This window comes from Streptomyces sp. NPDC088730 (assembly GCF_044751215.1).
Classification (GTDB): Bacteria; Actinomycetota; Actinomycetes; order Streptomycetales; family Streptomycetaceae; genus Streptomyces.
This window is the reverse complement of the sequence record NZ_JBIVLK010000013.1, coordinates 1-57,671: the sequence shown is the minus strand read 5'-3', so window position 1 is coordinate 57,671 and position 57,671 is coordinate 1. Positions and strand designations below refer to the sequence as shown.

Annotated in this window: 44 protein-coding genes and 1 pseudogene (1 of these 45 running past the window's edge); 31 read left to right on the top strand and 14 right to left on the bottom strand. The window is 71.6% G+C overall.

Annotated features, from left to right (window positions below; translation table 11 throughout):
- Nucleotides 1-1,142 carry the 3' portion of a chitinase gene (locus tag ACIP89_RS29745; protein ID WP_402117630.1) on the top strand. Its footprint begins 688 nt before the window's first position, so only the last 1,142 of its 1,830 coding nucleotides appear in the window; the start codon falls outside the window, past its left edge; it ends in the stop codon at nucleotides 1,140-1,142.
- On the opposite strand, the gene ACIP89_RS29740 is transcribed toward ACIP89_RS29745, so the two are convergent.
- Together ACIP89_RS29740 and gabT are read right to left on the bottom strand one after the other, a co-directional pair.
- On the bottom strand, nucleotides 1,093-1,908 hold the full coding sequence (locus ACIP89_RS29740) for a phosphatase PAP2 family protein (RefSeq protein ID WP_401932222.1): 816 nt from the start codon (nucleotides 1,906-1,908) through the stop codon (nucleotides 1,093-1,095). The genes ACIP89_RS29745 and ACIP89_RS29740 overlap by 50 nt on opposite strands.
- A gap of 148 nt (nucleotides 1,909-2,056) precedes the next feature.
- Nucleotides 2,057-3,397: a 4-aminobutyrate--2-oxoglutarate transaminase gene (gene gabT / locus ACIP89_RS29735; RefSeq protein ID WP_401931952.1), complete on the bottom strand. Its 1,341-nt coding sequence runs from the start codon at nucleotides 3,395-3,397 to the stop codon at nucleotides 2,057-2,059.
- A 418-nt stretch (nucleotides 3,398-3,815) separates the two neighbouring features.
- Between gabT and ACIP89_RS29730 the strand changes: the two genes are divergently transcribed.
- The 12 genes from ACIP89_RS29730 (at nucleotide 3,816) to ACIP89_RS29675 (ending at nucleotide 21,071) form a co-directional block, all read left to right on the top strand.
- Entirely contained in the window at nucleotides 3,816-6,311 is a 2,496-nt protein-coding gene (locus ACIP89_RS29730) for an ATP/GTP-binding protein (RefSeq protein ID WP_402117629.1), read from the top strand.
- 120 nt (nucleotides 6,312-6,431) lie between these two features.
- Nucleotides 6,432-7,997 carry a PucR family transcriptional regulator gene (locus ACIP89_RS29725; protein WP_401932226.1) on the top strand — a complete coding sequence of 522 codons (1,566 nt, stop codon included), beginning with the start codon at nucleotides 6,432-6,434 and terminating at the stop codon, nucleotides 7,995-7,997.
- Nucleotides 7,998-8,130: 133 nt separating this feature from the next.
- Nucleotides 8,131-9,576 carry an aldehyde dehydrogenase family protein gene (locus ACIP89_RS29720; protein WP_401931946.1) on the top strand — a complete coding sequence of 482 codons (1,446 nt, stop codon included), beginning with the start codon at nucleotides 8,131-8,133 and terminating at the stop codon, nucleotides 9,574-9,576.
- A 200-nt stretch (nucleotides 9,577-9,776) separates the two neighbouring features.
- On the top strand, nucleotides 9,777-11,738 hold the full coding sequence (locus ACIP89_RS29715) for an acyl-CoA dehydrogenase family protein (protein WP_402117627.1): 1,962 nt from the start codon (nucleotides 9,777-9,779) through the stop codon (nucleotides 11,736-11,738).
- 84 nt (nucleotides 11,739-11,822) lie between these two features.
- A complete protein-coding gene (gene aroA, locus ACIP89_RS29710; RefSeq protein ID WP_402117625.1) occupies nucleotides 11,823-13,097 on the top strand; it encodes a 3-phosphoshikimate 1-carboxyvinyltransferase in 1,275 nt (424 codons plus the stop codon).
- A 13-nt stretch (nucleotides 13,098-13,110) separates the two neighbouring features.
- Entirely contained in the window at nucleotides 13,111-13,602 is a 492-nt protein-coding gene (locus ACIP89_RS29705) for a nucleotidyltransferase domain-containing protein (RefSeq protein WP_402117694.1), read from the top strand.
- A 116-nt stretch (nucleotides 13,603-13,718) separates the two neighbouring features.
- Nucleotides 13,719-14,981 (top strand): 1-deoxy-D-xylulose-5-phosphate reductoisomerase, encoded by a 1,263-nt coding sequence (gene dxr / locus ACIP89_RS29700; RefSeq protein WP_401932234.1) that lies wholly within the window; start codon nucleotides 13,719-13,721, stop codon nucleotides 14,979-14,981.
- Nucleotides 14,978-16,288 carry a M50 family metallopeptidase gene (locus tag ACIP89_RS29695; RefSeq protein WP_401931936.1) on the top strand — a complete coding sequence of 437 codons (1,311 nt, stop codon included), beginning with the start codon at nucleotides 14,978-14,980 and terminating at the stop codon, nucleotides 16,286-16,288. The genes dxr and ACIP89_RS29695 overlap by 4 nt, the downstream gene beginning before the upstream one ends.
- 185 nt (nucleotides 16,289-16,473) lie before the next feature.
- Nucleotides 16,474-17,628, top strand: coding sequence for a flavodoxin-dependent (E)-4-hydroxy-3-methylbut-2-enyl-diphosphate synthase (gene ispG, locus ACIP89_RS29690; RefSeq protein WP_311302915.1), 1,155 nt, complete (start codon nucleotides 16,474-16,476; stop codon nucleotides 17,626-17,628).
- 173 nt (nucleotides 17,629-17,801) lie between these two features.
- Complete coding sequence (locus tag ACIP89_RS29685) at nucleotides 17,802-18,647, top strand: GNAT family N-acetyltransferase (protein ID WP_402117623.1); 846 nt, start codon at nucleotides 17,802-17,804, stop codon at nucleotides 18,645-18,647.
- A gap of 74 nt (nucleotides 18,648-18,721) precedes the next feature.
- Entirely contained in the window at nucleotides 18,722-19,297 is a 576-nt protein-coding gene (locus ACIP89_RS29680) for a GNAT family N-acetyltransferase (RefSeq protein ID WP_401931931.1), read from the top strand.
- 73 nt (nucleotides 19,298-19,370) lie between these two features.
- The gene (locus ACIP89_RS29675) at nucleotides 19,371-21,071 is read left to right on the top strand and encodes a proline--tRNA ligase (protein ID WP_401931928.1); all 1,701 of its coding nucleotides are present in this window, start codon (nucleotides 19,371-19,373) and stop codon (nucleotides 21,069-21,071) included.
- 315 nt (nucleotides 21,072-21,386) lie between these two features.
- On the opposite strand, the gene ACIP89_RS29670 is transcribed toward ACIP89_RS29675, so the two are convergent.
- The 3 genes from ACIP89_RS29670 to ACIP89_RS29660 are packed head-to-tail and all read right to left on the bottom strand — an operon-like array spanning nucleotide 21,387 to nucleotide 23,421.
- Nucleotides 21,387-22,319: an aminoglycoside phosphotransferase family protein gene (locus tag ACIP89_RS29670; RefSeq protein ID WP_402117621.1), complete on the bottom strand. Its 933-nt coding sequence runs from the start codon at nucleotides 22,317-22,319 to the stop codon at nucleotides 21,387-21,389.
- A gap of 29 nt (nucleotides 22,320-22,348) precedes the next feature.
- Nucleotides 22,349-22,888, bottom strand: a complete 540-nt coding sequence (locus tag ACIP89_RS29665; protein ID WP_402117620.1) for a ferritin-like domain-containing protein — start codon at nucleotides 22,886-22,888, stop codon at nucleotides 22,349-22,351.
- Nucleotides 22,885-23,421: a hypothetical protein gene (locus ACIP89_RS29660; protein WP_402117618.1), complete on the bottom strand. Its 537-nt coding sequence runs from the start codon at nucleotides 23,419-23,421 to the stop codon at nucleotides 22,885-22,887. The genes ACIP89_RS29665 and ACIP89_RS29660 overlap by 4 nt, the downstream gene beginning before the upstream one ends.
- Nucleotides 23,422-23,597: 176 nt before the next feature.
- Here ACIP89_RS29660 and rimP point away from each other — a divergent pair, with 176 nt between their 5' ends.
- From rimP to ACIP89_RS29610, 10 genes are all read left to right on the top strand, one after another.
- Nucleotides 23,598-24,095 (top strand): ribosome maturation factor RimP, encoded by a 498-nt coding sequence (gene rimP, locus ACIP89_RS29655; protein ID WP_402117616.1) that lies wholly within the window; start codon nucleotides 23,598-23,600, stop codon nucleotides 24,093-24,095.
- A 2-nt stretch (nucleotides 24,096-24,097) separates the two neighbouring features.
- Nucleotides 24,098-25,138, top strand: coding sequence for a transcription termination factor NusA (gene nusA, locus ACIP89_RS29650; RefSeq protein WP_073739165.1), 1,041 nt, complete (start codon nucleotides 24,098-24,100; stop codon nucleotides 25,136-25,138).
- A 160-nt stretch (nucleotides 25,139-25,298) separates the two neighbouring features.
- Nucleotides 25,299-25,577 (top strand): YlxR family protein, encoded by a 279-nt coding sequence (locus ACIP89_RS29645; protein ID WP_401931918.1) that lies wholly within the window; start codon nucleotides 25,299-25,301, stop codon nucleotides 25,575-25,577.
- A gap of 154 nt (nucleotides 25,578-25,731) precedes the next feature.
- Nucleotides 25,732-28,839: a translation initiation factor IF-2 gene (gene infB / locus ACIP89_RS29640; RefSeq protein ID WP_402117615.1), complete on the top strand. Its 3,108-nt coding sequence runs from the start codon at nucleotides 25,732-25,734 to the stop codon at nucleotides 28,837-28,839.
- Nucleotides 28,840-28,976: 137 nt separating this feature from the next.
- Entirely contained in the window at nucleotides 28,977-29,273 is a 297-nt protein-coding gene (locus ACIP89_RS29635) for a DUF503 domain-containing protein (protein ID WP_073739168.1), read from the top strand.
- 24 nt (nucleotides 29,274-29,297) lie between these two features.
- Nucleotides 29,298-29,750: a 30S ribosome-binding factor RbfA gene (rbfA, locus tag ACIP89_RS29630; RefSeq protein ID WP_401931912.1), complete on the top strand. Its 453-nt coding sequence runs from the start codon at nucleotides 29,298-29,300 to the stop codon at nucleotides 29,748-29,750.
- Entirely contained in the window at nucleotides 29,747-30,646 is a 900-nt protein-coding gene (gene truB / locus ACIP89_RS29625; protein WP_402117613.1) for a tRNA pseudouridine(55) synthase TruB, read from the top strand. Before rbfA ends, truB begins: the two co-directional genes overlap by 4 nt.
- A 186-nt stretch (nucleotides 30,647-30,832) precedes the next feature.
- A complete protein-coding gene (locus ACIP89_RS29620; RefSeq protein WP_402117611.1) occupies nucleotides 30,833-34,585 on the top strand; it encodes a trypsin-like peptidase domain-containing protein in 3,753 nt (1,250 codons plus the stop codon).
- A 43-nt stretch (nucleotides 34,586-34,628) separates the two neighbouring features.
- Complete coding sequence (locus ACIP89_RS29615) at nucleotides 34,629-35,582, top strand: bifunctional riboflavin kinase/FAD synthetase (RefSeq protein ID WP_401931906.1); 954 nt, start codon at nucleotides 34,629-34,631, stop codon at nucleotides 35,580-35,582.
- A 79-nt stretch (nucleotides 35,583-35,661) separates the two neighbouring features.
- A complete protein-coding gene (locus tag ACIP89_RS29610) occupies nucleotides 35,662-36,840 on the top strand; it encodes an XdhC family protein (protein WP_402117610.1) in 1,179 nt (392 codons plus the stop codon).
- On the opposite strand, the gene ACIP89_RS29605 is transcribed toward ACIP89_RS29610, so the two are convergent.
- From ACIP89_RS29605 to ACIP89_RS29575, 7 genes are all read right to left on the bottom strand, one after another.
- Nucleotides 36,837-37,832, bottom strand: a complete 996-nt coding sequence (locus ACIP89_RS29605; protein WP_402117608.1) for an ABC transporter ATP-binding protein — start codon at nucleotides 37,830-37,832, stop codon at nucleotides 36,837-36,839. The two genes, ACIP89_RS29610 and ACIP89_RS29605, sit on opposite strands and share 4 nt — an antisense overlap.
- Entirely contained in the window at nucleotides 37,829-38,857 is a 1,029-nt protein-coding gene (locus ACIP89_RS29600) for an ABC transporter ATP-binding protein (RefSeq protein WP_402117606.1), read from the bottom strand. The genes ACIP89_RS29605 and ACIP89_RS29600 overlap by 4 nt, the downstream gene beginning before the upstream one ends.
- Entirely contained in the window at nucleotides 38,854-39,822 is a 969-nt protein-coding gene (locus ACIP89_RS29595; protein ID WP_401931897.1) for an ABC transporter permease, read from the bottom strand. Before ACIP89_RS29595 ends, ACIP89_RS29600 begins: the two co-directional genes overlap by 4 nt.
- Nucleotides 39,819-40,901 (bottom strand): ABC transporter permease, encoded by a 1,083-nt coding sequence (locus tag ACIP89_RS29590; protein ID WP_401931895.1) that lies wholly within the window; start codon nucleotides 40,899-40,901, stop codon nucleotides 39,819-39,821. The genes ACIP89_RS29595 and ACIP89_RS29590 overlap by 4 nt, the downstream gene beginning before the upstream one ends.
- Before the next feature lie 123 nt (nucleotides 40,902-41,024).
- Nucleotides 41,025-42,902 (bottom strand): ABC transporter substrate-binding protein, encoded by a 1,878-nt coding sequence (locus ACIP89_RS29585; protein WP_402117604.1) that lies wholly within the window; start codon nucleotides 42,900-42,902, stop codon nucleotides 41,025-41,027.
- 197 nt (nucleotides 42,903-43,099) lie between these two features.
- On the bottom strand, nucleotides 43,100-45,883 hold the full coding sequence (locus ACIP89_RS29580) for an SCO5717 family growth-regulating ATPase (protein WP_402117603.1): 2,784 nt from the start codon (nucleotides 45,881-45,883) through the stop codon (nucleotides 43,100-43,102).
- A 436-nt stretch (nucleotides 45,884-46,319) separates the two neighbouring features.
- The gene (locus ACIP89_RS29575) at nucleotides 46,320-46,553 is read right to left on the bottom strand and encodes a DUF397 domain-containing protein (protein WP_073739179.1); all 234 of its coding nucleotides are present in this window, start codon (nucleotides 46,551-46,553) and stop codon (nucleotides 46,320-46,322) included.
- A 281-nt stretch (nucleotides 46,554-46,834) separates the two neighbouring features.
- Between ACIP89_RS29575 and rpsO the strand changes: the two genes are divergently transcribed.
- The 5 genes and pseudogenes from rpsO to ACIP89_RS29550 form a co-directional block, all read left to right on the top strand.
- Nucleotides 46,835-47,125, top strand: a complete 291-nt coding sequence (gene rpsO / locus ACIP89_RS29570) for a 30S ribosomal protein S15 (protein WP_018551846.1) — start codon at nucleotides 46,835-46,837, stop codon at nucleotides 47,123-47,125.
- Between the two features lie 270 nt (nucleotides 47,126-47,395).
- Entirely contained in the window at nucleotides 47,396-49,609 is a 2,214-nt protein-coding gene (locus ACIP89_RS29565; RefSeq protein ID WP_073739180.1) for a polyribonucleotide nucleotidyltransferase, read from the top strand.
- Nucleotides 49,606-50,985, top strand: coding sequence for a M16 family metallopeptidase (locus ACIP89_RS29560; RefSeq protein WP_401932262.1), 1,380 nt, complete (start codon nucleotides 49,606-49,608; stop codon nucleotides 50,983-50,985). The genes ACIP89_RS29565 and ACIP89_RS29560 overlap by 4 nt, the downstream gene beginning before the upstream one ends.
- A 19-nt stretch (nucleotides 50,986-51,004) precedes the next feature.
- On the top strand, nucleotides 51,005-51,757 hold the full coding sequence (dapB, locus tag ACIP89_RS29555) for a 4-hydroxy-tetrahydrodipicolinate reductase (protein WP_401932265.1): 753 nt from the start codon (nucleotides 51,005-51,007) through the stop codon (nucleotides 51,755-51,757).
- A gap of 14 nt (nucleotides 51,758-51,771) precedes the next feature.
- Nucleotides 51,772-52,242, top strand: a pseudogene (locus tag ACIP89_RS29550) (hypothetical protein); the annotation flags it as partial.
- Between the two features lie 394 nt (nucleotides 52,243-52,636).
- Here ACIP89_RS29550 and ACIP89_RS29545 read toward each other — a convergent pair.
- Entirely contained in the window at nucleotides 52,637-53,188 is a 552-nt protein-coding gene (locus ACIP89_RS29545; protein ID WP_401932268.1) for a hypothetical protein, read from the bottom strand.
- Nucleotides 53,189-53,282: 94 nt separating this feature from the next.
- Nucleotides 53,283-53,522 carry a hypothetical protein gene (locus ACIP89_RS29540; RefSeq protein WP_401931884.1) on the bottom strand — a complete coding sequence of 80 codons (240 nt, stop codon included), beginning with the start codon at nucleotides 53,520-53,522 and terminating at the stop codon, nucleotides 53,283-53,285.
- Nucleotides 53,523-53,708: 186 nt separating this feature from the next.
- On the opposite strand from ACIP89_RS29540, the gene thyX reads away from it, so the two are divergent.
- From thyX to ACIP89_RS29525, 3 genes are all read left to right on the top strand, one after another.
- Nucleotides 53,709-54,446, top strand: a complete 738-nt coding sequence (thyX, locus tag ACIP89_RS29535) for an FAD-dependent thymidylate synthase (protein WP_402117602.1) — start codon at nucleotides 53,709-53,711, stop codon at nucleotides 54,444-54,446.
- A gap of 152 nt (nucleotides 54,447-54,598) precedes the next feature.
- Nucleotides 54,599-55,498, top strand: coding sequence for a 4-hydroxy-tetrahydrodipicolinate synthase (gene dapA, locus ACIP89_RS29530; protein ID WP_073739187.1), 900 nt, complete (start codon nucleotides 54,599-54,601; stop codon nucleotides 55,496-55,498).
- A 132-nt stretch (nucleotides 55,499-55,630) separates the two neighbouring features.
- A complete protein-coding gene (locus ACIP89_RS29525; protein ID WP_371775832.1) occupies nucleotides 55,631-57,316 on the top strand; it encodes a ribonuclease J in 1,686 nt (561 codons plus the stop codon).
- Nucleotides 57,317-57,671 lie beyond the last annotated feature (355 nt).

The window sequence follows — 57,671 nt, the reverse complement described above, 5'->3', positions numbered from 1 at the left end:
TCACCGCCTCGACCGCGTACAGCTTCCAGGTCACCGCCACCAACGCGGCGGGGGAGTCCGCCAAGTCCGCCGCGGTGCCCGCCACCACCAAGTCCGCCGGCAGCGGGGGAGAGGGCGGCGCCGAGCTGCCGGCCCACGCCCTCGTCGGCTATCTGCACTCCAGCTTCGCCAACGGCTCCGGCTACACCCGGATGGCGGACGTGCCCGACTCCTGGGACGTCATCGACCTGGCCTTCGGTGAACCCACCTCCGTCACCTCCGGCGACATCCGCTTCTCGCTGTGCCCGGTGGCCGAGTGCCCGAACGTCGAGTCGGCGGCCGAGTTCAAGGCGGCCATCAAGGCCAAGCAGGCCGCGGGCAAGAAGGTGCTGATCTCCATCGGCGGCCAGAACGGACAGGTGCAGCTCGCCACCACCGCCGCCCGTGACACCTTCGTCTCCTCGGTCAGCAAGATCATCGACGAGTACGGTCTGGACGGACTCGACATCGACTTCGAGGGCCACTCGCTCTCGCTGAACACCGGCGACACCGACTTCCGCAGCCCCACCACGCCGGTCATCGTCAACCTGATCTCCGCGGTGAAGACGCTCAAGGCCAAGTACGGCGAGAAGTTCGTGCTCACCATGGCCCCCGAGACCTTCTTCGTGCAGCTCGGCTACCAGTACTACGGCTCGGGCCCCTGGGGCGGCCAGGACCCGCGGGCCGGCGCCTACCTCCCGGTGATCCACGCCCTGCGCGACGACCTCACCCTGCTGCACGTCCAGGACTACAACTCCGGCTCCATCATGGGCCTGGACAACCAGTACCACTCGATGGGCGGCGCCGACTTCCACATCGCGATGACCGACATGCTGCTGGCCGGCTTCCCGGTGGCGGGCGACCAGACCAAGGTCTTCCCGGGCCTGCGCCCCGACCAGGTCTCGATCGGCCTCCCGGCCTCGACCCAGGCGGGCAACGGGCACACCTCGCCCGCCGAGGTCACCAAGGCGCTGAACTGCCTGACGAAGAAGACCGACTGCGGCTCGTACGCCACCCACGGCACCTGGTCCGGACTGCGCGGACTGATGACCTGGTCGATCAACTGGGACCGCTTCAACAACTGGGAGTTCTCGAAGAACTTCGACGCCTACTTCGGCGGCTGAGCGACAGCGGGACCAGTAGCAGCCCGCACAGGAACCAGCTGCCCAGCACGTCCAGCGGCCAGTGGTAGCCGCGCAGCACCAGACCGATGCCCGTCGCCGCCGTCAGCAGGACGGCGGCGACGGGCATCATCCATGAGCGCCGCGGATACGGGGCGAGCAGCAGCGCCGCGGCCCCGTACGCCACCGCCGCGGTCGCCGCGTGGCCGGAGGGGTAGTAGCCGGTGGCCTCGGTCAGCGGACCGGGGCGGGCGATCCAGTCCTTGAGCGGGACGACGAGCAGCGGCACCGCGGCCATGGTGAGCGCCGCGGTGACCGGGGCGCGGCGCGCACCGCGCACCAGCGACCAGACGATGGCGCAGCCCAGCACCGGGAGCGCGACCTGCGTGTTGCCGAGATCCGCGAGGAATTCGGTGAGCCCGGCCGGACCGTGACCCACCAGGGCCCGGCCGGTGCGCTCGTCGAGGCTCCGCAGCGGGCCGTCGGCAGCGATCTGCCAGGTGGTGAGCGCGAACAGGGCCAGCAGGCCGGACACCACGGAAAAGAGAAGAGCCGCCCGTCCCGGAACAGGGGGGGTTGTTCCGGGACGGACGGCCGGACCGGTGTGCCGCGCGCCCCGGGGGGTGTGGGGCGGGCGGCCATCCGATCGGTGAGGAGTTCCGGAGCCCGAGGCTCCAGTGGTGTGCGCGAAGGCACAACCAGGACGGTGCTGGGGGAGCTCCGACCCGGTGTCGCCGGCAGTCCCCTGCGGGCGGGGTGTTTCTCTCATCTGCGCAAACCGTACGTCAGGTGGTGGGGGGTCCGACAGCGGGAACGTTATCCCGCCATCGCCCCCGCACACCTTCTTCACAGGTGCCCATCCGGGTGCCGGGCATCCCCGGAGGAAACACCGCGCCGGCTCCGGAGCCCCGCACGGATCAGACCCCGGCGAACGCCTGCTCGATGACGTCGAGGCCCTCGGTCAGCAGGTCCTCACCGATCACCAGCGGCGGCAGGAAGCGCAGGACGTTGCCGTACGTGCCACAGGTGAGCACCAGCACGCCCTCGGCATGGCAGGCCTTGGCGAGCCGCGCGGCCGCCTCCGGGTTCGGGTCCTTCGTGCCGGGCTTCACCAGCTCGATCGCGATCATCGCGCCGCGGCCCCGGATGTCGCCGATGAGGTCGCCGTTCGGCAGCTTGGCCCGCATCTCGGCGAGGCGCCCCTTCATGACCTCCTCGATGCGCCTGGCCTTCCCGTTCAGGTCCAGCTCGCGCATCGTCTCGATCGCGCCGAGCGCACCGGCGCAGGCGACCGGGTTCCCGCCGTACGTGCCGCCGAGGCCGCCGGAGTGCGCCGCGTCCATGATCTCGGCGCGGCCGGTGACGGCGGAGAGCGGCAGTCCGCCCGCGATGCCCTTGGCGGTGGTGATCAGGTCGGGGACGATGCCCTCGTCCTCGCAGGCGAACCACTGGCCGGTGCGGCAGAAGCCGGACTGGATCTCGTCCGCGACGAAGACGATGCCGTTGTCCTTGGCGAACCGCGCGATCGCCGGGAGGAAGCCCTTGGCCGGCTCGATGAAGCCGCCCTCGCCGAGCACCGGCTCGATGACGATCGCGGCCACGTTGTCCGCGCCGATCTGCTTGGTGATCTCGTCGATGGCCTGCGCGGACGCCTCGGCACCGGCGTTCTCGGCGCCGGTCGGCCAGCGGTAGCCGTACGCCACCGGGACGCGGTAGACCTCGGGGGCGAACGGGCCGAAGCCCTGCTTGTACGGCATGTTCTTCGCCGTCATGCCCATGGTGAGGTTGGTCCGGCCGTGGTAGCCGTGGTCGAAGACGACGACGGCGGTGCGCTTGGTGTACGCACGGGCGATCTTCACCGCGTTCTCGACGGCCTCCGCGCCCGAGTTGAACAGCGCGGACTTCTTCGCGTGGTCGCCCGGCGTCAGCTCGGCGAGCTGCTCACAGACCTCCACGTACCCCTCGTACGGGGTGACCATGAAACAGGTGTGGGTGAAGTCCGCGAGCTGCGCGGACGCCCGGCGCACCACGGCCTCCGCGGAGGCGCCGACCGACGTCACGGCGATGCCGGAGCCGAAGTCGATCAGCCGGTTGCCGTCCACGTCCTCGATGATCCCGCCACCGGCACGGGCGGTGAACACCGGCAGGGTGGAGCCCACCCCCGCGGCGACCGCCGCGAGCCGGCGGGCCTGCAGCTCCACCGACTTCGGGCCGGGAATGGCGGTGACGACGCGGCGCTCCTGCGGAATTGCGGTCATGCGGGGCTCCTGGATGCTTCGGACGTTGTGTCTCGGACGCTTCTGTTTCTGCAGGCTAGGGCCTGTACCGAGCCGTCCAGCAGAAGAGGGAGCGGGGCTGGGTGCGTGCGATCGCAAGGCGCCGGAGGGGGCCCGCCCTGCTCAAGCGAGGCCGAGAGCTTGGGGGAGTGCGTGCCCAGCCCCGTGACGCTGCGGGACGACTCGGTACAGACCCTAGGGGCGGGGGCGCGGCGTGGGCATGCTCCGATCGGGAGTGGTGGCGGACGTGTCCTTGTCCGCGACGGACAGAAGGCGGTACGGGGGGAGCGCGGGCGGCCCCAGCTCCGTCACTATCCGGGCGGGTTGCTGAACTCCCCGTGTCCGCGCACTAGATTGACCGTGCAGCGGTCGGACCTGGCTGGTCAGGGGGCAACGGTTCATGGACAACGAAGGCACGCACGGCGCCCGGGGCACGCGGGGTGCGCAGCCGCCCGACGGCGGCCCCGGCCGCCCCGGCGGCGCGGTGCCGCACCCGGCGGGACCGCCTCCCGCGCGGCCGCCCGGCCCACCGCCGATGGCCCCGCCGGTGTTCCCGCCCGCGGTGCCGGCGCCCTCGGCGGAGCCGTCCGCGGCGATTCCGCCCGGCCGGGACCGCCCCGCCGGAACGGGGGCGCCCACCGCGGACTGGCTGAACGCCCCGCGCCCCGAGAGCGATCCCGGCGTGTGGCGCTACGCCTACGTGCCCCGGCCCGCCGAACGGCAGGCACGCCCCTCCCTGGTGGGGCCGGCCGCCACCCTGCTGCTGTGGCTGCTGCTGTGGCTGCTGCTCGACCAGCGAAACATCCCGTACGTGTTCAAACCGATCGAGATCATCACCGGACCCGAATGGTGGACCTTCGGCACCCTCAGGGACGGCGCGCCCGCGCTGGTAGAAGTCTCCACCAAGCTCTATTACCAGGCCCTGGTGGTCCTCCTGGGCTTCTGGGCCGCCCGGATCGGCAACTGGGCCGGGCTCTTCCACTACTACGCGGGAGAACGGCTCGGCCGGTCCAGAGCGCTGGCCACGGTGGCGGGGGCGGCGCTGGCCCTATGGCTCTACTTCAGCCAGCGCGTGCCGCTGGTGGGCCTGCTGTACTCCCTCATTCCCCAGGGCGTGCAGCAGGGCGGCGGCAACAAGTACCTGGCCGTGCTGATCTCCTGGATCCTCTACGCCGTGGCGGCCGCCTTGATCATCTGGCCCTTCGCCCGGATCGGCGCGTGGTCGAAGGAACTGCCCCCCCTCCTGCCGGCGAAGCTGCGCCCCCTCCTGAAGCGCGGCACCCCCGCGCCGCCCCGGCGTCCCCGGGCCGCCCCCGCGCAGACCGGGCCCGCCCCGGCGGAGTGGCCGGAGCTGCGGGCCGCGGGCCGGACGGAGGCCGCGGAGGCGCTCACGGCCGCCGTGCGCACCGGCCGGATGAACGATGTGGACTGCGTACGGCTGCGGCACGCCTGGGCCGTCGCCCGGACCCGAGCGGACCGCCTCGAATCCTTCACCGAGACCGTGCTGCGCAAGGGCCCGGCCGCCTACCTGCACCCCTCGGGCGACCGCGATCTGCCGCTGCGCACCGCGCCGCACGACCCGCTCACCGGCCAGGTCCGGATCGGCGACTGCGCGGACGACCCGCGCAACCCCTATCCGCGCCGGGGTTCCGGCCTGGCCCTGGAGCCCGCCTCGCTGGGCACCTCGCTGCTGGCCGTGGGCCCGCCGGGCTCGGGCAAGACCGCCGCGGTGGTCCGGCCGGTCATCGAATCCCTCGCCATCGGGGCGCTCACCGGCCAGGCCGCGGTGCTCGCCGTCGGCGGGGCGGGCGCACAGCTGGGACCGGACGACGCCTACGACGTCGTCGTCCGGATCGGTGACCCCGGCTCCGTGCACGACTTCGACCTGTACGGCGGCACCACCGACCCCGACGAGGCCGCGGCCACCCTCGCGGAAGGGCTGGCCGGTGACCTCCCGGGCCTGGACAGCAGGCGCGCGGGCACCGTCCTCGGCCAGCTCCTCGGCCCCTACCGCACCGTCCACGGCAGGTTCCCCGGCGTCCCCGAACTCCGCGAACTCCTGGAGGGCTCCGTCACCGCGCTGGCCGCCCTGCGCCAGGCCCTGGAGGCGGGCGGCGAGCACACGATGCTCCGCGAGCTGGACGCCCGCGCCCGGCAGGCGGGCGGCCCGGGGGATCCGGCCGCCGTCCTCGCCGACCGGATCGCCGTGCTCGACCGGCCGGCCTTCGCCGCCTTCTTCTCCACCGGGGAGGACGCCCGGCCGTTCTCACTGCGCTCCCTGGAGAAGCATCCGATGCGGGTCCGCATCGACCTCCCGGAGCGCGCCCACGCCGAGGCGTCCCACGTACTGGCCCGCCTCATCCTCGCCCAGTTCAACGCGATCGCCGCGGCCCGCTCCGACCGCTCCCTGTTCGTCTGCCTCGTCCTGGACGACGCCACCCACACCGTCACCGCCGAGACCGTGCGGGGCATCCGGCGGCTGCGGTCCGTCAACGCGGGGGCGGTCCTCGCGCTGCGGACCCTGGACGACGTGCCCGAGGCGCTGCACACCGCCCTGCTCGGGTCCGTCGGCTGCAACATGGCCTTCGCGGGCGTCTCCACCTGGGACGGCAAACGCTTCGCCGAGGCGTGGGGCAAGGAGTGGGTGGAGGTCCGGGAGGTCGCCCAGCACGGCGTCTTCGCCGACCAGCCGCTCACCCGGGCCCTGCACGCCCTGCGGAAGCTGGCCACCGGCAAGGCCGTGACCACGGACGCCGTGACCGTTCGCCAGGTCGAACGGGAACGCTGGTCCGCCTCCGGTCTCGCCTACGAGGTCGCGGCCGGCCACGCGGTGATCTCCCTCACCACGGTCGACGGCCGGCACGCGCCCCCGCTCCTGATGAGACTGGGCGCCTGAGGCCGGCGGTACAGGAGAGGCGGCAGCGGTTACGGGAACCCTGCCGCCCTGGCAGAATCGATGGTGGCCGTTCATACGCGACGGCGCAATCGACGCCCCCTCCCAAAGGTCGCCCGTCCCATGCCGCCCACGCTCGCCTCGCTCGTCCAGCACTCGGCGCTCAAACTCACGGTCCGTGCGGGGGCGGACCGGCTCGACACGCCCGTGCGCTGGGCGCACGCCAGTGAGCTGGCCGACCCCGTCCGCTACATGGAGGGCGGCGAGCTGCTGCTGGTCACCGCGACCAACCTCGACGCGGCGAGCCCGGAGGGCATGCGGCGGTACGTACGACGGCTGGCCGGGTCCGGGGTCGTCGGCGTGGGCTTCGCCGTCGGCGTCAACTACGACGAGGTGCCGGAGGCACTGATCGAGGCCGCGGAGGAAGCGGGGCTGCCGCTCCTCGAAGTGCCCCGCCGCACCCCGTTCATCGCCATCGCCAAGGCCGTCTCCTCCGAGATCGCCGCCGACCAGTACCGGGCCGTCACCGCCGGATTCGAGGCGCAGCGCGAACTCACCAGGGCGGCGCTCGCCGGGGACGGCCCCGGCGAACTCCTCACCCGGCTCGCCGCCCACGTCGACGGCTGGGCCGCGCTGTACGACGCCTCCGGGGCCGTCGTGGCCGCCGCCCCCGACTGGGCCGCCCGCCGCGCCGCCCGGCTCACCCCCGACGTGGAACGCCTGCGGGACCGCCCGGCCCCCGCCAGCGCGGTCGTGGGCGGCAGCGACGACCGGGTCGAGCTCCAGTCCCTGGGCACCGGACGCCGGGCCCGCGGCGCGCTCGCCGTCGGCACCGGGGCCGCCCTCGGCACCGCGGAACGGTACGCCGTGCACTCGGCGGTGGCCCTGCTCACCCTCATCACCGCCCGCTCCCGCTCGCTCCAGGGCGCCGAACAGCGACTCGGCGCGGCGGTGCTGCGGATGCTGCTCGCCGGCCAGCCCGACCACGCCCGTGCCGTCGCCGGAGACCTCTACGGCGGGCTGCTCGACGCGCCGTTCCGGCTGCTTATCGCGGAGGCGTCCGAATCCTCGGCCACGGGGCAGCTGGCCGAGGCGATGGAGACCGCGGCGACCCGGTCGGGCGAGACCGTGCTGATGGTGCCCGAGGGCGAACGCCTCGTCGTCCTGGCCGCGGACGGCGGCACCGCGGTCGCCGCCTGCACGGCCTACGCCGAGGCCCAGGAGAAACGGCCCGCGCACGAACCGGCGGACGACAGCCTGGTGGTCGTCGGCCTCTCCGCCCCCGCGGGCCCGATCGCCGTCTCGGCCGCGTACAAGCAGGCCGAGCAGGCCCTGTCCGTGGCCCGCCGGCGGGGCAGGGCGCTGGTCGAGCACGAGGAGCTGGCGACCGGCTCGGTGCTCCCGCTGCTCGCCGACGACGCGGTGCGCGCCTTCGCGGACGCCATGCTCCGCGCCCTGTACGAACACGACACCAAGGGCCGCGGCGATCTGGTCGCCTCGCTGCGGGCCTGGCTCTCCCACCACGGCCAGTGGGATGCCGCCGCGGCGGACCTGGGGGTGCACCGGCACACCCTGCGCTACCGGATGCGGCGGGTGGAGGAGATCCTCGGCCGGTCGCTGGACGATCCGGACAGCCGGATGGAGCTCTGGCTGGCCCTCAAGGTCACCGGCCCGCCGACGACGCCGTAGCGACACGGGTCCACCTGCGACAAACCGGCGCACCCCGGAGCGCCTCTGCTCCACCCCGGACAAACGCCAGGAGGACGGCACGCCCCTACGGTGGGGGACGGCACACCCACGACATCGAAGGGCCGGAACCTCCATGACCTCCACCCACGCCTTCTGGCTGGCCGGCCGCGAGGCCACCGGCGAGAAAAGCTTCGACGTCACCAGCCCCTGGGACGGCCGCCTCGTCGGCACCGTCGCCGTGCCCACCGAGGCCCAGGTGGAGGAGGCGGTCGCCGCCGCCCACGCCGTGCGCGACGAGTTCGCCGCCACCCCGGCCCACGTCCGCGCCGCCGCGCTCGACCACGTCGCCCGCCGGCTGACCGAGCGCACCGAGGAGATCGCCCAGCTGATCTCCGCCGAGAACGGCAAGCCCGTCAAGTGGGCGCGCGGCGAGGTCGGCCGCGCCGTCTCGGTGTTCCGGTTCGCCTCCGAGGAGGCCCGCCGCTTCAACGGCGGCGAGGCCCAGCGGCTGGACACCGACGCCGGCGGCACCGGCCGGCTCGGCCTCACCCGGCGCTTCCCGCGCGGCACGGTCCTGGGCATCGCACCGTTCAACTTCCCGCTGAACCTCAGCGCCCACAAGGTCGCCCCGGCCATCGCCGTCGGCGCCCCGATCATCCTGAAGCCCGCCCCGGCCACCCCGATCTCCTCGCTGATCCTGGGCGAGCTGCTGGCCGAGACCGACCTGCCGGCCGGTTCCTGGTCCGTGCTGACGGTCCCCAACGACCGGATGCCCGCCCTCGTCCAGGACGAGCGGCTGCCGGTGATCTCGTTCACCGGCTCCGCCCCGGTCGGCTACTCGATCATGGACTCGGTGCCGCGCAAGCACTGCACCCTGGAGCTCGGCGGCAACGGCGCGGCGGTCGTCCTCGCCGACTACGCCTCGGAGGCGGACCTGGACTGGGCCGCGACCCGCATCGCGACCTTCTCCAACTACCAGGGCGGCCAGTCCTGCATCTCCGTACAGCGCGTCATCGCGGACGCCGCCGTCTACGACCGGCTGCTCCCGAAGATCGTCGCGGCCGTGGAGGCCCAGGTCACCGGCGACCCGTCCGACGCCGCCACCGACGTCGGCCCGCTGGTCAACGAGGACGCGGCCAAGCGCGTCGAGTCCTGGGTCGACGAGGCCGTACAGGCCGGCGGCAAGCTGCTCACCGGCGGCGAGCGCGACGGGGCGACCTACGCGCCGACCGTCCTCACCGACCTCCCCGACGGGGTCAGCCTCTCCTGCGAGGAGGTCTTCGGGCCGGTGCTCTCGGTACAGAAGGTGGACGGCGAGGCCGAGGCGTTCGCCTCCGTCAACTCCTCCAAGTACGGCCTCCAGGCAGGCGTCTTCACCCACGACCTGCAGACCGCCTTCCGCGCCCACCGCGCGCTGGAGGTCGGCGGCGTGATCATCGGCGACGTCCCCTCGTACCGCGCGGACCAGATGCCGTACGGCGGCACCAAGCAGTCCGGCACCGGCCGCGAGGGTGTCCGGTACGCGATGGACGACTACACCTACGAGCGGGTCCTGGTCCTCACCGGTCTCGCCCTGTAGTGCCGCGGCCCGCAAGGGCCGCGGCCGAACGGCCGGAGCCCACTGTGCGGGGGCTCCGGCCGTTTCCGTTTCCGCGAGCCGGGCCGGTCACTGGAGTGGCGGGCGACCCGATCGGCGTCCCGGCGATGGTGGCACCGGCCGCAATCGGGTACATACGGACGAGTAGAAGTCCCCCGACGAAGCGGCGAGGTGAGCTCCTCATGTCCGCACCATCCGCACAACGGCCCTCCGAGCGACAGCACACCCCCAAGGTCTCCGAGCGCGAGGCGCGCCAGGTGGCCGAGGACGCGCGTGAACGGGACTGGCACAAACCCAGTTTCGCCAAGGAACTCTTCCTGGGCCGCTTCCGCCTGGACCTGATCCACCCGCATCCGCTGCCGGCCGGCGAGGACGTCCGCCGCGGCGAGGAGTTCCTCGCCCGGCTGCGCGAGTTCTGCGACAGCAGCGTCGACGGCGCCCTGATCGAGCGCGAGGCCAAGATCCCCGACGAGGTGGTCAACGGCCTCAAGGAACTCGGCGCGCTGGGCATGAAGATCGACGTGAAGTACGGCGGTCTGGGCCTGACCCAGGTGTACTACAACAAGGCCCTCGCCCTGGTCGGCTCCGCCAGCCCGGCGATCGGCGCCCTGCTCTCCGCCCACCAGTCCATCGGCGTTCCCCAGCCGCTGAAGACCTTCGGCAGCCAGGAGCAGAAGGACACCTTCCTGCCCCGGCTCGCCCGTACCGACATCTCGGCGTTCCTGCTGACCGAACCGGACGTCGGCTCCGACCCGGCCCGCCTCGCCACCTCCGCCGTACCGGACGGCTCCGACTACCTGCTCGACGGGGTGAAGCTGTGGACGACCAACGGGGTCGTCGCGGACCTCCTCGTCGTCATGGCCAGGGTCCCGGAGTCCGAGGGGCACAAGGGCGGCATCACCGCCTTCGTGGTCGAGGCGGACTCCCCGGGCATCACCGTGGAGAACCGCAACGCCTTCATGGGGCTGCGCGGCCTGGAGAACGGCGTCACCCGCTTCCACCAGGTGCGCGTCCCCGCCGCGAACCGCATCGGACCCGAGGGCGCCGGGCTCAAGATCGCGCTCACCACCCTGAACACCGGACGGCTCTCGCTGCCCGCGATGTGCGTCGGCTCCGGGAAGTGGTGCCTGAAGATCGCCCGCGAGTGGTCCGCGGTCCGCGAGCAGTGGGGCAGGCCGGTCGCCCGGCACGAGGCGGTCGGCTCGAAGATCTCCTTCATCGCCGCGACCACCTTCGCCCTCGAAGCGGTCGTCGACCTCGCCTCCCAGATGGCCGACGAGAACCGCAACGACATCCGGATCGAAGCCGCGCTCGCCAAGCTGCTCGGCTCCGAGATGGGCTGCCTGATGGCCGACGAGCTCGTCCAGATCCGCGGCGGCCGGGGCTTCGAGACGGCGGAGTCGCTCGCCGCCCGCGGCGAACGGGCCGTCCCCGCCGAGCAGATGCTCCGGGACATGCGCATCAACCGGATCTTCGAGGGCTCGACGGAGATCATGCACCTGCTGATCGCCCGGGAGGCGGTCGACGCCCACCTGAAGGTCGCGGGGGACATCATCGACCCCGACAAGCCGCTCTCCGCCAAGGCGCGGGCGGGCGCCAACGCCGCCGGCTTCTACGCCCGCTGGCTGCCCAAGCTCGTCGCCGGACCCGGCCAGCTCCCCGGCAGCTACGCGGAGTTCAACCCGGCCGGCCACGCCGACCTGTCCGGCCACCTGCGCTACGTCGAACGCTCCTCCCGCAAGCTGGCCCGCTCCACCTTCTACGCCATGTCGCGCTGGCAGGGCCGGATGGAGACCAAACAGGGCTTCCTCGGCCGGATCGTCGACATCGGCGCGGAACTCTTCGCGATGAGCGCCGCCTGCGTCCGGGCCGAACTCCTGCGCACCGGCGACGACCACGGCCGCGAGGCCTACCAGCTCGCGGACGCCTTCTGCCACCAGTCCCGCGTCCGGGTCGAGGAACTCTTCACCCGGCTCTGGTCCAACACCGACGAGCTGGACCGGCGCGTCGTCGAGGGCGTCCTGTCGGGCACGTACACCTGGCTGGAGGAGGGCATCATCGACCCGAGCGGCGAAGGCCCGTGGATCGCCGACGCCACCCCCGGCCCCTCCACCCGGGACAACGTGCACCGGCCCATCCGCTGAGCGCCCGACGCCGGACCGGCGGGGCGCGTCCACTCGCTGGACGCGCCCCGCCGCCGTGCGCGCGGCGCGGCAGAATGCGGACCCGTGACCGTCATCCACGTCCCCGGTTCCAAGTCCGTCACCGCACGCGCCCTCTTCCTGGCCGCCGCCGCGAACGGCACCAGCACGCTCGTACGGCCGCTGAGCTCCGACGACACCGAAGGCTTCGCCGAAGGGCTCACCGGCCTCGGCTACGAGGTGGTGCGGGAGGCGGACCGCTGGCGGATCACCGGCCGCCCGTCCGGGCCCGCCGCCGCCGAGGCCGACATCTACTGCCGCGACGGCGCGACCACGGCCCGCTTCCTGCCCACCCTCGCCGCGGCCGGGGCGAGGGGCACCTACCGCTTCGACGCCTCCGCCCAGATGCGCCGCCGCCCCCTCGCCCCGCTCACCGAGGCGCTGCGCTTCCTCGGCGTCGACCTCCGCCACGAGGCGGCCGAGGGCCACCACCCGCTGCGGATCAGGGCCGCGGGCATCAAGGGCGGCGAACTGACCCTGGACGCCGGCCAGTCCAGCCAGTACCTCACCGCGCTGCTGATGCTCGGCCCGCTGACGGAGACCGGACTGCGGATCACCGTCACGGAACTGGTCTCCGCGCCCTACATCGAGATCACCCTGGCGATGATGCGCAGCTTCGGCGCCGAGGTCACCCGGAGCGGCCCCGGCGGCAACGTCTTCACGGTGCCGCCCGGCGGCTACCGGGCCACCGGCTACGCGGTCGAGCCGGACGCCTCCACCGCGAGCTACTTCTTCGCCGCCGCGGCCCTCACGGGCGGCGAGGTCACCGTCCCCGGCCTCGGCACGGACGCCCTCCAGGGGGATCTGGGATTCGCCGGCGTACTGCGGAGGATGGGCGCGGAGGTGCGCACCAGCGCCGAATCCACCACGGTCCGCTCCACCGGCACCCTCCACGGCCTCACCGTCAACATGCGCGACATCTCCGACACCATGCCGACACTGGCGGCGATCGCCCCGTACGCCTCCGGGCCGGTCCGCATCGAGGACGTCGGCAACACCCGGGTCAAGGAGTGCGACCGGCTGGAGGCGTGCGCCGGGAACCTGCGGCGGATGGGCATCGCCGTCGCGACCGGCCCCGACTGGATCGAGATCCGGCCCGGCACCCCGCGCGCCGCCGAGATCGCCACCCACGGCGATCACCGCATCGTCATGTCCTTCGCCGTCGCAGGACTGCGCACCCCGGGCCTCACCTACGACGACCCCGGCTGCGTACGCAAGACGTACCCCCGCTTCCACGAGGAGTTCGCCGCGTTCGCGAAGGACATCGGAAAAGGGCAGGAACCGACGGGCGGACGTGGTTAGGCTCCCGGCCATGATGTCCGCCGCCGACGTGCTGTCCGTCCTGTCCGTGCTGCGTGCGGCCGGTACGGATGTGGTGATCGCCGGCGGCTGGGGGATCGACGCCCTGATCGGCGCCGAGACCCGCAGCCACCGGGACCTCGACCTGCTGCACCGCGAGGAACAGGAACCCGCTGTCATCGCCGCCCTGGCGGCCGTCGGCTACGCGCAGACGCTCGACTGGCGCCCCGCCCGGTTCGTCCTCAGCCACCCCTCCGGGCCCGAGATCGACCTGCACCCCCTGCGGTTCGCCCCCGACGGCTCGGCGCTCCAGTCCTCGCTCGACCCGCAGGAGCCCTTCCGCTACCCGGCCGAGTGCTTCGTCACCGGCACCATCGGCGGGACGCGGGTGCGCTGCATTTCCGTGCGGCAGCAGATCGAGTTCCACCAGGGGTACGAGCCCGGCCCGGCCGACCTCCACGACATGGCCCGGCTGCGCGCGGAGTTCGGCGTGACCACGCACTTCTGAGAGCCGCCGGCACCCGGCACGACCGGAGCGCGGCGGACGACGGGAGCCGGCGAACGGGGACAGGCGGCCACGGGATGCGGGAAGCTGTGTCCACACACCCGGCGGATGCGGCAACAATGGGTGGCATGAGCGACAGCCCTGCCCCCCTAGCAGACCCGCACCTCGTCTTCGACGCCGTGGAAGGCCGCCGGGATCTCGTCATCCTCGGCTCCACCGGGTCCATCGGCACCCAGGCCATCGACCTGGTGCTCCGCAATCCCGACCGCTTCCGTGTCACCGCGCTATCGGCGGCGGGCGGCCGGGTCGCCCTCCTCGCCGAGCAGGCGCGCCGCCTGCGGGTGCGCACGGTGGCGGTCGCCGCTCCCGAAGCGGTCCCCGCCCTGCGCGAGGCGCTGCGGCAGGAGTACGGAACAGCGGAGCCGCTCCCGGAGATCCTTGCCGGCCCGGACGCGGCCACCGAACTGGCCGCCGGTGACTGCCACACCGTGCTCAACGGGATCACCGGCTCGATCGGCCTGGCGCCCACGCTGGCCGCGCTCGGGGCGGGCCGCACGCTGGCCCTCGCCAACAAGGAGTCGCTGATCGTCGGCGGTCCGCTGGTCAAGGCGCTGGCCGCGCCCGGCCAGATCATCCCGGTCGACTCCGAGCACGCCGCCCTCTTCCAGGCACTGGCGGCCGGCAAGCGCGGCGATGTGCGCAAGCTCGTCGTCACCGCGTCCGGCGGCCCGTTCCGGGGCCGCACCAGGAGCGAGCTGGCGGACGTCACGAGGGAGCAGGCACTCGCGCACCCGACCTGGGCCATGGGCCCGGTCATCACGGTCAACTCCGCGACCCTGGTCAACAAGGGGCTCGAAGTCATCGAGGCGCACCTCCTCTACGACATCCCCTTCGACCGGATCGAGGTCGTGGTCCACCCCCAGTCCTACGTCCACTCCATGGTGGAGTTCACCGACGGCTCGACCCTCGCCCAGGCGACCCCGCCCGACATGGGCGGACCGATCGCCATCGGTCTCGGCTGGCCGCAGCGCGTCCCCGACGCCGCCCCCGCATTCGACTGGTCGAAGGCCTCGTCCTGGGAGTTCTTCCCGCTGGACACCGAGGCGTTCCCGTCCGTCGGCCTCGCCCGGCACGTGGGCACGCTGGGCGGCACCGCGCCCGCGGTGTTCAACGCGGCCAACGAGGAGTGTGTGGACGCGTTCCTGTCCGGACGCCTCGCGTTCAACGGCATCATGGACACCGTCACCGCGGTGGTGGCCGAACACGGAACACCCCCGACGGGAACTCCACTGACCGTCGCGGACGTCCTTGAAGCGGAGGCCTGGGCGCGGACCCGGGCCCGGGAACTCTCGGCCGAGGCCGCAGCGGAGGCGCGCGCATGAGTATGACGTCGGTCCTGTTGACCGTTCTGGGCATCGCCGTCTTCGTCGTCGGGCTGCTCTTCTCCATCGCCTGGCACGAGCTGGGACACCTCTCGACCGCGAAGCTCTTCGGCATCCGCGTACCCCAGTACATGGTCGGCTTCGGCCCGACGATCTGGTCACGCAAGAAGGGCGACACGGAGTACGGGTTCAAGGCCATCCCGGCGGGCGGCTACATCCGCATGATCGGGATGTTCCCGCCGGGGCCCGACGGCCGGATCGAGGCGCGCTCCACGTCACCGTGGCGCGGCATGATCGAGGACGCCAGGTCGGCCGCCTTCGAGGAGCTGGAGCCGGGCGACGAGAAGCGCCTCTTCTACACGCGCAAGCCGTGGAAGCGCGTGATCGTCATGTTCGCCGGACCGTTCATGAACCTGGTCCTGGCCGTCGCGATCTTCCTCGGCGTCGCCATGACCTTCGGTTTCCAGACCCAGACGACCGAGGTCGCCGGCGTCCAGAAGTGCGTGATCTCGCAGAGCGAGAAGCGCGAGACCTGCAAGTCGTCCGACCCGGTCTCGCCCGCCCAGGCGGCCGGGCTCCGGGAGGGCGACAAGATCGTCGCGTTCAACGGCGAGCCGGTCGGCGAGTGGTCCGTGCTGTCCGACAGGATCCGCGACACGATCGGCCCCGCCACCATCACGGTCCAGCGGGACGGCCAGGAGAAGACCCTGCACGCCGTGCTCAAGAAGAACGCGGTGGCGAAGAAGGACTCCGACGGCGAGGTGATCCCCGGCAAGTTCGTCTCCGCCGGCTACCTCGGATTCGCCGCGCAGACGGAGATCATCCCGCTCTCCTTCGGTGACTCGGTCGTCCGCATGGGCGACATGTTCGAGAACGGCGTCGACTCGATCATCGCCCTGCCGTCCAAGATCCCCGCACTCTGGAACGCGGCCTTCGACGGCGGCGAGCGCGCGGACGACTCACCGGTCGGCGTCGTCGGCGCGGCCAGGATCGGCGGCGAGGTGATGACGCTGGACGTCCCGGCGCAGAACCAGATCGCGATGATGCTGTTCCTGCTGGCCGGCTTCAACCTCTCGCTGTTCCTCTTCAACATGCTGCCGCTGCTGCCGCTGGACGGCGGCCACATCGCGGGAGCCCTGTGGGAGGCCCTCCGCCGGAACGCGGCGCGCGTCTTCAAGCGGCCCGACCCGGGCCCCTTCGACGTCGCCAAGCTGATGCCCGTCGCCTATGTGGTCGCCGGGGTGTTCATCTGCTTCACGCTGCTCGTGCTGGTGGCCGACGTCGTCAATCCGGTCAAGATCACCTGACCGGTGCGACGGACGCACCCGGTGTGTCCCGGGGTGACGGCGGATGCGCGCGATGCGTCCGGTGGGCCACATTTTGTGCGGACGCCGGACGCCGTGTGCCTCAGGTTGTCCTCGGTGCCGTAACCTCGAAGGCCGGAGCCCGCCGATCTCGGGACGTTGATCCAAACCTTGGGGATGCTCAGCGCATGACTGCGATTTCTCTCGGAATGCCTACCGTTCCGACCCAGCTCGCCGTACGGCGGGTCAGCCGCAAGATCCAGGTCGGGTCGGTGGCGGTCGGCGGGGACGCGCCGGTTTCGGTGCAGTCGATGACGACGACACGCACGTCCGACATCGGCGCCACGCTCCAGCAGATCGCGGAGCTGACGGCCTCCGGCTGTCAGATCGTGCGGGTGGCGTGCCCGACCCAGGACGACGCGGACGCGCTCAAGACGATCGCCTCGAAGTCGCAGATCCCGGTCATCGCGGACATCCACTTCCAGCCGAAGTACGTGTTCGCGGCGATCGACGCGGGCTGCGCGGCGGTACGGGTGAACCCGGGCAACATCAAGCAGTTCGACGACAAGGTGAAGGAGATCGCGCGGGCCGCCAAGGACGCCGGGACCCCGATCCGGATCGGCGTGAACGCCGGTTCGCTGGACGCGCGGCTGCTCAAGAAGTACGGCAAGGCGACCCCCGAGGCACTGGTCGAGTCGGCCCTGTGGGAGGCGTCCCTCTTCGAGGAGCACGGCTTCCGCGACATCAAGATCTCGGTCAAGCACAACGACCCGGTCGTGATGGTCAACGCCTACCGCCAGCTCGCCGCGCAGAGCGACTACCCCCTGCACCTCGGCGTCACCGAGGCCGGACCTGCGTTCCAGGGCACCATCAAGTCCGCCGTGGCCTTCGGCGCGCTGCTGAGCGAGGGCATCGGCGACACCATCCGCGTCTCGCTCTCCGCGCCGCCCGCGGAAGAGGTCAAGGTCGGGCTCCAGATCCTGGAGTCGCTGAACCTGAAGCAGCGCCGGCTGGAGATCGTGTCCTGCCCGTCGTGCGGTCGCGCCCAGGTGGACGTGTACAAGCTCGCGGACCAGGTCACCGCCGGTCTGGAGGGCATGGAGGTGCCGCTGCGGGTCGCCGTCATGGGCTGCGTCGTCAACGGCCCCGGCGAGGCCCGCGAGGCCGACCTCGGCGTCGCCTCCGGCAACGGCAAGGGCCAGATCTTCGTCAAGGGCGAGATCATCAAGACGGTGCCCGAGTCGAAGATCGTCGAGACCCTCATCGAGGAAGCCCTCAAGATCGCCGAACAGATGGAGAAGGACGGCATCGCCTCCGGCGAGCCCCAGGTCTCCATCAGCTGAACCCCGGATACCCCACGGAACCCGCGACAACGCCCCGCCGGAGAACGTCCGCGGGGCGTTGCCCGTGAGCAGTCTCACCGCCCTCCGAAGAAGCCGTTCCGGCCACGAGCGGCGCCCCACGGGCTCTTTCGGTACAGTGCGGAAATCAGCAGACCGCATGGTGAGGCCCCCTCGTGTTGACGCAGACCACCACTCGGGTCCTCGAACCCAGCGACCTCGGCGCCGCCCTCGCGGTGCTGGAGAGCGAACCCGTAGCCAACGCCTTCGTGACCTCCCGGGTCCAGATCGCGGGCCTCGACCCATGGCGCCTCGGCGGCGAGATGTGGGGCTGGTACGCCAACGGGCGGCTGCGCTCCCTCTGCTACTCCGGGGCCAACCTCGTGCCCATCTGCGCCGGTCCGGAAGCCGTCAGGGCCTTCGCGGACCGGGCCCGCAGGGCGGGCCGCCGCTGCTCCTCGATCGTCGGCCCCGCGGAGCCGACCGCCCAGCTGTGGCGGCTGCTCGAACCGGGCTGGGGCCCCGCCCGCGAGGTCCGGGCCAACCAGCCGCTCATGGTCGCGGACAGCCCCGCCGCGGAGGTGGCGCCCGACCCGCTGGTCCGCCGCGTCCGCAAGGACGAGATGGACATCCTGATGCCCGCCTGCGTCGCCATGTTCACCGAGGAGGTCGGCATCTCCCCGCTCGCCGGCGACGGCGGACTCCTCTACCAGGCCCGCGTCGCCGAGCTCATCGCCGCCGGCCGCTCCTTCGCCCGGATCGAGGACGGCAAGGTCGTCTTCAAGGCCGAGATCGGTGCCACCACCCCACAGGCCTGCCAGATCCAGGGAGTCTGGGTGGCCCCCGAATTCCGTGGCCGCGGCCACTCGGAGACCGGCATGGCGGCCGTCCTGCGCCACGCGCTGACCGAGGTCGCGCCGATCGTCAGCCTGTACGTCAACGACTACAACACCCCCGCGCGCAAGGCGTACAGCCGGATCGGCTTCCGCGAGGTCGGCGCGTTCATGAGCGTGCTGTTCTGACCCGGCCGCCCGCACGACCCCCCGTCCTCACCGGCCCGTACCCCGCCCGCCGCGACGGACAGTAGGGTCTGTCCATGGCAGCAGCTTCGGGGGGCGGCCCCCACACACCCAGCGTCCGGATCGGACCGATCGATCTCGCCGCACGCGTGGACGAGGCGCTCGCCGTCCAGGCCGTCGCCTTCGGCCTCGGCCCCGACGAGATCGAAGTACGCCGCCACATCGTCCTCAGACACCTCGACCACCCGCACGCCCGCGCGCTGGGCGCCCTGACCCCCGACGACCGGCTCGTCGGCTTCGTCTACGGCATGCCGAACGAACGCGGCCACTGGTGGTCCACCGTCGTCGAGCCCTACCTGCGCGCCACCGGCTCCGCGCGCTGGCTCGACGACTCCTTCGTGATCACCGAACTCCACGTCCACCCGCAGTTCCAGAACCGGGGGACCGGCCGCGCCCTGATCACCACCATCACCGACGCCGTGGACCAGCCCCGCTCCATCCTCTCCGCGATCGACACGGAGAGCCCGGCCCGCGGTCTGTACCGCTCGCTCGGCTACCAGGACCTGGCCCGGCAGGTGCTCTTCCCCAGCGCTCCCAAGCCGTACGCGGTCATGGGAGCACCGCTTCCACTGCTCCGCAGGGCGCGTGACTGACTGAATCGATTTCCGCCCGCCCGTGCCGCCCGGCTAACCTCCTGCACATCACCCTTCCGAGCAGGAGTTCACCATGGCCCAGGTCCAGCGCATGTCCCGATTGATGATCAAGACACTGCGCGACGACCCGGCGGACGCCGAGACGCTCAACCACAAGCTGCTCGTCCGGGCCGGATACGTACGTCGCACCGCCGCCGGCATCTGGTCCTGGCTGCCGCTCGGCAAGAAGGTCCTGGAAAACGTCAGCCGCGTCGTCCGCGAGGAGATGGACGCCATCGGCGGCCAGGAGGTGCTGCTCCCCGCGCTGCTCCCCAAGGAGGCGTACGAGGCGAGCGGCCGCTACGACGAGTACGGCGACCTGCTGTTCCGCCTCAAGGACCGCAAGGGCGCCGACTACCTCCTCGGCCCCACCCACGAGGAGGTCTTCACCCAGGTCGTCAAGGACATGTGCTCGTCCTACAAGGACCTGCCGGTGATCCTCTACCAGATCCAGACCAAGTACCGCGACGAGGCCCGCCCCCGGGCCGGCGTGCTGCGCGGCCGCGAGTTCCAGATGAAGGACTCGTACTCCTTCGACACCACGGACGAGGGTCTGGCGGAGGCGTACCAGCTGCACCGCGGCGCCTACATCCGGATCTTCGAGCGGCTCGGCCTCGACCACCGCATCGTCTCCGCCGTCTCCGGCGCCATGGGCGGCTCGGCCTCCGAGGAGTTCCTCGCGCCCGCGCCCGCCGGTGAGGACACCTTCGTCGACTGTCCGAACTGCGACTACGCCGCCAACACCGAGGCCGTGACCTTCAAGTCCACCCCGGCCGACGCCTCGGCCGTGGGCGCCGTCGAGGAGCTGGACACCCCCGACACCCCCACCATCGAGACCCTGGCCGCCCACCTCGGCGTCCCGGCCTCCGCCACCCTGAAGAACCTCCTGGTGAAGGTGGACGGCGAGATCGTGGCCGTGGGCGTGCCCGGCGACCGCGAGGTCGATCTCGGCAAGCTCGGTGAGCACCTGGCCCCCGCCGTCGTCGAGCTCGTCACCGCGGAGGACTTCGTCGGCCGCCCCGACCTGGTGCGCGGCTACGTCGGACCGCAGGGCCTGGACAAGGTCCGCTACATCGCCGACCCCCGCATCGCCTCCGGCACCGCGTGGATCACCGGCGCCAACAAGGAGGGCAAGCACGCGCGCAACGTCGTCGCGGGCCGCGACTTCGAGGTCGACGACTACCTCGACGTCGTCGTCGTCGAGGCGGGCGACCCCTGCCCCAACTGCGGCACCGGCCTCCAGGTGGACCGCGCCATCGAGATCGGCCACATCTTCCAGCTGGGCCGCAAGTACGCCGACATCTTCTCGCTCGACGTCCTCGGCCAGCAGGGCAAGCCCGTCCGCGTCACGATGGGCTCGTACGGCATCGGCGTCTCCCGCGCGGTGGCCGCCCTCGCCGAGCAGACCGCCGACGACAAGGGCCTGTGCTGGCCCCGTGAGATCGCCCCGGCCGATGTGCACGTGGTCGCCGCGGGCAAGGCGCTCCAGACCGAGCTGGCCCTCGACGTCTCCGAGAAGCTCGGCGCGGCCGGTCTGCGCGTGCTGGTCGACGACCGCGCGGGCGTCTCGCCCGGCGTCAAGTTCACCGACTCCGAGCTGATCGGCGTCCCGAAGATCCTGGTGGCCGGCCGCCGCTCGGCCGAAGGCGTCCTGGAGCTGAAGGACCGCCGCACCGGCGAGCGCGAGGAGCTCACCGTCGACGAGGCGATCGCCCGCCTCACCGAACAGGGCTGACCGCCCCGGATTCCGTGGACGCACACCCCTCCGTCCCGTCGGTCCGCCCGGCGGGACGGAGTGCTGCCGGGCCGGGAACGGGGCGGTTCGGCGGAAGGCGGCGGCGTTCGTCCAGGCCGTGCCGCCCGCCCCGAGCGGCTCACCACCGGGAGGTCCTCGCCGGCCGGGCCGGAGACGGGTCCGGACGGCAAGGGACGGCACCAGTTCCGGCGGCTCCGGTCACCGGGATCACGAGCGTGTCTCCCGCCGTCGGACGGTGAACCTCACGGCACGCCAGGAACTCGGTCCCGCTTCGGGCCGAGAAGTGCCCCGGCGCTACAGCCAGCCCGCGAACTCCAGCGTGACCTCGCCCTCCCCGGTGCGGCCGGCGGCCAGCGCCCGGGTGCCCGACTCCACCGCACGGAACAGCGTCCAGCCGTGCAGCCGCTCGCGGTCCACGTCCAGCGACTCCGCGAGCCGCTTGATCCTGCGCCGGGCCGTCATCGCGCCGCCCGGCGAGGCGATCAGATCCTCCACCCGGTCCCGCACCAGCCGCGCCAGATCGTAGGCCCGCTCACCGACCAGCGGCTCCGGCCCGACCGTCAGCCAGGGCGCGCGCTCGCCCGAGAGCACCTTGCTCTGCCGGAAGTTGCCATGGAGCAGCAGAGTCTCGGGGGAGTCCGCGACCAGTTCCCCGCGCGCCGCCAGGGCCGCGGAGACCAGCGGCTCAAGGTCCGGGTCCGCCGCCGCGGCGGCCCGCATCGGACCGGTCCGCCGCGCGGTCCGCTCCGCGACCGTCTCGAAGGCGTGACCGGCCGGCGGCTCGACCCACAGCCGCCGTACCGTGCCCGCCGCCTCCAGCAGGGCCTTCGCCTCCGGCAGCGACCGCAGCGACACCTCGGGGTGCAGCCGCTCCAGCAGCAGGGCGCCGGCGCCGGGGTCCCCGGGGAGCAGCTCCTCATCCGGTGCGACCAGCTGGACCGCGCCCCAGCCGTTCCAGTGCGCCAGCGCCGCCCGTTCGAGCTCGGGCGCGGCCCCCGACGGGGAGATCTTCAGCGCCGCCGGGGCTCCGTCGGCGCCCCGCACCAGCAGGACCAGGCTGCTGCGCCCGCCCGGGGCGGCGACCCGGTCCACGGACAGCTCCCGCCCTGCCCGGTCCAGCGCCCGGTCGGTCAGTGCGGGAAGCTCCGCGAGCCATTCCCCGGCGGCCGTATCCCCGTACGACTCGCCGAGCGCTCGCACCAGACGCTGCGGCGGTTCAAAACCCATACGTGCTGTGTTCCCTTTCAGAGCCTGCCTCAGTGCGTCGCGCCGGTCCGGCCCTTCGCGTCCGACCCGGTCTTCGCGTCGGCACCCGTCGCCTCGTCCTTCTCACCGGCACCGTCCTTGCGGGAACCGTCTGCGGCCCGCTCGACGAGCCCGGGAAAGGGTACGCCGCTGCCCCGCCAGCGCACCGCGCGCACCGCGGCCTCCCGCAGCGCGTCCGCGGCCTCCCGGCGCAACGGCCCCCCGGCCGCCCGCACGAGGTCGGAGTAGACGTCCGCCACCCGGTCCTCCAGTACGGCGGCGAACCGCACCGCCGCGGCCGGGTCCGGCACGGCGAACGGCAGGGCGTACGCGGGGTCCGCCGCCACCGGTTCGCCGCCCAGGCCGCGCACCGTGCGCACCAGCGCGTCGCGGCGGGCCCGGTGGGCGTGGTGCGCGGCGGTGGCCTCGGCGCGGCGGCCCGCGGCGACCCGGCCGCCCGCCACCCCGTACCCGTACACCGCGGCGTGTTCCGCTGCCAGTGCCGCCTGGGCGGCCTTGAGCGTCGCCTCGCGCTCGTCCTTCTCGCTCACGCCTTCGTCTCCTTGGCCAGTCCGGTCAGCAGGTAGGAGTGTGCGGAGGCGGCCGCCGCGACGGAGGCGAGCAGCCGGGCCAGCTCCGGGGGCGCCTCCAGCAGGGCCTCCGTGTAAGAGGCCGCGGCCCGTCGCTCGGCGGCCGCCAGTGCCTTGACGGCCTCCGGGGGGCTGCCTGCGGGCCGGGTCCGGACGGACTGGAGCGAGGCCTTTCCCGCCGGGGCGAGGGCCGTGACGTGGGCGCGTACGGCGTCGCGCAGCGGGGTGAGCCCGGCCGAGGTCGCCGGATGGGCGGCGAGCACGTTCTCGTACTGCGCCAGCAGGGACGTGGATACGGCGGCGGCCTTCTTCCGCAGCGACGCCTCAGCCTTCACCGCGGTGGCGGAGGCGGTCCGGGCACCGGCGTGCGCGGAACCCGTCCGGCCGCCGCCCCCGTCCTCCGCGCCGTCCCCGCAGCCGGCCAGCACCGCCCCCATGGCGATCGCTCCCGTCGCGGTGAGCGCGCCCCTGCGCGTCGTCCCCGTGCGCCGCACTTGTTCTCCTTCGGGCTGGACCTGTCTTGACCGGATGTGTCCGGAAGTGATCACCGCAGGCGAGCGTACCCGCGCTCGGGGGGCCGGCGGACGGCAACACCCCCCGGGACCGGATACCCTTTGACCAGACACACGACGATCCCCACAACAGCACACGCGGCCGAGGAGTCACCCGGATGAGCACCCCCCAGAGCGAGAGGCTGCGCGGGCTGGTAGAACCGCTCGTCAGCGCCGAGCAGCTGGATCTGGAAGAGATCGAAGTGTCCCGGGCCGGCCGCCGCCGGGTGCTGCGGATCATCGTGGACTCCGAAGAGGGCGTGGAGCTCGACACCTGCGCGGATCTGAGCCGCGCGATCTCCGAGAAGCTCGACGAGACCGACGCGATGGGCGAGGAAGAGTACGTCCTGGAGGTCAGCTCTCCCGGTGCCGACCGCCCGCTGACGGAGCACCGCCACTACGTACGCAACACCGGCCGCCTGGCCAGGCTGACCCTGAACGAGGGCGGCGAGCTGGTGGCCCGCGTCCTCGCGGTCGACGAAGAGGGCCTCGATGTCGAGGTACCGGGCGTCAAGGGCCGCAAGCCCACGTCCCGCCGGATCTCCTTCGACGAGATCGCCAAGGCGCGCGTGGAGCTGGAATTCAACCGCAAGGACAAGAAGGAAGAGGAGGCGTAGCCGTGGACATCGATGTGAAGCTTCTGAAGGGCTTGGCGCAGGACAAGGAGATCCCATTCGACGTGCTCGTCGAGGCGATCGAGTCGGCCCTCCTCATCGCGTACCACCGCACGGACGGCAGCCACCGCAGGGCGCGCGTGGAGCTGGACGAGCGCGGCCATGTGACGGTGTGGGCCAAGGAGGACCCGGCCGATCTGGAGGAGGGCCAGGAGCCCAAGGAGTTCGACGACACCCCGTCGGGCTTCGGCCGGATCGCCGCGACCACCGCCAAGCAGGTCATCCTGCAGCGGCTGCGCGACGCCGAGGACGACCGCACGTTCGGTGAGTACGCGGGCCACGAGGGCGATGTCGTCACCGGCGTCGTCCAGCAGGGCAAGGACCCGAAGAACGTCCTGGTCGACATCGGCAAGCTGGAGGCCATCCTGCCGGTGCAGGAGCAGGTCCCCGGCGAGGAGTACACCCACGGACTGCGGCTGCGCACCTATGTCGTACGGGTGGCCAAGGGGGTGCGCGGTCCGTCGGTGACGCTGTCGCGGACCCACCCCAACCTGGTGAAGAAGCTCTTCGCGCTGGAGGTCCCGGAGATCGCGGACGGCTCCGTCGAGATCTGCGCGATCGCCCGCGAGGCCGGCCACCGCACCAAGATCGCGGTCCGCTCCACCCGCTCCGGCCTCAACGCCAAGGGCGCCTGCATCGGCCCGATGGGCGGCCGTGTGCGCAACGTCATGGCCGAGCTGCTCGGCGAGAAGATCGACATCGTGGACTGGTCGGACGACCCGGCGGAGATGGTCGCCAACGCGCTGTCGCCCGCCCGGGTCAGCGAGGTCGAGGTCGTGGACCTCGGCGCCCGCTCCGCCCGGGTCACCGTGCCCGACTACCAGCTGTCGCTGGCGATCGGCAAGGAGGGCCAGAACGCCCGTCTCGCCGCCCGCCTCACCGGCTGGCGCATCGACATCCGCCCGGACACCGAGACCGACGCCGAGCGCGACGTGGCCGACCGGGAGCGGGCCGAGCGGGCCCGGGAGCGCGCCGAGCGCAACTGATCCGACGACGGGCCGGGGCGCGGAACGGAACGCGCCGCGGCCCCGACCGGAGCGGGTCACCAAGGAATAGATCTCGTCGACATCCCGCTGAGATCACGACAACATCCGTTCGATCTTTGCCCCAAACAGGTGAGGTCGGTACGGGGAGGTAGACTTAAACGTGTCTGGCCGGACGCACGCCCGCGCTTGCCCTGAGCGAACCTGTGTGGGTTGCCGGGAGCGAGCGGCCAAGAGCGAGCTGCTGCGCATCGTGGCGGACGGAGGCGCCTGCGTCCCCGACCCTCGCGGTACGCTGCCCGGCCGGGGTGCATATCTGCACCCTGCATCTGTCTGTCTCGACCTGGCGGTCCGCCGCCGGGCATTCCCCCGGGCCTTCAAGGCCAAGGGGCCGTTCGACGCCGCAGCGGTCCAGCGGTTCGTCGAACGGGCGACACCGTAGGAACAGGAAATTGAACGGCACGGGTCCCCGTGCGGTCAGGTACCTCGCGAGTTGGAAGTAGGTCGAGATTGCGATGAGCACTCGATGAGTACGCGATGAGTACGCCCATGAAGTAGCGACGGTCCGGCGGTAACCCGGACCTAAAAGGAGCGAAGTGGCTAAGGTCCGGGTATACGAACTCGCCAAGGAGTTCGGAGTTGAGAGCAAGGTCGTCATGGCCAAGCTCCAGGAACTCGGTGAGTTCGTACGTTCGGCGTCCTCGACGATCGAGGCGCCGGTTGTACGCAAGTTGACTGACGCACTGCAGGGTCCCGGTGGCAACGCCGGCAAGTCCGCTGCAAAGCCTGGCGCGCCCCGCAAGGCCGCCCCCGTGAAGCCCGCGGCGCCCTCCCCGGCCGCCGCAGCACGTCCCGCTGCCCCGAAGCCCGGCGTACCGGCTGCCAAGCCGGCCGCCGCCGAGGCCCCGAGCAGCACCCCCGCCCCGGCCTCCGCGCCGTCGGCGGGCCCGCGTCCGGGCCCCAAGCCCGCACCCGCGAAGCCCGCCCCGGTCACCCCGGTGCCCGCGGCCGAGTTCTCGGCCCCGGCCCCGGCACAGCCGGCCGCACCCCAGCAGCAGGCCCCGCGTCCCGCGGGTGCCACCCCGGGTCCCCGCCCCGCCCGTCCGGCTCCGGCCGGCGGTCAGCGTGACGGCGGCCGCGAGGGTGGTCAGCGCGACGGTGGCCGTGGCGGCGACCGTCCGGCACGTCCCGCGGGCCAGGGCGCCCCGCGCCCCGGCGGCGCCCGTCCGGCGGGTCCCCGTCCGGGCAACAACCCGTTCACCTCGGGTGGCTCGACGGGCATGGCCCGTCCGCAGTCTCCCCGTCCCGGCGGCGCCCCGCGTCCCGGTGGCGGCTCGGAGCGCCCCGGCGCCCCGCGTCCGCAGGGCGGCCCCGGCGGCGCCCCGCGGCCCCAGGGCCAGGGCGGCGCACGTCCGTCTCCGGGCGGCATGCCGCGCCCGCAGGCTCCTCGTCCCGGCGGCGCCCCCGGCGCCGGCGGTAACCGTCCCAACCCGGGCATGATGCCGCAGCGTCCCGCTGCCGGTCCGCGTCCCGGTGGTGGCCCCGGCGGTGGCCGCGGTCCCGGTGGCGGCGGCGGTCGTCCCGGCGGCGGTGGCGGCGCGGGCCGTCCCGGTGGCGGCGGCTTCGCAGGCCGTCCGGCCGGTCCCGGTGGCGGTGGCGGCGGTTTCGCCGGCCGTCCCGGTGGCGGTGGCGGCGCGGGCCGTCCCGGTGGTGGCGGCGGCTTCGGCGGTCGTCCCGGCTTCGGTGGCCGTCCCGGCGGTCCCGGTGCCCGTGGTGGCACACAGGGTGCCTTCGGCCGGCCCGGTGGTCCCGCGCGTCGTGGCCGCAAGTCGAAGAGGCAGAGGCGCCAGGAGTACGAGGCCATGCAGGCCCCGTCGGTGGGCGGCGTCATGCTGCCTCGCGGCAACGGACAGGCTGTCCGGCTGTCGCGCGGTGCCTCGCTGACCGACTTCGCCGAGAAGATCAACGCCAACCCGGCGTCGCTCGTCGGCGTGATGATGAACCTCGGCGAGATGGTCACCGCCACGCAGTCCGTCTCCGACGAGACGCTGAAGCTCCTCGCGGACGAGATGAACTTCGTCCTGGAGATCGTCAGCCCCGAGGAGGAGGACCGCGAGCTGCTCGAGTCCTTCGACATCGAGTTCGGCGAGGACGAGGGCGGCGAAGAGGCCCTGGTCTCCCGTCCGCCGGTCGTGACCGTCATGGGTCACGTCGACCACGGTAAGACCCGGCTGCTGGACGCGATCCGCAAGACGAACGTCGTCGCGGGCGAGGCCGGCGGCATCACGCAGCACATCGGTGCCTACCAGGTCGGCGCCGAGGTCAACGGCGAGGACCGCAGGATCACCTTCATCGACACCCCGGGTCACGAGGCGTTCACCGCCATGCGTGCCCGTGGTGCGAAGTCCACCGACATCGCGATCCTCGTGGTGGCGGCGAACGACGGTGTGATGCCCCAGACGATCGAGGCGCTGAACCACGCCAAGGCGGCCGAGGTGCCGATCGTGGTCGCGGTCAACAAGATCGACGTCGAGGGCGCGGACCCGACCAAGGTGCGCGGTCAGCTCACCGAGTTCGGTCTGGTGGCGGAGGAGTACGGCGGCGACACGATGTTCGTCGACATCTCCGCCAAGCAGGGCCTCAACATCGAGGCTCTTCTGGAGGCCGTCGTCCTCACCGCCGACGCCTCGCTCGACCTGCGGGCCAACCCGGAGCAGGACGCGCAGGGTATTGCGATCGAGTCCCACCTCGACCGCGGCCGCGGTGCCGTCGCGACCGTCCTGGTCCAGCGAGGCACGCTGCGGGTCGGCGACACGATGGTCGTGGGCGACGCCTACGGCCGCGTGCGCGCCATGCTCGACGACAAGGGCGAGAACGTCGAGGAAGCGGGTCCCTCGACCCCCGTCCTCGTGCTGGGTCTCACCAACGTCCCGGGTGCCGGCGACAACTTCCTGGTGGTCGACGAGGACCGTACGGCCCGTCAGATCGCCGAGAAGCGTGCCGCTCGTGAGCGCAACGCCAACTTCGCCCGCAAGGGTGTCCGGTTCTCCCTGGAGAACCTGGACGAGGCGCTCAAGGCCGGTCTGGTCCAGGAGCTCAACCTCATCATCAAGGGCGACGCGTCCGGTTCGGTGGAGGCTCTCGAGTCCTCGCTGCTCCAGCTCGACGTCGGCGAAGAGGTCGACATCCGGGTCCTGCACCGCGGTGTGGGTGCGGTCACCGAGTCGGACATCGACCTGGCGACCGGCTCCGACGCCATCGTGATCGGCTTCAACGTGCGCGCCGCAGGGCGTGCCGCGCAGATGGCCGACCGCGAAGGTGTGGACGTCCGGTACTACTCGGTCATCTACCAGGCGATCGAAGAGATCGAAGCGGCCCTCAAGGGCATGCTCAAGCCGGAGTACGAAGAGGTCGAGCTCGGTACGGCGGAGATCCGCGAGATCTTCCGCTCGTCCAAGCTGGGCAACATCGCCGGTGTGCTGGTCCGGTCCGGCGAGGTCAAGCGCAACACCAAGGCGCGCCTGCTCCGCGACGGCAAGGTCATCGCGGAGAGCCTCAACATCTCCGGGCTGCGCCGCTTCAAGGACGACGTCACCGAGATCCGCGAAGGCTTCGAGGGCGGTATCAACCTCGGAAACTTCAACGACATCAAGATCGACGACGTCATCGCGACGTACGAGATGCGCGAGAAGCCGCGAGGCTGACCCGTACCTCAACAGTCGGGGCCGGTCGACGGGTCGTATTTCCGTCGATCGGCCCCGGCCGTTCCGTGTACGGTTCTCGTGTCCCTGCCAATCACCGGCGGGGCGCGAACCCGAACCGGCGGGACATCCGGACATACATGTATGTGGGGACACTGTCCTTCGATCTGCTTCTCGGCGACGTACGGTCGCTGAAGGAGAAGCGCTCCGTGGTCCGTCCGATCGTTGCCGAGCTCCAGCGCAAGTACGCGGTGAGCGTGGCGGAGACGGGCGGCCAGGACCTCCATCGCAGGGCCGAGATCGGCCTCGCCGTGGTCTCCGGGGACACCGGACACCTCACGGACGTGCTGGACCGGTGCGAGCGGCTGATCGCCGGCCGGCCGGAAGTGGAGCTGCTGTCCGTACGGCGGCGGCTGCACAGCGACGAAGACGATTGAGCAAGGCGAGAAGGAGACGGACCAGTGGCCGACAACGCGCGGGCTAAGAAGCTGGCGGACCTCATCCAGGAGGTGGTCGCCGAGAAACTGCAGCGCGGAATCAAGGACCCGCGCCTGGGTACGCACGTGACCATCACGGACACCCGCGTCACCGGCGACCTGCGGGAGGCCACGGTCTTCTACACGGTCTACGGCGACGACGAGGACCGGGCGAGCGCGGCAGCCGGCCTGGAGAGCGCGAAGGGCATCCTGCGTTCCGCGGTCGGTGCGGCGGCGGGGACGAAGTTCACCCCCACGCTGTCCTTCATGGCGGACGCGCTCCCCGAGAACGCCAAGGCGATCGAGGACCTGCTCGACCGGGCACGGGCCTCGGACGCCAAGGTGCGCGAGGCGTCCTCGGGCGCCACGTACGCGGGTGACGCCGACCCGTACCGCAAGCCGGAGGACGAGACCGACGAGGACACCGCCTCCGAATGACAGCGCAGAACAGGACGCCGGACGGACTTGTCATCGTGGACAAGCCGTCCGGCTTCACTTCGCATGACGTCGTCGCCAAGATGCGCGGCATCGCCAGGACCCGCCGCGTCGGCCATGCCGGCACGCTGGACCCGATGGCGACCGGTGTGCTCGTGCTCGGCGTCGAGCGGGCCACCAAGCTGCTCGGCCATCTCGCACTGACCGAGAAGGAGTACCTCGGTACGATCCGGCTCGGCCAGGACACCGTCACGGACGACGCGGAGGGCGAGATCACCTCGTCCACCGACGCCTCGGGAGTGACGCGCGAGGGGATCGACGCCGGGGTCGCCGCGCTGACCGGCGCCATCATGCAGGTGCCGTCCAAGGTCAGCGCCATCAAGATCGACGGCAAGCGGTCCTACGCGCGGGTGCGCGGCGGCGAGGAGTTCGAGATCCCGGCCCGGCCGGTGACCATCTCGTCGTTCAACGTCTACGACGTCCGCCAGGCCGTCGCGGCGGACGGCACCCCGGTCGTCGACCTGGTCGTCTCCGTGGTCTGCTCCTCCGGTACGTACATCCGGGCCATCGCCCGTGACCTCGGCGCCGGACTCGGGGTGGGCGGCCATCTCACCGCGCTGCGGCGCACCCGCGTCGGGCCGTACGGTCTCGACGGGGCGAGGACGCTGGACCAGCACCAGGAGGAGCTGGTCGTGATGCCGGTGGCCGAGGCCGCCGCCTCCGCGTTCCCGCGCTGGGACGTCGACGACAAGCGGGCCAAGCTGCTGCTGAACGGGATGCGGCTGGACATGCCCGCCCACCCGCCGGGGCCGGTCGCGGTCTTCGGGCCCGACGGGCGGTTCCTGGTCCTCGTCGAGGAGCAGAAGGGCAAGGCCAAGAGCCTCGCCGTCTTCGGCTGACGAGCTGATCCACCCGCTGTCGCGCACCAGGCCGTAAGGGCTGTTCCAGGCCCCCGTCGCCCCCTGTCCGCCGAACGCCACTGATTCACCCCAATGGGCAGGCGCTCGGAGTGAATCAGGGGTGCGAACGGGGGCGCTTCCACTCCGATGGCCCTTTGTCGATCACGGTGGACCTACCGTCGGATCATGGGATGCGGGGACCGGGCGACGTTGGTACGACTGTGCGATCCGGCCGGCAGGACGAGGGGGACCGGGTTCGTCGCGGACGACCGGGGCACGGTCGTGACCAGTCACGAGGCCGTCGAAGGGGCGGCCCACCTCGTCCTGCACGGCGCGGACGGACGCAGCTGCCGTGTCGGGGCCGAGGACGTCACCGCGCTGCCCGAGCTGGATCTCGCGCTCCTGCCCACCGGCGGACCGGACGCGCTGGGCGTGCGGCCGCTGCCGATCGTGGAGCGCGAGCGGATCGAGGCAGGCAGCTATGTGACGATCGCCGCGCACGGCTGGCGCGAGGCCCGCGTCCTGGGCCCGGTCCCGGTGACGTACACGGCGGGCGGGCCCGCTCACCGGATCGACCGGGCTCTCGAACTCGCCCTCGGTACGGACGGCAGCGACGCGCTGCGGCTCGGCGGCGCCGCCGTGGGCGGGCCGGTCCTCGACCCGGACACCGGCGCGGTCATCGCGGTTCTCGGCACCGCGCTGCGGGCCGGACACGCCGCCGCCGGATGTGCGGTGCCACTGGCCGGGGCGGGCGAAGGAGGCCCGCTGGGTGAGCTGCTGCGGCGCAACGCCATGAGTGTCCCCGGCTACGGCCGCGATCTGAACCTGGCCGGAGCGCTCCAGCTGACCGCCATGTCCGTCGGCTCCGCGGGCGGCCACGACGTCCGGCCCGATCCGGTGGAACGGCCGGAGGCCACCGCGGAGTTCAGCGCGTTCGCCGCCGCGGGGCCGGCGAAGCCCGACGGGGCGGGCGCGGTCGTCCTCGGCCTGGTCGGGGAGCCGGGCACCGGCCGCACCACCGAACTCGCCGCGCTGGCCGCCCGGCGGGCCCGCGGCCGGGTGCCGGCCCTCACCCTCTGGCTGCGTGGCGCCGATCTGCTGGCCGACGACACCTCCGTGGCCGACGCGATCGTCCGCTCGCTCGGACAGGCCGGACGCATCGTCACCGCCGCCGGAGCCCCCGGTGACATGGCGGCCGCCACCCCGGAGCGGGTGGCCCGGCTGGCGGCGGACGCGGGCAGCCCGCTGCTCGTCCTGCTGGACGGCCCCGAGGAGATGCCGCCCGTCCTGGCGCACCGGCTGGCCCGGTGGACCGCGGGCACGGTCGACTGGCTGCGGGAGAACGGGGCGCGGCTCGTCGTCGCCTGCCGCCCCGAGCACTGGGAGACCGCCGGCGCGCTCTGTCCGCCGGACGCACTGCACCGCCCGGCCAGGCCCGCCCGGCGACTGCCGTCCGCCCTGCGCATCGACGACCTCACCGTGGGCCAGGCCGAGCTGGCCCGGCAGCGCTACGGGCTCCCGCCCGACGCGCTCGCCCCCGGCCACGACCGGCACCCGCTCACCCTGCGGCTGCTGGCGGAGGTACGCGAGGCCCTCCCGCCGGACACGCCGGGGCGGCCCGGCACGGAGGAGGTCTTCGGCGCACACCTCGACCTGATGTGCCTGCGCGTCGCGGTCCGGATCGCCGCCCAGCGGCGGCCCGCCCCGAACGGCACCGCGGTACGGAGGCTGGCGGCGCAGGTGGCGGGGCAGGTCCACGAGGCGGCCCGGCGCTGCCTCGGACCGGGGCAGGGGGAGCTGGACCGGGCCGCGTTCGAGCACGTCTTCCCGTGGCGCACGGGCTGGGCCTCCGCCGTGCTCACCGAAGGCCTGCTGGTCCCGGCCGGAGCGGGCTACCGCTTCGCGCACGAGGAGCTGGGGGACTGGGTCCAGGGCGCGCATCTGGATCTGGACGCGGCGCTGCGGTCGCTGGTGCACCGCTGGCACGCCCCCGGCGCCTCGGCGGGGGAGAGCGGCGGGCGGGTTCCGCACCCCCGTCGCCCGGACACGGCCGGCAGCCCCGGCACCGCCCCCGCCGGGGGAGCCGGGGCCGCGGAGCCGCGCACCCTCCCGGTGCCGCGCCACCGGATCGGCCCGGTGATCCAGTCGCTGCTGCTGCTCGGCCGCCGCCAGGGGCCCGCCGCGCTGGCCCACCGGCTGGCCGACCTGATCGAGGCGCTGGACCGGCTGCCGTCGGGACGGAGCGGGACAGCTTCGAGGACCGGCACACCGGGCCCCTCGCAGGACGGGCCGGCCGCCGCTGATGCACGGGAGGACGGGACCGGCCCGGAGGGCGACGATCCCGCCGTACCGCCCGCGGCCGGAGGCTGCCCGCCCCCCGACGCCCGCTGGTGGGCCGCGCATCTGCTCTCGGAGACCCTGCTGCGGGTGCCGGACGCCCGACCGCACCTCGGGGTGCTCCGGCTGCTCACCGGGCGCATCGTCCGCAGCTCGGCCGAGGCGGGCGGGGCCGGTGCGCAGGGGGTGTACGCGGAGTTCGGGCCGTGGTTCTGGCGGCGGCTGCGGCTGCCGGAGGCGGACCGGATGGACCTGTTCCGGCGGCTCGTCCCCGCCGACGGACCGCCGCGCGGCGAGGACGACACCGGCGGCGACCGCTTCCTGGACGCGGTGGCACGGCGGCTCGCCGCCCAGCCGCGTACGGTCCAGCCGCTCCTGTGCGCCTGGTTCACGGACGAACGCCCCCTCGCGGCCGACCGGGGAGCGGTGGCGCGCCCCACCGTCGCGGCAGCCGCCCAGGCCCTCCTCCACGCCCGCCGCGACCTCGCCGTGGACGAACTGGCCGACGCGCTCGTCTCGACCGATCACCCCCGCGCCGGCGAACTGCTCGCGGCTCTGGCCGAGGACGAACCCTCCGCGCTGTGCCGGGCCGTCGAACGCTGGTCCCGCGACGACGACCGCCGCGCCCGGCGGATCGCGGCCGCCTGCTACGGAGCGGTCGTCGCACCGAACCTCACCCGCGACGCCGACCGGGACCTGCTGCGCCGCTCCGCCCTCGCCCTGCTGGCCCGCCCCGGCGACACCGATCTGCACGGACCGGCGCTGACCCGGCTGGTGGCCGATCCGCAGACCCGGGACCGCTGGCTGCCGCAGGCGCTCCGCACCTTCGTCGCGGGCGGCCCCCGGCTGTCCCCGGCCGCGCTCGCCGTCGCCCTGCCCACACACCCCGAGCAGGTGCTGACCGCGTACCGCGAGCGCCTCCTGCGGTCCGGGGACGGCGCGGGCGAGGTGCTGCGCGCCCTCGCCGGGATCGACGCCCCCGCACTCGCCCTGCACGCCGCCGGGCTCGTACGGGCGTACGTCGACAGCCACCCGGAGGACACCGTGCACACCGCCGCGTACCTCGACCGCAGGCTGGAGCACGGGCCCGCGGCCCGCGCCCTGCTGCTCCCGCTGCTGACCGGACTCCTCCGGGACCGGCCGGCGGCCGCGCCCGTGCGTGGTTCACTCGCCGCCGTGCTGGCCTCGCCCGGCAGCCCGGCCTCGCAGCCGCTGCGGGACGAGCTGCTGGAAGTGCTGCTGGACTTCGAGCAGGGCGCCACGCGCCGGGACCCGGTCGTGCTCGACGCGCTGCTGCGGGCCGCCGCGGCGGGCAGTGCCGGGCGCGGCCGGGCCCGCACCAGGGCCCTGGTCCACCGCACCGGGATGCTGCTCGTGAGGACCCCGGAGGGCGCCGCCCGGTTCGACCGGCGGCTGGTCGAACTGGCCCGTGAGGTGCCGGGATTCGCCGGCATGGTCCTCGGGTGGCTGACGGACGCCCCGCAGGAGTGGGCGGCGGTGATCGGTCCCGGCGCGCGGCGGACCATGGAGTCCCTCGGGACCCCGATGCCCATGCCGATGCAGGCCGCAGAGCGTGAGCATGGCAGTCTTAGACCTGCGTAAGAGACAAACCCACGTACACAGGTTCGGGCGAGGAGCGGTCAGAGTGCAGCGCTGGCGTGGCTTGGAGGACATCCCCCAGGACTGGGGACGCAGCGTCGTCACCATCGGCTCCTACGACGGGGTGCACCGCGGACACCAGCTGATCATCGGCCGTGCCGTGGAACGGGCCCGCGAGCTGGGCGTGCCGTCGGTCGTCGTGACGTTCGACCCGCACCCCAGCGAGGTCGTCCGGCCCGGCAGCCACCCGCCGCTGCTCGCCCCGCACCACCGGCGCGCCGAACTGATGGCGGAGCTCGGCGTGGACGCGCTGCTGATCCTGCCGTTCACCACCGAGTTCTCGAAGCTGGCCCCGGCCGACTTCATCGTGAAGGTGCTCGTCGACAAGCTCCACGCGCAGCTGGTCATCGAGGGCCCCAACTTCCGCTTCGGCCACAAGGCCGCGGGGAACGTGCGGCTGCTCACCGAGTTCGGCGGTACGTACGACTACCGGGTCGAGGTCATCGACCTCCGGGTGCGCGGCGAGGCGGGCGGCGGCGAACCGTTCTCGTCCACCCTCACCCGCCGCCTGGTCGCCGAGGGGGACATGGCCGGCGCCCGCGAGATCCTGGGCCGCCCGCACCGCGTCGAGGGCATCGTCGTCCGAGGTGCGCAGCGCGGCCGCGAGCTCGGCTTCCCCACCGCGAACGTGGAGACCCTGCCGCACACCGCGATCCCCGCCGACGGGGTGTACGCGGGCTGGCTCGACGTGAACGGCGAGTCGATGCCCGCCGCGATCTCCGTCGGCACGAACCCGCAGTTCGACGCCACGGAGCGGACCGTGGAGGCCTACGCGATCGACCGCGTCGGCCTCGATCTGTACGGGCTGCACGTCGCCGTGGACTTCCTCGCCTACGTGCGGGGGATGCTGAAGTTCGAGTCGGTCGACGAGCTGCTCGTGGCGATGGCCGCCGATGTGAAGCGGTGCACCGAGCTGATCTCCGCGTACGAGCGGGGCTGAGCGGCGGCGCGGTCGCCGCGTCCGGCTTCCCGCGCCGGGGCTTCGTCTAGGGTGGACCGGGCCGAAGGAGGTGGGTGCCGTGCGTGAACTGCTTCCCGAGCTGCGTGCCTGGCACGAGGCCGGCACCCCGTTCGCCCTGGCCACGGTGGTCTCCGTCCGGGGCAGCGCCCCGCGGTCCCCGGGCGCCGTGATGGCGGTGACCGCCGGCGGAGCGGTGGCGGGGAGCGTGTCCGGTGGCTGTGTCGAGGGCGCGGTGTACGAGCTGGCCGGCGAGGTGCTCGCCTCCGGCATCCCGCAGCTCCAGTCGTACGGGATCAGCGACGACGAGGCCTTCGGTGTCGGGCTGACCTGCGGCGGCACGATCGATGTCCTGGTCGCGCCGTTCGCCTCCGCGGCCGACCGCGCCTGGCTGCGGGGAGTCACGGACTCGATCGCGGACGGCGAACCCGTCGCCGTGGCCACCGTCCTGCCGGGCCCGGCCGCGGCCGGGGCCAGGCTGGTGGTCAGGGGCGACGGCGCACAGGGCTCGCTCGGCAACGAGGGGCTCGACGCGGCCGTCACCGACGACGCCCGGGGACTGCTCGCCCAGGGGGCCACCGGCCTCCAGCGGTACGGGGAGCGCGGGGAGCGCCGGATGCAGGACGTCTCCGTCTTCGTCCAGACGTACGCGCCACCGCCCCGGATGCTCGTCTTCGGCGCCATCGACCACGCGGCCGCCACCGCGCGCATCGGTTCGTTCCTCGGGTACCGGGTCACCGTGTGCGACGCCCGTCCGGCGTTCGCGACCCGTGAGCGGTTTCCCACCGCCGACGAGGTCGTCTGCGCCTGGCCGCACACCTACCTCTCGGACACGGAGATCGACGGGCGCACGGTCGTCTGCGTCCTGACGCACGATCCGAAGTTCGATGTCCCGCTGCTGGTCGCGGCGTTGCGAACGCCCGCCGCCTACATCGGTGTGATGGGGAGCCGGCGCACCCATCTCGACCGGATCGCCCGGCTGCGCGAGGAGGGGGTGGCCGAGAACGACCTGACCCGGCTCGCCTCGCCCGTGGGCCTCGACCTCGGCGCCCGTACGCCGGAGGAGACGGCGGTCTCGATCGCCGCGGAGATCATCCAGCACCGCTGGGGCGGCACGGGGCGGCCGCTCGGCGAACTGACGGGCACGATCCACCACGAGCGGCGGGAACAGCGCCGGCGGGCGGACCCGGAACCCCGGACCGGCCCGCCGCCGCATCGGCCCCCGCCGGGCACTCCCTAGGCCGGAGCCTTCGCCGCCGCGTTCGCCCAGTGGCACGCCACCTGCGTCTCGCCGCCCCCCGCCAGGACCGGGAGATCCTTCGTACGGCACGCGTCCGCGACCCCCGCACGCTCCGCCTCGCCCGAGGCCAGCACCTGGCAGCGCGCATGGAAGCGGCAGCCGGACGGGATCTTCGACGGGTCCGGCGGCTCACCGGTCAGCACCACCGGATCGCCCGCCGCCTCCGGCAGCACCGACAGGAGCGCCTGGGTGTACGGATGCCGGGGCGCCGTCAGGATCTGCTCGACGTCACCGGTCTCCACGATCCGGCCGAGGTACATCACCGCCACCCGGTCCGCGATGTTCCACGCCAGGCCGAGGTCGTGCGTGACCACCAGCGCGGACAGGCCCAGCTCGTCCCGCAGCCGCAGCAGCAGCGCCAGGATCTCGCCGCGCACCGAGGCGTCCAGCGAGGCCACCGGCTCGTCGGCCACGATGAGTTCCGGCTCCAGGACCAGGGCGCCCGCGATCACGACGCGCTGGCGCTGGCCGCCCGACAGCTCGTGCGGGTAGCGCAGGAAGAACCGCTCCGGGGGCCGCAGCCCCGCCCGGGAGAGGGCGTTGGTGACCGCCTCCCGCTCATCGCCGGCGTACCGGTGGATCCGCAGCCCCTCGGCCACCGCGTCGTACACCGTGTGGCGCGGGTTCAGCGAGCCGCTCGGGTCCTGGAGCACCAGCTGGACCCGCTTGCGGTACGCCTTGAGCGCCCGGCTCCCGTAGCCGAGCGGCTTGCCGCCGAAGGTGATCTGCCCGGAGACGGGCGGGACCAGGCCCAGCAGCGAACGGGCCAGCGTCGTCTTGCCGCACCCGGACTCCCCGACCAGGGCGACGATCTCGCCCGGCCTGATGTCCAGGTCGACGCCGTCGACGGCGCGCGCAGGCTCCACGCCGTGCCGGCCGGGGAAGGTGACGTGCAGCGCCTGGGCGCTGAGCAGGTCCGTGGTGCTGGTCATGTGGTGCTCCTTGCTTCCTCTGCGCCCGGCAGGACCGGGGCGGCGGCCCCCTGCGGACCCACCAGCACACAGGCGGCCCGCCGTCCCGGCCCGGCGTCCCGCAGCTCCTGGTCCTGCGTGGCGCAGGAGTCCAGGGCCACCGGGCAGCGCGGGTGGAACGTGCAGCCGGCCGGCAGCGCCGACGGGTCGGGCGGATCGCCGGGCAGCCCCCGGGGAGCGAACCGGGAGGCCGGGTCCCCGATGCGCGGGAAGGCGCCCGACAGGGCCTTGCTGTACGGGTGGGTCGCGTTCTCGTAGACCTCGGAGGCGGGGCCCTGCTCGACGACCCGGCCCGCGTACATCACCGCGAGCCGGTCGCAGGTGTCGGAGAGCACCGCCAGGTCATGGCTGATCATGATCAGTCCGAGGTCCTGCTCGGAGACCAGCTGCTCGATCAGGCGCAGGATCTGGGCCTGGATCATCACATCGAGGGCGGTCGTCGGCTCGTCGGCGATAATCAGCCCGGGGTCGCAGGCGAGCGCCATCGCGATCATCACGCGCTGCCGCTGCCCACCGGACAGCTCGTGCGGATAGGCGTCCACCCGGGCAGCGGGCAGACCCACCTGTTCCAGCAGCTCACCGGCCCGCTTGCGGGCGTTGGCCTGGGACGCCTTGCTGTGCAGCACGATCGGCTCGGCGATCTGGTCGCCGATGCGGTGCACCGCGTTGAGCGAGTGCATCGCGCCCTGGAAGACGATCGAGGCACCGGCCCAGCGCACGGCCCGGACCTGGCCCCACTTCATGGTGAGGACGTCCTCGCCGTTCAGCAGGATCTCGCCGGTGACCTTGGTGCCCGCGGGCAGCAGCCGCAGCAGCGCGAGCGCCAGCGTCGACTTCCCGCAGCCCGACTCCCCGGCGATGCCGAGCTTCTGGCCCGCGTCCACCTCCAGATCCACTCCGCGGACCGCCTGGGCCCCGCCGGCGTACGTCACCGTCAGACCGCGGACCTGGAGCAGTGACGTCTTACGGATGCTCGTCGTGCTCAACGGGCCACCCCCAGCTTGGGATTGAGGACGGTCTCGATGGCACGGCCGCACAGCGTGAACGCCAGTGCCACCAGGGCGATGGCGATTCCGGGCGGTGCCAGGTACCACCAGTCGCCGGAGCTGACCGCGCCGGCCTCGCGGGCGTCCTGGAGCATGCCGCCCCAGGAGGTGATGGTCGGGTCGCCGAGGCCCAGGAAAGCCAGGGTGGCCTCGGTCAGGATCGCGCTGGAGATCACCAGCGTGGTCTGGGCGAGCACCAGCGGCATCACGTTCGGCAGGACGTGCCGGGTCATGATGTGGCCGTGTCCGCCGCCCAGCGCGCGGGCCCGCTCGATGTAGGGGCGGGACTCCACGGCGAGCGTCTGCGCCCGTACCAGGCGGGCGGTCGTCGGCCAGGTGGTGACGCCGATCGCGATGATGACCGTCCACAGCGAACGGTCCATCACGGTGGCCAGCGCGATGGCCAGGACCAGGGTCGGCATCACCAGGAACCAGTCGGTGACCCGCATCAGCACCGTCGAGTACCAGCCGCGGAAGTGGCCCGCGAGGATACCGACGACCGTGCCGATGGCGACGCAGAGGAAGGCGGCGAGCAGCCCCACCGTCAGCGAGACGCGCGCCCCCCACACCAGCAGGGCGAGCACGCTGCGTCCGAACTGGTCGGTGCCGAGCGGGAACTCACCGCTCGGGGACTCCAGCGCACCGCCGGGGGCGGAGGTGACGCTCTGCGAGTCGGCGCCGGCCAGGACCGGCGCGAACAGGGCGATCAGCCCGATCAGGATCAGCCCGGCCAGCCCCCACAGTCCGCCCGGGTGCCTGCGGTACTCGCGCCAGAAACGGGCCATGGAGCGGCGCTTGCGGGCCCGTGCCAGCGCACGCGGGCTCTTGGCCGCCCCGGTTCCGGGGCTTTCGGGTGCGGGCTTCTCGGCCTCGGGGGTGGAGGCCGGCATGGATTCGGTCGTCATCGGCCCACCCGGGGATCGAGCAGCGGATACAGCACATCGGCCAGGGTGTTCGCCAGGATCACCGCGGTGGCGAAGACGAAGAACAGCCCTTGGACGAGCGGCAGGTCAGGGACGCTGAGCCCCTGGTAGAAGAGGCCGCCCAGACCCGGCCAGGAGAACACCGTCTCGACCAGGATCTGTCCGGCGACCACATGTCCGAGGTTGACGAACATCAGCGTGAAGGTCGGCAGCATCGCGTTGGGCACGGCGTGCTTGCGGCGTACCGAGTCGTCGCGCAGCCCCTTCGCACGGGCGGTCGTCAGATAGTCGCTGCCCATCTCGTCGAGCAGCGAGGAGCGCATGACCAGCAGCGTCTGCGCGTAGCCGACCGCGACCAGGGTGATCACCGGCAGCACCATGTGGTGCGCCACGTCGAGGACGTAGGCGAAGCCGGTCTCGTCGCCCGACTCCAGGCCGCCGGTCGGGAACATGCCCGGGATCGGCCCGATGCCCACCGAGAAGACGATGATCAGGAGCAGCCCGAGCCAGAACGACGGCACCGAGAAGAGCGTGAGCGCCAGCGCGGTGTTGAACCGGTCGCTCATGGAACCGTTGCGCCAGGCGGTACGGGTGCCCAGCCAGATGCCGAGCGCGCTGTAGAGGACGTACGCCGTACCGGTGAGCAGCAGCGTCGCCGGAAGGGCCTCGACGATCTTGTCCATCACCGGGGCGTGGAACTGGTACGAGGTGCCGAAGTCACCGGTGAGCGCGTCGCCCACGTAGCTGGTGAACTGCTGCCACATCGGCTGGTCCAGGCCGAACTGATGACGCAGCGAATCGAGCTGCTCGGCCGAGACCCGGCGGCCGCCCGTCATCTGCTTCACCGGGTCGCTGGGGATGAGCCGGAAGAGGAAGAAGCTGGTGACCAGAACGGCGAACAGGGAGACGGCCGCGCCGAGGATCTTGGCGGCCACATACCGGAGATAGGCCTTGGTGTTGCGCGCCCGTGGACCGCGGGCGGCCGCCGGACCGGCCGGAGCCGGACCGTCGGTATCCGCATCCGCCTGTTTCACGAGCGCCGGAGTGCTGTCAGCTGTCATGAGGGAACTCTCGTTACTCGTGCTGCGCTTAGAGGGACACCGGCCGGCGGGGCCGCGGTGCTTCGGGCCCCGCCGGCCGCTCCCTCTCATCCCGTCCGCGGAAAATACCCGCGGTCCATGGAACTACTCGCGGTCGTCCGCGGTGGTGCGACGCCGCCTCATGAGGAGGAATCCGCCACCCGCGAGGACCACGACGACGACCACGATGCCGATGACGACCCCGGTGGAACCCGATCCGCCGTCGCTGTCCGAGCCGTCGCCGCTGCCCGCCGGTACGGCCGACCACCAGCTCCAGTAGCCGTCCTGGCCGTAGATGTTGCCGGCCGCCTCGGGCATCGTCGTGATCGACTTGATCTGGTCGGTGCGGTAGGCCTCGACCGCGTTCGGGTACGCGATGACGTTCATGTACCCGGAGTCGTAGAGCCAGGACTGCATCTGCTTGACGATGTCCGCCCGCTTGGCCGGGTCGTACTCGGCGAGCTGCTTCTTGTACAGCTCGTCGTACGTCTTGTCGCAGATGAAGTCGTCCGTGGTCGCGCTCTCCTTGGCCTTGACCGGCAGGGCGGCGCAGGTGTGGATGCCGAGGACGAAGTCCGGGTCGGGGTTGACGGACCAGCCGTCGAAGGCGAGGTCGTACTCACCGGCGTACCAGGGCACGGAGACGTCGTCGAGGCAGTCGACCTTGAGGCCGATGCCGAGCTTCCCCCACCACTCCTTGAGGTACTTGCCGATCGCCTTGTCGTTCGGGTCCGTGGCGTGGCAGAGGATGCGCAGGTCGAGCGGTTTGCCGTCCTTGCCGACGCGCTGGCCGCCCTTGAGCCTGTAGCCCGCCTGGTCGAGCAGCTTGGCCGCCTTGGCCGGGTCGTAGCCCAGCTTCTGGTCCGCCGAGGGTTCCCACTTGTACGCCGGGAAGCGCGGCGGGATGTAGCCCGTGCCGTTGACGGCGTGGCCCTGGAAGACCTTGTCGATGAGGGTGTCGCGGTCGATGGACAGGAAGAGCGCCTGGCGGACCTTCAGGTCGAGCAGCGCCTTGTTGCCGTCGCCGAACTTCTTGCCGTCCTTGGTCTGCGCGCCGGGGTTGGTGGCCAGTGCGAAGAACCGGCGGCCCGGACCCTCGTTCACCTTGACGTTCTTCTCGCCCTTGAGCGAGTTGGCCTGGGCGGGCGTCAGCGCGGGCGAACCGGCGACGAAGGAGACCTCGCCCTTGCGGAGTGCGGCGACCGCGGCGTCCTGGTCCTTGTAGGTCTTGAAGACCAACTCGTCGAACTTGGGCGAACCGCGCCAGAAGTCCTTGTTGGCCTTGAGCTTCACATACTGGTCGACCTTGTAGTCGGTCAGGACGAACGGCCCGTTGCCCACGATCGGGAACTTCGTGTCGTTGTTGAACTTCGAGAAGTCCCCGACCTTGTCCCAGAGGTGCTTGGGGACGATCGGGACATCGAGCGCGGCCATGGTGGCCTGCGGTTCCTTCAGCTCGATGACCAGCTTCGTGGGGCTCGGAGCCGTCACCTTCTTGAAGTTGGTGACGAAGCTGCCGTTGGCCTGGGCCGCGCCCTCGTCGGTCATCATCTTGTTGAAGGTGTAGGCCGCGTCCTCCGCGGTGGCCTGCTGACCGTCGGACCACTTGGAGTTGGACCGAATGGTGTAGGTCCACGTCAGCTTGTCCGCGGACGGCTCCCACTTGGTGGCCAGGCCCGGGATCGCGTGGTTGTCCTTGGGGTCGTAGTTCGTCAGGAAGTCGTACATGAGCCGGGTGAGGCTGGTGCTCATCAGCTTCTGGGCGAGGAACGGACTCAGTGAGTCGACGCTCTGCGCGACCGCGACGGTCAGTGTCGTCCTGCCGCTGTCGGCGGCCTGCGCCTGCTGGGGCGATGCGGCCCCGAGCGGGACCCCCGGTACGACGGACGCTGCGGCGAGCCCGAGGGCGGCGGCACCGGCGGCCAGGAGGATACGCAGACGTGAGCGTGGCTGGGCGGCGGGTGGTGGGACTCTTTCGACCATGGTCAGGGACCTCGCGTCATGACTCGCACGGAGAAGGCGGGTTGATCTGTGGATCGCCAGCTGGTGAAGCGAAGGTTTATCAGCGGTGGTCGAGCCGCGTCAACGGTCATCGAAACGGCGTGTGGGCTGCGGGAATGCGCAGAGGGCCCGCATCGTGGAGACGATGCGGACCCTCATTGGTTTAGACCTCTGACGCCTTACTGCTGAGGCGCTGGCGGCGGCTGCTGCTGCCACCCGGCGGGCGGCACGGGGCCCTGCAGTCCGGGATGCGCGGGCTGCCCCGGCTGACCGGGCTGACCGGGCTGTCCGCCGTACTGCTGCTGCGGCTGACCGTTCGGATCCGCGGCGGGCGGCTGGGCCTGCGGAGGCTGCTGCTGCCAGCCCTGCCCGCCACCGGGAGCCTGCTGCTGCGGGTAGGGCTGCTGTCCGCCGTACGGCTGCTGGGGCTGCTGACCGCCGTAGGGCTGCTGCTGGGGCGGATACGGCTGGCCCGGCTGCTGGGGCGGGTAGGGCTGCTGGCCCGGCACCTGCTGCTGGCCGGGCATCGGCGGGGCGTACTGCGGCGGTTGGTTCCCGCCTTGCGACGTCCACAGCCCCTGCTGCTGCTGGGCACGCGCGAAGTCCTCCGCGACGAGGGCGGAGAGGTTGAAGTACGCCTCCCGCGTCTTCGGACGCATCATGTCGAGGTCCACCTCGGCACCGGCCGACAGATGCTCGTCGAACGGTACGACGACCACGCCTCGGCAGCGCGTCTCGAAGTGCTGCACGATGTCGTCGACCTTGATCATCTTGCCGGTCTCGCGGACGCCGGAGATCACTGTGAGCGAGCGCTGCACGAGGTCGGCGTAGCCGTGCGCCGACAGCCAGTCCAGTGTGGTGGAGGCACTTGACGCACCGTCGACCGAAGGCGTGGAGATGATGATCAGCTGGTCGGCGAGGTCGAGCACACCGCGCATCGCGCTGTAGAGGAGACCGGTGCCGGAGTCGGTGAGGATGATCGGGTACTGCTTGCCCAGCACCTCGATCGCGCGCCGGTAGTCCTCGTCGTTGAACGTCGTCGAGACAGCCGGGTCCACGTCGTTGGCGATGATCTCCAGACCGGAGGACGCCTGCGAGGTGAACCGCCGGATGTCCATGTACGAGTGGAGGTGCGGGATCGCGTGGACCAGGTCGCGGATGGTCGCCCCGGTCTCGCGGCGGACCCGGCGGCCCAGCGTTCCGGCGTCCGGGTTGGCGTCGATGGCGAGGATCTTGTCCTGCCGTTCGGTGGCCAGGGTGGAGCCGAGCGCGGTGGTCGTCGTGGTCTTGCCGACGCCGCCCTTGAGGCTGATCACCGCGATCCGGTAGCAGGAGAGGACCGGGGTGCGGATGAGTTCGAGCTTGCGCTGACGCTCGATCTCCTCCTTCCTGCCGCCGATCTTGAAGCGTGAGGCCGCGGACGGCCCGCGGCTGCTCTTCGTCTTCTGCTTGCCCCGGACCAGCCGGTCCGACGAGAGCTCCACCGCGGCCGTGTACCCCAGCGGCGCGCCCGGCACCGAACGCTCCCGCTGGTCGTGGGTGACGGGAGTGGGCCAGGCGGCTCCGGTGCGCGGGTCGACGGGCGCCCCCTGCGGCGGAAGCTGCTGTCCGGGCTGACCTGGCTGTCCGGGCTGACCCGGCTGGGGCGGGGTGATCTGGGCGGGCAGGTTCGGGTTGTTCGGGTTGTTCGGGTTGTTCGGGTTGCCCTGGGGGAAGCCGTAGCCGCCCTGCTGCTGTGGCTGAGGTCCGGGCGGCGGCAGCGGGGCGCCACCGCCGCCCTGCTGCTGAGCGGGCCACTGCGCCGCCTGCGGCGGCTGAGGGGCCTGCGGTGCGTAAGGGGAGGGCTGCTGCGCGTGCGGCATCGGGAGCGGGGCTCCGGACTGCGGCTGCTGCGGCTGCTGCGGCGCGGGGGGCTGCTGAGGGAAGCCGTAGCCCGGCTGCGGGGCGGGCGCTCCGGGCTGGGGCTGCTGAGGGAACGCGGGCTGCTGTGGGTTCTGGGGTGCCTGCGGGTTCTGGGGCACCTGGGGTGCCTGGGGCACCTGGGGTGCCTGGGCCGCCTGGTTCTGCGGAAAGCCGTAGCCGCCCGGTGCCACGTTCGCCGGGGGCTGTCCCGGCCACTGCGACGCGGGCTGGGGCGCGGCGGGCTGCGGCGCGGCCGGCTGGAACGAGGGCGGCAGCGGCGGCAGCCCGCCCTGCGGCGGTGCCGGCGCCCAGGGGGCGGGGGCGTTCTGCGGGGCGTCGGGGGCGGGCGGGGCATCGGTGTTCCGCGATGTGTCGGTGTTCCGCGATGCGTCGGTGGAGGGGGCGTCGGCCTGCGGTGTGCCGTCGGCGCCCGCGCCGTTCGTCGCGTCCGCCGAGGGCTCGTCGGGCTCCGTTGCCGAGGTGTCGGACGGCGCAGCCGCGTCGGGCTCGCCCTCCTCCCCGGTGGTCCCGTCCTGTCCGGCGTCCGGGTCCGTACCCGAGTCACCCGCGTCCGCGTCCGTACCCGCGCCATCGGCGCCCGGCGAACCGGCCGGCGTCTCGCGCTCCGCGATCTCCCGCCTCAGCGCGGCGGACGAGAACCGCACGGTCGAGCCGCTCTCCACATCGCCGTTCCCGGACGGATCGGCCGCACCGCCGATGTCCGCGGCGCCCGTCGGCGGCACCGGGGGAGCCGGCTGCACGGGGGCGAGCGGTGCCGGAGTGGGCTGAGCCGGGGCGGGCGGTGCCGGAGTCCAGCCGGGTTCGAAACCGCCGCCGGCCGGCAGTCCGGGTGCGGACACCGGTGCGCCATTGGGGGGCGGGGGCGGAGCCAGGTGTGTTCCTGCGCCGCCCGAGGAGTCGCCCGGCGTATTCTGCGTGTACCAGGCGGGCGGGGTGTAGTCGATGGTGAACTCACCCGTCGTCTCGGCGGGCTCCGCGTCGGTCGACTCGTCGACGGGCCTGTCCCAGCTCCCGCGCATCTCGTCCCGATCGCCGTTCACTTTGCCTCCTGGTGTGGTCGAGCACCCTCTGTGCCGTGGTGGGTGGGGGCGACCGTTCCCATAGTGCGAACCGCCCGGCTCTCCCCCTGTAACGCGCGTTGCCTGCCCGCAGGTTCTTCTGCCGCGTCCGGACCCACCCTAATCGTCATCGGGCCCCGTACGGCAGGCCGTCCGGCACCCCGGGCACTGTCCCCTACGTCAGGTACTGCCCCCAAGTGAACTGAGTACGGCAGAGAGTGAAGGGAGATGCGATCAAACGGGCGCATCTACGCAGGGAAACCTGAACATTTCGCACACGACGGTGGGCACGTCCATCTGAACGTGCCCACTGTGCCCACCGCGACCCGTGCCCACCGCGACGTGCCCACCGCGGCAGCGGCCGAGTCCGGGTCCGGGTCCCGTCGTGCCCCTTGTACCGGCGCTCCGCTCCGCTCCGCTACTTGAGGTCGAACTCGCCGTCCCGGGCACCCAGTACGAAGGCGCGCCACTCGGCCTCCGTGTAGCGCAGTACGGTCTCGGGATCCAGCGAGGACCTCATCGCCACCGCCCCGCCGGGCAGATGTGCGATCTCGACGCGCTCCTCGGCATCCTCGGTGCCGGGCGCACTCAGCCATTCCACCCCCGAGATGTCGAGTGCGTACAGCTCGTCCTTCTCCGCCTGCGTGCCCATCGTCAAGGGTTCCTCTCCGTACGGTGGCTCTGCACGGCACCGTACAGGCCCGGAACGGGCGGGGGGCCCGGTCCGGGATTCCGCAGCGCGCGGTCCGGATCCGCGCTCCCGTCGGGTGCGCTCCGGGCGGCTGGTAGTCTGGCTGTGGCCGTTTGTGTACGCGTTCCCGGTTCGTTCTGGGAACTGCGCTCATCGGACCTTCGCTCCCGAGTCACGCAAGCTCCCCTGAGATCAAGACCAGGGGCACTCGTGGGCGCATCGAACACCTAGAGGAGTACCGCGTGCCGCTCGACGCCGCTACGAAGAAGCAGATCATGACCGAGTTCGCGCAGAAGGAGGGCGACACCGGTTCCCCCGAGGTTCAGGTGGCCATGCTCTCCCGCCGCATCTCGGACCTCACGGAGCACCTCAAGACGCACAAGCACGACCACCACTCCCGTCGTGGTCTGCTGATCCTGGTCGGCCAGCGTCGCCGCCTTCTGCAGTACCTGGCCAAGAAGGACATCCAGCGCTTCCGTGCGCTCGTCGACCGCCTCGGCATCCGCCGTGGCGCGGCCGGCGGCGCCAAGTAAAGACGCTGTGAAAGGGAGCGGTGCCCGTATCCATGGGGCCGCTCCCTTTGCCGTACGTGCGGGACTGGGGTCAAGCTCAGTAACCTGGACGTACAACACCAGACGAGGAGAGGCGCCCCACGGCCGCCGCCGGTCCTCGGTAGTGGCCCCCGGGACAACGCCCGGGAGCTTCGATCGAAGACCGGCCCCGCACACACGGTGCGCCTCTCCGCACCGTCCTGCGCCACACGGGCGACAGGACGAAAGACGACGAGTATGGAGAAAACACTAGTGGAGAACGAGACCCACTACGCCGAGGCCGTTATCGACAACGGAACCTTCGGCACCCGCACCATCCGCTTCGAGACGGGCCGCCTGGCCAAGCAGGCCGCCGGCTCCGCCGTCGCGTACCTGGACGACGACACCATGGTGCTGTCGGCCACCACCGCTTCCAAGCGGCCCAAGGACCAGCTCGACTTCTTCCCCCTCACGGTGGACGTCGAGGAGCGGCAGTACGCCGCAGGCAAGATCCCCGGCTCCTTCTTCCGCCGGGAGGGCCGCCCCTCCGAGGACGCGATCCTCACCTGCCGCCTGATCGACCGCCCGCTGCGCCCCTCCTTCAAGAAGGGCCTGCGCAACGAGATCCAGATCGTCGAGACGATCATGGCGCTCAACCCCGACCACCTGTACGACGTGGTCGCGATCAACGCCGCCTCCGCCTCGACGATCCTGGCGGGCCTGCCCTTCTCCGGCCCCATCGGCGCCACCCGCGTCGCCCTGATCAAGGGCCAGTGGGTCGCCTTTCCGACGCACACCGAGCTTGAGGACGCCGTCTTCGACATGGTCGTCGCCGGTCGCGTCCTGGAGGACGGCGACGTCGCGATCATGATGGTCGAGGCCGAGGCCACCGAGAAGACCATCCAGCTCGTCAAGGACGGCGCGGAGGCCCCGACCGAAGAGGTCGTCGCCGCCGGTCTGGAAGCCGCGAAGCCCTTCATCAAGTCGCTCTGCAAGGCCCAGTCGGACCTCGCCGCCAAGGCTGCCAAGCCCACCGGCGAGTTCCCGGTCTTCCTCGACTACCAGGACGACGTCCTGGAGGCGCTCACCAAGGCCGTCAGCACCGAGCTCGCCAAGGCACTCACCATCGCCGGCAAGCAGGACCGCGAGGCGGAGCTCGACCGCATCAAGGAGATCGCGGGCGAGAAGCTCCTCCCGGCCTTCGAGGGCCGCGAGAAGGAGATCTCCGGTGCCTACCGCGCGCTGACCAAGAAGCTGGTCCGCGAGCGCGTCATCAAGGACAAGGTCCGCATCGACGGCCGCGGCGTCACGGACATCCGTACGCTCGCCGCCGAGGTCGAGGCCATCCCGCGCGTGCACGGCTCGGCGCTGTTCGAGCGTGGCGAGACCCAGATCCTGGGCGTCACCACCCTCAACATGCTCCGCATGGAGCAGCAGCTGGACACCCTCTCCCCGGTGACCCGCAAGCGCTACATGCACAACTACAACTTCCCGCCGTACTCCGTCGGTGAGACCGGCCGGGTGGGTTCGCCCAAGCGCCGCGAGATCGGCCACGGCGCGCTCGCCGAGCGCGCCATCGTGCCGGTGCTGCCGTCGCGCGAGGAGTTCCCCTACGCGATCCGCCAGGTCTCCGAGGCGCTGGGCTCCAACGGCTCGACGTCCATGGGCTCGGTCTGCGCCTCCACCATGTCCCTGCTGAACGCCGGTGTGCCCCTCAAGGCCGCCGTCGCCGGTATCGCCATGGGCCTGATCTCGCAGGAGATCGACGGCAAGACCCACTACGTCGCCCTCACCGACATCCTCGGTGCGGAGGACGCGTTCGGTGACATGGACTTCAAGGTCGCCGGTACGAAGCAGTTCGTGACCGCGCTCCAGCTCGACACCAAGCTCGACGGCATCCCCGCCTCGGTCCTGGCCGCCGCGCTGAAGCAGGCCCGTGACGCCCGCCTCCACATCCTCGATGTGATGAACGAGGCCATCGACGTCCCGGACGAGATGTCCCCGAACGCCCCGCGGATCATCACCGTCAAGATCCCGGTGGACAAGATCGGTGAGGTCATCGGCCCCAAGGGCAAGATGATCAACCAGATCCAGGAGGACACCGGCGCCGACATCACGATCGAGGACGACGGCACCATCTACATCGGTGCCCAGCAGGGCTCGCAGGCCGAGGCCGCGCGCGCCACGATCAACGCGATCGCCAACCCGACCATGCCGGAGGTCGGCGAGCGCTACCTGGGTACGGTCGTCAAGACCACCACCTTCGGTGCGTTCGTCTCCCTGATGCCCGGCAAGGACGGCCTGCTGCACATCTCGCAGATCCGCAAGCTCGCCGGTGGCAAGCGCGTGGAGAACGTCGAGGACGTGCTCGCCGTCGGCGCCAAGGTCCAGGTCGAGATCGCCGAGATCGACTCCCGCGGCAAGCTCTCGCTGATCCCGGTCGTCGAGGGTGAAGAGGACGAGAAGAAGGACGACGCCGCCAAGTGACGTCCCGTAGTTCCGTGACGACGGCCCGCACCTCTTCGGAGGCGCGGGCCGTCGCCCGTACCCAAACGCTTCTCAAGGGCAGCAACGGCATCGGCACGGTCCGCCGCACGGTCCTCCCCGGCGGCCTGCGCATCGTCACCGAGACCCTGCCCTCCGTACGCTCCGCCACCTTCGGGATCTGGGCCAACGTCGGATCACGCGACGAGACCCCGACCCTGAACGGCGCGACGCACTACCTCGAACACCTCCTCTTCAAGGGCACCGGCACCCGCAGCGCCCTGGACATCTCCTCCGCCATCGACGCGGTCGGCGGCGAGATGAACGCCTTCACGGCGAAGGAGTACACCTGCTACTACGCACGGGTCCTCGACACGGACCTGCCGCTGGCCATCGATGTCGTCTGCGACATGCTGACCGGCTCCCTGATCGCCCCCGAGGACGTCGACGCCGAGCGCGGCGTCATCCTTGAGGAGATCGCCATGACGGAGGACGACCCGGGCGACTGCGTGCACGACCTGTTCGCGCACACCATGCTCGGCGACACCCCCCTGGGACGCCCGGTCCTCGGCACGGTCGACACGGTCAACGCCCTGAGCCGCGGCCAGATCGCCCGCTTCTACAAGAAGCACTACGACCCGACGCACCTCGTCGTCGCCGCCGCCGGCAACGTCGACCACGCCACGGTCGTACGCCAGGTCCGCAGGGCCTTCGAGCGGGCCGGCGCGCTCTCCCGCACCGACGCCACCCCGGTGGCGCCCCGGGCGGGCTCCCGCACGCTGCGCACCGCGGGCCGGGTCGACCTGATCAACCGCAAGACCGAGCAGGCCCACGTCGTCCTCGGCATGCCGGGACTGGCCCGCACCGACGAGCGCCGCTGGGCACTCGGGGTACTCAACACTGCCCTCGGCGGCGGAATGAGCTCCCGCCTCTTCCAGGAGGTACGGGAGAAGCGCGGTCTCGCCTACAGCGTGTACTCGTACACCTCGGGCTTCGCGGACTGCGGCCTCTTCGGGGTGTACGCGGGCTGCCGGCCCAGCCAGGTGCACGACGTCCTCAAGATCTGCCGCGAGGAGCTCGACCGAGTCGCGTCGGACGGACTGGACGACGACGAGATCGGCCGGGCCATCGGCCAGCTCTCCGGATCCACGGTCCTCGGCCTGGAGGACACCGGCGCGCTGATGAACCGCATCGGCAAGAGCGAACTGTGCTGGGGCGAGCAGATGTCGGTCGACGACATGCTGGCCCGCATCGCACAGGTCACCCCGGACGATGTCCGGGCGGTGGCGGGCGAGGTCCTCGGACACCGCCCCTCGCTGTCGGTCATCGGCCCGCTCAAGGACAAGCAGGCCGACCGCCTCCACGAATCAGTGGCCTAGTCACCCGAAAGAAGTAAGCATGAGCAAGCTGCGCGTAGCCGTTCTCGGTGCCAGGGGCCGTATCGGCTCCGAGGCGGTACGAGCTGTCGAGGCCGCGGAGGACATGGAGCTGGTGGCCGCACTCGGCCGCGGCGACAAGCTGGAGACCCTCACGGACACCGGCGCCCAGGCAGTCGTCGAGCTCACCACCCCCGCCTCGGTGATGGAGAACCTCGACTTCTGCGTCCGGCACGGCATCCACGCGGTGGTCGGCACCACCGGCTGGACCGACGAACGGCTCGCGCGGCTGAACACCTGGCTCTCCGGCTCGCCGGAGACCGGCGTGCTCATCGCGCCCAACTTCTCCATCGGCGCGGTCCTCACGATGAAGTTCGCGCAGCAGGCCGCGCGCTACTTCGAGTCGGTCGAGGTGATCGAGCTCCACCACCCGAACAAGGCCGACGCCCCCTCCGGCACCGCCGCCCGCACCGCCCAGCTCATCGCCGCCGCCCGCCGCGACGCGGGCAGCGCACCCCAGCCGGACGCCACCAGCACGGCGCTGGACGGGGCGCGCGGAGCGGACGTCGACGGGATTCCGGTCCACTCGGTCCGGCTCCGCGGCCTCCTCGCCCACCAGGAGGTGCTGCTCGGTAGCGAGGGCGAGACCCTCACCATCCGGCACGATTCGCTGCACCACAGCAGCTTCATGCCGGGCATCCTGCTCGGTACCCGCCGGGTGGTGACCACTCCGGGCCTCACGTTCGGCCTGGAAAACTTCCTCGACCTGAACTGACTGAGCCCACCGCCATGCGCGCAAAGATCACGTACACCGTCACCGCCGCCGTCCTGGTCTTCTACTTCGTCCTGGCCGGCAGCCGAGGCATCCTGCTCATCCGGCACGGCACGCTCCTCACGGTGACCTTCGGGGTCGCGGTGCTGATCCTGCCGCTGATCGGCATCTGGTTCCTCTGGAAGAACACCCAGTTCGTCCGGCGGGCCAACGCCCTGGCCGCGGAGCTCGACGCCGAGGGCGGGCTGCCGGTCGACGACCTGGCCCGCACCCCGAGCGGCCGCATCGACCGCGACGCCGCCGACGCGGCCTTCGCGCGCCGCCAGGCGGAGACGGAGGACACCCCGGACGACTGGCGCTGCTGGTTCCGCCTGGCAGTCGCCTACCAGGACGCCCGGGACACTCCCCGGGCCCGCAAGGCCATGCAACGGGCCATCACCCTGCACAGCACCACCACAGCCCCGTCAAGCCCGACAACCACGCCAGTCACTCCAAGCCCGTCGGGGACTCCGGACCGGACAGGTGCCTCAGGTGCCTCCGGCTCTTCAAGCTTGTCGGGGACCTCAGACCGGACAGGCCCCTCAGGTGCCTCCGGCACTCCAAGCCCGTCAGGGACTCCAGACCCGACAGGTGCCTCAGGTGCCTCCGGCTCTTCAAGCTTGTCGGGGACTCCAGACCGGACAGGTGCCTCAGGTGCCTCCGGCTCTTCAAGCTTGTCGGGGACCTCAGACCGGACAGGCCCCTCAGGTGCCTCCGGCACTTCAAGCCCGTCCGGCGTTTGAGGACGATCTTTTGAGCCCGTCCGGCGATTGAGGACACAGAAAAGCCGCCCGGCGACTGAGGGAGACACCCCCGGTCGCCGGACGGCAAGGCCACAAGGCCCTAGTGCTGCCGGTACTCGTCCCCCCAGGCCTCAATCGTGTCGGCGGCCCGGTCAAACGCCTCGCTCCGCGTCAGGAAGTCCGCGTTGGAGTCCGTGAGCAGCGGCGGCACCGCGTCGCCACCCCGGCGCACGACGATCAGGGCCTGGCCCTGAACCGTCCGGGGGAAGCCGAGCCACTTCACCGGCTGCTGCACCGTACGGACCTCCGTGGCGCGGTTCCACGGCACGGTCGTCGTCCGGAAGAAGCCGACGCGGCGCACGCCGTGCCGGCTCACCCAGGCGCCGATCCGCAGCATCCGCAGGGCGCAGATGATCACCGCGAGGGCGAGCGCCAGACAGGCACCCGCGCCGGGCACGGCTCCGGCGAAGGCGATGACCATCCCCGCGAACAGGATGAACGAGGCGAGCAGCAGAAGGGTGGCCGCAGCCGCGACCCGCCACGGTCCGGGGCGGTAGGGACGCCGCCAGCTGTCGTGGTCGTCGAACGGCAGCGCTACATCCTCAGCGCTCGCGTCAAACGCGCGGTCGGCCGTCAGGAAGGGCAGGGGCACGACTGATCCTCACTCACAAGCACGCTCGATTGCTGTGCCCGGTGAGGCTACCGAGGGGGTGGCAGGGCGTACCACCCCAGGGGGCCCGTACGAGTCAGTGCCCCGGTGCTGCCTCGGTCTGCTGGCTGTGCGACGACGACTGATCGGGTGCCAGGGCCGGAAGGCCGAGCAGCAGTGATCCGGCGAGGCCGGCGATCACGGCGAACCCGACGAGGCCGCGGGCCGCCAGCTCGGAGAGGGTGGTGCGCTCCCGGGGAGGCGGTGTGACGTTGCTGCGGAATCGGTCGGCCTCGGCCACGAACGAGAACGGGACGGCTTCACGCCGGCGGAACATGAGGTAACTCTCCTTGAACTCTGTAGCAGGTGGTGCTACTGAGTCAGACGCACGGCGGGCCCGATCGGTGCCCCGAATCGCCGAATTGGTCGAAAGAATCCTCGAAAGGGCGGTGCCGACCGCGTTGTCAGTGGCGGCCCGTAGAGTGGGCGCCGCCCGAGCGACGCCATTGGAAGGACCCCGCCGGTGACCGAGACCCCCGAGCCCGCAAAGCCCAGCTTCCGCAGTGATGTCACCGTTGACCTGGTGAAACATGCCGCAGGTGACTCCGATGTGCTCTTCGCCGCCCGTGTCTCCACGGCCGGCGAGCAGTCGCTGGAGGAGGTCACCAAGGATCCTGAGCGCTCCAAGGGGCTCATCAACTACCTGATGCGGGACCGGCACGGCAGCCCGTTCGAGCACAACTCGATGACGTTCTTCATCAGCGCCCCGATCTTCGTCTTCCGCGAGTTCATGCGGCACCGCGTCGGCTGGTCGTACAACGAGGAATCGGGCCGCTACAGGGAGCTGGAGCCGCTCTTCTACGTACCGGGGGAGTCCCGCAAGCTCGTCCAGCAGGGCCGTCCCGGCAAGTACGAGTTCGTCGAGGGCACCGAGGCCCAGCAGGAGCTCACGGGCCGCGTCATGGAGGACTCCTACCGCCAGGCGTACGAGGCGTACCAGGAGATGCTCGCGGCGGGCGTCGCCCGCGAAGTGGCCCGTGCGGTTCTCCCGGTCGGGCTGTTCTCCTCGATGTACGCCACGTGCAACGCCCGCTCGCTGATGCACTTCCTCGGCCTGCGCACCCAGCACGAACTGGCGAAGGTCCCGTCCTTCCCGCAGCGCGAGATCGAGATGGTCGGAGAGCGGATGGAGGCGCACTGGGCTGAGCTCATGCCGCTCACCCATGCAGCCTTCAACAAGAATGGACGCGTCGCCCCATAGGCGGTGTCCGTATTGCGGCGTTTCGTGAAGTTCATCTAGGCTGATCAAACGGACCCGGCACTGCTTGAACCCCCGAGCAGGCAGTGCCGGGCTCCTATCGCTTGTCCCCCCGAGGGGACACCGGGCGCCGAGCAACGAGTAGCGTGTTACCCATGGCTCCGATCTCCACTCCGCAGACCCCCTTCGGGCGGGTCCTCACCGCTATGGTCACGCCCTTCACGGCGGACGGCGCACTCGACCTCGACGGCGCCCAGCGGCTCGCCACCCATCTGGTGGACGCAGGCAACGACGGCCTGATCATCAACGGGACCACCGGCGAGTCCCCGACCACCAGCGACGCGGAGAAAGACCAGCTCGTAAGGGCTGTGCTTGAAGCAGTGGGAGACCGGGCGCACGTCGTCGCCGGCATCGGCACCAACGACACCCGCCACAGCGTCGAGCTCGCCCGCACGGCCGAGCGGACCGGCGCACACGGCCTCCTCGCCGTGACGCCGTACTACAACAAGCCGCCGCAGGAGGGCCTGCTGCGGCACTTCACGGCGATCGCGGACACCACCGGCCTGCCGGTGATGCTCTACGACATTCCCGGCCGCAGCGGTGTGCCGATCGACACAGAGACGCTCGTGAGGCTCGCGGAGCACCCGCGCATCGTGGCCAACAAGGACGCCAAGGGCGACCTCGGCCGGGCCAGCTGGGCCATCGCCCAGTCGGGCCTCGCCTGGTACTCGGGCGACGACATGCTGAACCTCCCGCTCCTCTCGGTCGGCGCGGTCGGCCTCGTCTCCGTCGTCGGCCACGTCGTCACCCCCGACCTGCGGGCCCTCGTGGAGGCCTTCCTCGGCGGCGACGTCCAGAAGGCCACGGAGATCCACCAGAAGCTGCTCCCCGTCTTCACCGGCATGTTCCGTACCCAGGGTGTGATCACCACCAAGGCCGCGCTGACCCTCCAGGGCCTCCCCGCGGGCCCGCTGCGCCTCCCCCTGGTCGAACTCTCCGCACACGAAACGGCACAGCTCAAGATCGATCTCGCCGCCGGTGGGGTACAGCTGTAACCACAGACTTCACAACTGAATACGCGAAGAAACCTCGCAAGAGGGCAACACCCCAAGACAACAGCAAGTGCACGATTGACATGCGCGCCACGTGCCCAAGCGGTACGTGGCGCGTGTGGTAAGGAGAGTCTTTTGAGTCATCCGCATCCTGAACTCGGCACCCCGCCGAAGCTCCCGAAGGGCGGCCTGCGGGTCACCCCGCTCGGTGGCCTCGGCGAAATCGGCCGCAACATGACGGTCTTCGAGTACGGCGGCCGCCTGCTCATCGTCGACTGCGGTGTCCTCTTCCCCGAGGAGGAGCAGCCCGGAATCGACCTGATCCTTCCGGACTTCACGACGATCCGGGACCGCCTCGACGACGTCGAGGGCATCGTCCTCACGCACGGCCACGAGGACCACATCGGTGGTGTCCCGTATCTGCTGCGCCTGAAGCCGGACATCCCGCTGATCGGCTCCAAGCTGACCCTCGCGCTCATCGAGGCGAAGCTCCAGGAGCACCGCATCCGTCCGTACACCCTTGAGGTCACGGAGGGCCAGCGCGAGCGCATCGGCGTCTTCGACTGCGAGTTCATCGCGGTCAACCACTCCATCCCGGACGCCCTCGCGGTCGCCATCCGCACCCCCGCGGGCATGGCCGTCGCCACCGGTGACTTCAAGATGGACCAGCTTCCGCTGGACGGCCGCCTCACCGACCTGCACGCCTTCGCGCGGCTGAGCGAGGAGGGCATCGACCTGCTGCTTTCCGACTCGACGAACGCGGAGGTGCCCGGCTTCGTACCGCCGGAGCGGGACATCTCGAACGTCCTGCGCACGGTCTTCGCCAATGCCCAGAAGCGCATCATCGTGGCGAGCTTCGCCAGTCATGTGCACCGCATCCAGCAGATCCTCGACACGGCCCACGAATACGGCCGCCGGGTCGCTTTCGTCGGACGGTCGATGGTCCGGAACATGGGCATCGCCCGTGATCTCGGCTACCTGAAGGTTCCCGCGGGTCTCGTCGTCGACGTCAAGACCCTCGACGATCTGCCGGACGACGAGGTCGTGCTGGTCTGCACGGGTTCACAGGGCGAGCCGATGGCGGCCCTGTCCCGGATGGCCAACCGCGATCACCAGATCCGGATCGTCCAGGGCGACACCGTCATCCTCGCGTCGTCGCTGATCCCGGGCAACGAGAACGCGGTCTACCGCGTGATCAACGGCCTCACCCGCTGGGGCGCCAACGTCGTCCACAAGGGCAACGCCAAGGTCCACGTCTCGGGCCACGCCTCGGCCGGCGAGCTGCTGTACTTCTACAACATCTGCAAGCCGAAGAACCTGATGCCGGTCCACGGCGAATGGCGCCACCTCAGGGCCAACGCCGAGCTGGGCGCCCTCACCGGCGTACCGAAGGACCACATCGTCATCGCCGAGGACGGCGTGGTGGTCGACCTGATCGACGGCAAGGCCAAGATCGTCGGCAAGGTCCAGGCGGGCTATGTGTACGTCGACGGCCTTTCGGTCGGCGACGTCACCGAGACCTCCCTCAAGGACCGCCGCATCCTGGGCGACGAGGGCATCATCTCCGTCTTCATCGTGGTCGACAGCAACTCCGGCAAGATCGTGGGCGGCCCCCACATCCAGGCCCGGGGCTCCGGCATCGACGATTCGGCGTTCAGCGCGGTCGTACCGAAGGTCCAGGACGCACTCAACAAGTCCGCCCAGGACGGCGTGATGGAGCCGCACCAGCTCCAGCAGCTGGTCCGCCGCACGGTGGGCAAGTGGGTCTCCGACACCTACCGCCGGCGCCCGATGATCCTCCCCGTCGTCGTCGAGGTCTGACCCCCGACAGGCGCGAACTCCGGAGCGGGGCCCCCGATTTGCATCGGGGAGCCCCGCTCCAGTACGTTTACGGCTCCGCCTCACCGGGAAGCACCGCGCGCACTCGTGCGCCGCGTGACGCCCGCGGAGGATGGAAATTCCGACTCAGAAGTTCTGATAAAGTCGGATCAGCCGAAAGGCAAGGCCACTTCAACGGCCACCGGAATTCAAATTCGAACCGGAAACGGAACGAAATAGAGTCTGGTAAGGTTGGAACCGCTGGAAAGGGAAACGCGAAAGCGAAGAACTGGAAAGCGAAAATGCGAGGCCCGCTTCGACCGGGAATCGGACACGAAAGAGTCTGATAGAGTCGGAA

Excerpts from the sequence above, each read along its gene's own strand:
- ACIP89_RS29620 (WP_402117611.1), top strand. The coding sequence starts at position 30,833 with ATGGGATGCGGGGACCGGGCGACGTTGGTACGACTGTGCGATCCGGCC.
- ACIP89_RS29740 (WP_401932222.1), bottom strand. The coding sequence starts at position 1,908 with ATGAGAGAAACACCCCGCCCGCAGGGGACTGCCGGCGACACCGGGTCG.
- rimP (WP_402117616.1), top strand. The coding sequence starts at position 23,598 with ATGAGCACCCCCCAGAGCGAGAGGCTGCGCGGGCTGGTAGAACCGCTC.
- truB (WP_402117613.1), top strand. The coding sequence starts at position 29,747 with ATGACAGCGCAGAACAGGACGCCGGACGGACTTGTCATCGTGGACAAG.
- ACIP89_RS29605 (WP_402117608.1), bottom strand. The coding sequence starts at position 37,832 with ATGACCAGCACCACGGACCTGCTCAGCGCCCAGGCGCTGCACGTCACC.
- ACIP89_RS29680 (WP_401931931.1), top strand. The coding sequence starts at position 18,722 with ATGGCAGCAGCTTCGGGGGGCGGCCCCCACACACCCAGCGTCCGGATC.
- ACIP89_RS29585 (WP_402117604.1), bottom strand. The coding sequence starts at position 42,902 with ATGGTCGAAAGAGTCCCACCACCCGCCGCCCAGCCACGCTCACGTCTG.
- ACIP89_RS29595 (WP_401931897.1), bottom strand. The coding sequence starts at position 39,822 with ATGACGACCGAATCCATGCCGGCCTCCACCCCCGAGGCCGAGAAGCCC.
- dapA (WP_073739187.1), top strand. The coding sequence starts at position 54,599 with ATGGCTCCGATCTCCACTCCGCAGACCCCCTTCGGGCGGGTCCTCACC.
- ACIP89_RS29730 (WP_402117629.1), top strand. The coding sequence starts at position 3,816 with ATGGACAACGAAGGCACGCACGGCGCCCGGGGCACGCGGGGTGCGCAG.
- ACIP89_RS29675 (WP_401931928.1), top strand. The coding sequence starts at position 19,371 with ATGGCCCAGGTCCAGCGCATGTCCCGATTGATGATCAAGACACTGCGC.
- dxr (WP_401932234.1), top strand. The coding sequence starts at position 13,719 with ATGGGTGGCATGAGCGACAGCCCTGCCCCCCTAGCAGACCCGCACCTC.
- ACIP89_RS29705 (WP_402117694.1), top strand. The coding sequence starts at position 13,111 with ATGTCCGCCGCCGACGTGCTGTCCGTCCTGTCCGTGCTGCGTGCGGCC.
- ACIP89_RS29670 (WP_402117621.1), bottom strand. The coding sequence starts at position 22,319 with ATGGGTTTTGAACCGCCGCAGCGTCTGGTGCGAGCGCTCGGCGAGTCG.
- ACIP89_RS29635 (WP_073739168.1), top strand. The coding sequence starts at position 28,977 with ATGTATGTGGGGACACTGTCCTTCGATCTGCTTCTCGGCGACGTACGG.
- dapB (WP_401932265.1), top strand. The coding sequence starts at position 51,005 with ATGAGCAAGCTGCGCGTAGCCGTTCTCGGTGCCAGGGGCCGTATCGGC.
- ACIP89_RS29695 (WP_401931936.1), top strand. The coding sequence starts at position 14,978 with ATGAGTATGACGTCGGTCCTGTTGACCGTTCTGGGCATCGCCGTCTTC.
- ispG (WP_311302915.1), top strand. The coding sequence starts at position 16,474 with ATGACTGCGATTTCTCTCGGAATGCCTACCGTTCCGACCCAGCTCGCC.
- ACIP89_RS29720 (WP_401931946.1), top strand. The coding sequence starts at position 8,131 with ATGACCTCCACCCACGCCTTCTGGCTGGCCGGCCGCGAGGCCACCGGC.
- gabT (WP_401931952.1), bottom strand. The coding sequence starts at position 3,397 with ATGACCGCAATTCCGCAGGAGCGCCGCGTCGTCACCGCCATTCCCGGC.
- ACIP89_RS29715 (WP_402117627.1), top strand. The coding sequence starts at position 9,777 with ATGTCCGCACCATCCGCACAACGGCCCTCCGAGCGACAGCACACCCCC.
- ACIP89_RS29590 (WP_401931895.1), bottom strand. The coding sequence starts at position 40,901 with ATGACAGCTGACAGCACTCCGGCGCTCGTGAAACAGGCGGATGCGGAT.
- ACIP89_RS29575 (WP_073739179.1), bottom strand. The coding sequence starts at position 46,553 with ATGGGCACGCAGGCGGAGAAGGACGAGCTGTACGCACTCGACATCTCG.
- ACIP89_RS29540 (WP_401931884.1), bottom strand. The coding sequence starts at position 53,522 with ATGTTCCGCCGGCGTGAAGCCGTCCCGTTCTCGTTCGTGGCCGAGGCC.
- ACIP89_RS29725 (WP_401932226.1), top strand. The coding sequence starts at position 6,432 with ATGCCGCCCACGCTCGCCTCGCTCGTCCAGCACTCGGCGCTCAAACTC.